Origin of the sequence: Marinobacter fuscus (genome assembly GCF_003007675.1) — a bacterium.
Taxonomy (GTDB): Bacteria; Pseudomonadota; Gammaproteobacteria; order Pseudomonadales; family Oleiphilaceae; genus Marinobacter; species Marinobacter fuscus.
Window position 1 is genome coordinate 57,672 of record NZ_PXNP01000097.1, and the last position, 55,568, is coordinate 113,239.

58 protein-coding genes (2 of these 58 cut by a window edge) are annotated in these 55,568 nt (G+C 61.3%); 48 read left to right on the plus strand and 10 right to left on the minus strand.

The features are described from left to right. Both gltA and C7H09_RS13310 read left to right on the plus strand, forming a co-directional pair. Positions 1 to 488, plus strand: partial view of a citrate synthase gene (gltA, locus tag C7H09_RS13305; protein WP_106763460.1) — the end only. It extends 787 nt beyond the left edge of the window; only the last 488 of its 1,275 coding nucleotides appear in the window; its start codon lies beyond the left edge, outside the window; the stop codon is at positions 486 to 488. Between the two features lie 58 nt (positions 489 to 546). Next, a complete protein-coding gene (locus C7H09_RS13310; RefSeq protein WP_116704454.1) occupies positions 547 to 1,464 on the plus strand; it encodes an NAD(P)-dependent oxidoreductase in 918 nt (305 codons plus the stop codon). A 77-nt stretch (positions 1,465 to 1,541) separates the two neighbouring features. Here the strand turns inward: C7H09_RS13310 and topA are convergent, their stop codons facing one another. The 3 genes from topA to fadB form a co-directional block, all read right to left on the minus strand. After that, positions 1,542 to 4,181 carry a type I DNA topoisomerase gene (gene topA, locus C7H09_RS13315; protein WP_106763464.1) on the minus strand — a complete coding sequence of 880 codons (2,640 nt, stop codon included), beginning with the start codon at positions 4,179 to 4,181 and terminating at the stop codon, positions 1,542 to 1,544. Between the two features lie 262 nt (positions 4,182 to 4,443). Next, complete coding sequence (fadA, locus tag C7H09_RS13320) at positions 4,444 to 5,619, minus strand: acetyl-CoA C-acyltransferase FadA (protein ID WP_106763467.1); 1,176 nt, start codon at positions 5,617 to 5,619, stop codon at positions 4,444 to 4,446. A gap of 32 nt (positions 5,620 to 5,651) precedes the next feature. Continuing rightward, entirely contained in the window at positions 5,652 to 7,799 is a 2,148-nt protein-coding gene (fadB, locus tag C7H09_RS13325; RefSeq protein ID WP_106763470.1) for a fatty acid oxidation complex subunit alpha FadB, read from the minus strand. Between the two features lie 314 nt (positions 7,800 to 8,113). Here fadB and C7H09_RS13330 point away from each other — a divergent pair, with 314 nt between their 5' ends. Then, a complete protein-coding gene (locus tag C7H09_RS13330; protein WP_106763472.1) occupies positions 8,114 to 8,932 on the plus strand; it encodes a hypothetical protein in 819 nt (272 codons plus the stop codon). Between the two features lie 140 nt (positions 8,933 to 9,072). Then, positions 9,073 to 9,504, plus strand: coding sequence for a universal stress protein (locus tag C7H09_RS13335; protein ID WP_106763475.1), 432 nt, complete (start codon positions 9,073 to 9,075; stop codon positions 9,502 to 9,504). Between the two features lie 49 nt (positions 9,505 to 9,553). On the opposite strand, the gene C7H09_RS13340 is transcribed toward C7H09_RS13335, so the two are convergent. From C7H09_RS13340 to C7H09_RS13350, 3 genes are read right to left on the minus strand one after another with little or no spacing between them, the layout of a single operon-like run. Then, the gene (locus C7H09_RS13340; protein WP_106763477.1) at positions 9,554 to 10,231 is read right to left on the minus strand and encodes a DUF6901 family protein; all 678 of its coding nucleotides are present in this window, start codon (positions 10,229 to 10,231) and stop codon (positions 9,554 to 9,556) included. Next, positions 10,228 to 12,165: an ATP-binding cassette domain-containing protein gene (locus C7H09_RS13345; RefSeq protein WP_106763479.1), complete on the minus strand. Its 1,938-nt coding sequence runs from the start codon at positions 12,163 to 12,165 to the stop codon at positions 10,228 to 10,230. Before C7H09_RS13345 ends, C7H09_RS13340 begins: the two co-directional genes overlap by 4 nt. 4 nt (positions 12,166 to 12,169) lie before the next feature. Further along, the gene (locus C7H09_RS13350) at positions 12,170 to 12,967 is read right to left on the minus strand and encodes an MOSC domain-containing protein (RefSeq protein WP_106763481.1); all 798 of its coding nucleotides are present in this window, start codon (positions 12,965 to 12,967) and stop codon (positions 12,170 to 12,172) included. Positions 12,968 to 13,776: 809 nt separating this feature from the next. Here C7H09_RS13350 and C7H09_RS13360 point away from each other — a divergent pair. The 7 genes from C7H09_RS13360 (at position 13,777) to C7H09_RS13390 (ending at position 19,469) form a co-directional block, all read left to right on the plus strand. Then, on the plus strand, positions 13,777 to 14,529 hold the full coding sequence (locus C7H09_RS13360) for a hypothetical protein (protein ID WP_003296443.1): 753 nt from the start codon (positions 13,777 to 13,779) through the stop codon (positions 14,527 to 14,529). A gap of 118 nt (positions 14,530 to 14,647) precedes the next feature. Continuing rightward, on the plus strand, positions 14,648 to 14,887 hold the full coding sequence (locus C7H09_RS13365) for an AlpA family transcriptional regulator (protein WP_003296444.1): 240 nt from the start codon (positions 14,648 to 14,650) through the stop codon (positions 14,885 to 14,887). A gap of 10 nt (positions 14,888 to 14,897) precedes the next feature. After that, positions 14,898 to 15,761, plus strand: a complete 864-nt coding sequence (locus C7H09_RS13370) for a ParA family protein (protein ID WP_106763485.1) — start codon at positions 14,898 to 14,900, stop codon at positions 15,759 to 15,761. Further along, positions 15,745 to 16,005, plus strand: a complete 261-nt coding sequence (locus C7H09_RS13375) for a type II toxin-antitoxin system HicA family toxin (RefSeq protein ID WP_003296446.1) — start codon at positions 15,745 to 15,747, stop codon at positions 16,003 to 16,005. Before C7H09_RS13370 ends, C7H09_RS13375 begins: the two co-directional genes overlap by 17 nt. Further along, positions 15,998 to 17,692 carry a ParB family protein gene (locus C7H09_RS13380; protein ID WP_106763754.1) on the plus strand — a complete coding sequence of 565 codons (1,695 nt, stop codon included), beginning with the start codon at positions 15,998 to 16,000 and terminating at the stop codon, positions 17,690 to 17,692. The genes C7H09_RS13375 and C7H09_RS13380 overlap by 8 nt, the downstream gene beginning before the upstream one ends. A gap of 11 nt (positions 17,693 to 17,703) precedes the next feature. Then, positions 17,704 to 18,264, plus strand: coding sequence for a DUF2857 domain-containing protein (locus tag C7H09_RS13385; protein ID WP_003296448.1), 561 nt, complete (start codon positions 17,704 to 17,706; stop codon positions 18,262 to 18,264). Further along, positions 18,264 to 19,469, plus strand: a complete 1,206-nt coding sequence (locus tag C7H09_RS13390) for an STY4528 family pathogenicity island replication protein (protein ID WP_106763487.1) — start codon at positions 18,264 to 18,266, stop codon at positions 19,467 to 19,469. The genes C7H09_RS13385 and C7H09_RS13390 overlap by 1 nt, the downstream gene beginning before the upstream one ends. A gap of 79 nt (positions 19,470 to 19,548) precedes the next feature. On the opposite strand, the gene C7H09_RS19780 is transcribed toward C7H09_RS13390, so the two are convergent. Further along, positions 19,549 to 19,806, minus strand: a complete 258-nt coding sequence (locus tag C7H09_RS19780) for a hypothetical protein (RefSeq protein WP_041609531.1) — start codon at positions 19,804 to 19,806, stop codon at positions 19,549 to 19,551. 21 nt (positions 19,807 to 19,827) lie between these two features. Between C7H09_RS19780 and C7H09_RS13400 the strand changes: the two genes are divergently transcribed. From C7H09_RS13400 to C7H09_RS13515, 24 genes are all read left to right on the plus strand, one after another. After that, positions 19,828 to 20,616 carry a PFL_4669 family integrating conjugative element protein gene (locus C7H09_RS13400; protein ID WP_003296450.1) on the plus strand — a complete coding sequence of 263 codons (789 nt, stop codon included), beginning with the start codon at positions 19,828 to 19,830 and terminating at the stop codon, positions 20,614 to 20,616. Continuing rightward, a complete protein-coding gene (locus C7H09_RS13405) occupies positions 20,613 to 21,143 on the plus strand; it encodes a DUF3158 family protein (protein WP_015879464.1) in 531 nt (176 codons plus the stop codon). The genes C7H09_RS13400 and C7H09_RS13405 overlap by 4 nt, the downstream gene beginning before the upstream one ends. Positions 21,144 to 21,216: 73 nt before the next feature. Continuing rightward, entirely contained in the window at positions 21,217 to 21,618 is a 402-nt protein-coding gene (locus C7H09_RS13410) for a single-stranded DNA-binding protein (RefSeq protein ID WP_003296452.1), read from the plus strand. Positions 21,619 to 21,892: 274 nt separating this feature from the next. After that, on the plus strand, positions 21,893 to 23,902 hold the full coding sequence (locus C7H09_RS13415; protein ID WP_106763491.1) for a DNA topoisomerase III: 2,010 nt from the start codon (positions 21,893 to 21,895) through the stop codon (positions 23,900 to 23,902). Positions 23,903 to 24,253: 351 nt separating this feature from the next. Beyond that, complete coding sequence (locus C7H09_RS20300; protein ID WP_003296454.1) at positions 24,254 to 24,565, plus strand: hypothetical protein; 312 nt, start codon at positions 24,254 to 24,256, stop codon at positions 24,563 to 24,565. Between the two features lie 290 nt (positions 24,566 to 24,855). Continuing rightward, on the plus strand, positions 24,856 to 26,448 hold the full coding sequence (locus tag C7H09_RS13425; RefSeq protein WP_106763493.1) for an ATP-binding protein: 1,593 nt from the start codon (positions 24,856 to 24,858) through the stop codon (positions 26,446 to 26,448). A gap of 49 nt (positions 26,449 to 26,497) precedes the next feature. Further along, positions 26,498 to 26,794 (plus strand): hypothetical protein, encoded by a 297-nt coding sequence (locus C7H09_RS19785; protein WP_133166237.1) that lies wholly within the window; start codon positions 26,498 to 26,500, stop codon positions 26,792 to 26,794. 15 nt (positions 26,795 to 26,809) lie between these two features. Then, positions 26,810 to 27,373, plus strand: coding sequence for a hypothetical protein (locus tag C7H09_RS13435; RefSeq protein WP_106763496.1), 564 nt, complete (start codon positions 26,810 to 26,812; stop codon positions 27,371 to 27,373). 332 nt (positions 27,374 to 27,705) lie between these two features. Continuing rightward, a complete protein-coding gene (locus C7H09_RS13440) occupies positions 27,706 to 27,918 on the plus strand; it encodes a hypothetical protein (RefSeq protein ID WP_106763498.1) in 213 nt (70 codons plus the stop codon). 23 nt (positions 27,919 to 27,941) lie between these two features. After that, complete coding sequence (locus C7H09_RS13445) at positions 27,942 to 28,334, plus strand: hypothetical protein (protein ID WP_003296459.1); 393 nt, start codon at positions 27,942 to 27,944, stop codon at positions 28,332 to 28,334. A gap of 97 nt (positions 28,335 to 28,431) precedes the next feature. Continuing rightward, a complete protein-coding gene (locus C7H09_RS13450; protein WP_058167139.1) occupies positions 28,432 to 28,893 on the plus strand; it encodes a hypothetical protein in 462 nt (153 codons plus the stop codon). A 101-nt stretch (positions 28,894 to 28,994) separates the two neighbouring features. Continuing rightward, positions 28,995 to 29,657 (plus strand): hypothetical protein, encoded by a 663-nt coding sequence (locus C7H09_RS13455; protein WP_058167138.1) that lies wholly within the window; start codon positions 28,995 to 28,997, stop codon positions 29,655 to 29,657. 120 nt (positions 29,658 to 29,777) lie between these two features. Further along, on the plus strand, positions 29,778 to 30,521 hold the full coding sequence (locus C7H09_RS13460; protein ID WP_058167137.1) for a DUF5983 family protein: 744 nt from the start codon (positions 29,778 to 29,780) through the stop codon (positions 30,519 to 30,521). 291 nt (positions 30,522 to 30,812) lie between these two features. Next, complete coding sequence (locus C7H09_RS13465; protein ID WP_003296462.1) at positions 30,813 to 31,625, plus strand: hypothetical protein; 813 nt, start codon at positions 30,813 to 30,815, stop codon at positions 31,623 to 31,625. Between the two features lie 592 nt (positions 31,626 to 32,217). Then, entirely contained in the window at positions 32,218 to 33,132 is a 915-nt protein-coding gene (locus C7H09_RS13470; protein WP_033947817.1) for a DUF3577 domain-containing protein, read from the plus strand. A gap of 153 nt (positions 33,133 to 33,285) precedes the next feature. Next, the gene (locus C7H09_RS13475) at positions 33,286 to 34,113 is read left to right on the plus strand and encodes a DUF932 domain-containing protein (protein ID WP_003296474.1); all 828 of its coding nucleotides are present in this window, start codon (positions 33,286 to 33,288) and stop codon (positions 34,111 to 34,113) included. 98 nt (positions 34,114 to 34,211) lie between these two features. Then, on the plus strand, positions 34,212 to 34,898 hold the full coding sequence (locus tag C7H09_RS13480; RefSeq protein ID WP_058167136.1) for a DUF3275 family protein: 687 nt from the start codon (positions 34,212 to 34,214) through the stop codon (positions 34,896 to 34,898). A gap of 89 nt (positions 34,899 to 34,987) precedes the next feature. Beyond that, positions 34,988 to 35,329, plus strand: coding sequence for a hypothetical protein (locus C7H09_RS13485; protein ID WP_106763501.1), 342 nt, complete (start codon positions 34,988 to 34,990; stop codon positions 35,327 to 35,329). Positions 35,330 to 35,411: 82 nt separating this feature from the next. Then, positions 35,412 to 36,068, plus strand: coding sequence for a hypothetical protein (locus C7H09_RS13490; RefSeq protein ID WP_106763503.1), 657 nt, complete (start codon positions 35,412 to 35,414; stop codon positions 36,066 to 36,068). Between the two features lie 66 nt (positions 36,069 to 36,134). Next, positions 36,135 to 37,244 (plus strand): DUF6094 domain-containing protein, encoded by a 1,110-nt coding sequence (locus tag C7H09_RS13495; protein WP_058167133.1) that lies wholly within the window; start codon positions 36,135 to 36,137, stop codon positions 37,242 to 37,244. 55 nt (positions 37,245 to 37,299) lie between these two features. After that, positions 37,300 to 37,620: a hypothetical protein gene (locus tag C7H09_RS13500; RefSeq protein WP_015879475.1), complete on the plus strand. Its 321-nt coding sequence runs from the start codon at positions 37,300 to 37,302 to the stop codon at positions 37,618 to 37,620. Between the two features lie 98 nt (positions 37,621 to 37,718). Then, complete coding sequence (locus C7H09_RS13505; protein WP_427776059.1) at positions 37,719 to 38,015, plus strand: hypothetical protein; 297 nt, start codon at positions 37,719 to 37,721, stop codon at positions 38,013 to 38,015. Between the two features lie 96 nt (positions 38,016 to 38,111). Next, a complete protein-coding gene (locus C7H09_RS13510) occupies positions 38,112 to 40,397 on the plus strand; it encodes a helicase-related protein (RefSeq protein ID WP_165794830.1) in 2,286 nt (761 codons plus the stop codon). Between the two features lie 139 nt (positions 40,398 to 40,536). After that, on the plus strand, positions 40,537 to 41,307 hold the full coding sequence (locus C7H09_RS13515) for a competence protein CoiA (protein ID WP_041609888.1): 771 nt from the start codon (positions 40,537 to 40,539) through the stop codon (positions 41,305 to 41,307). Positions 41,308 to 41,376: 69 nt separating this feature from the next. On the opposite strand, the gene C7H09_RS13520 is transcribed toward C7H09_RS13515, so the two are convergent. After that, the gene (locus C7H09_RS13520) at positions 41,377 to 43,191 is read right to left on the minus strand and encodes an ATP-dependent helicase (RefSeq protein WP_015879479.1); all 1,815 of its coding nucleotides are present in this window, start codon (positions 43,189 to 43,191) and stop codon (positions 41,377 to 41,379) included. Continuing rightward, a complete protein-coding gene (locus C7H09_RS13525) occupies positions 43,178 to 44,965 on the minus strand; it encodes an ATP-dependent nuclease (RefSeq protein WP_015879480.1) in 1,788 nt (595 codons plus the stop codon). Before C7H09_RS13525 ends, C7H09_RS13520 begins: the two co-directional genes overlap by 14 nt. A gap of 225 nt (positions 44,966 to 45,190) precedes the next feature. On the opposite strand from C7H09_RS13525, the gene pilL2 reads away from it, so the two are divergent. Genes pilL2 through C7H09_RS13560 form a run of 7 tightly spaced genes read left to right on the plus strand, consistent with a single transcriptional unit; the run spans position 45,191 to position 51,205 of the window. Further along, entirely contained in the window at positions 45,191 to 45,754 is a 564-nt protein-coding gene (gene pilL2 / locus C7H09_RS13530) for a PFGI-1 class ICE element type IV pilus protein PilL2 (protein ID WP_015879481.1), read from the plus strand. Further along, positions 45,751 to 46,410 carry a hypothetical protein gene (locus C7H09_RS13535; RefSeq protein WP_015879482.1) on the plus strand — a complete coding sequence of 220 codons (660 nt, stop codon included), beginning with the start codon at positions 45,751 to 45,753 and terminating at the stop codon, positions 46,408 to 46,410. The genes pilL2 and C7H09_RS13535 overlap by 4 nt, the downstream gene beginning before the upstream one ends. A 12-nt stretch (positions 46,411 to 46,422) precedes the next feature. Then, positions 46,423 to 47,151: a TIGR03759 family integrating conjugative element protein gene (locus tag C7H09_RS13540; protein ID WP_106763510.1), complete on the plus strand. Its 729-nt coding sequence runs from the start codon at positions 46,423 to 46,425 to the stop codon at positions 47,149 to 47,151. Further along, positions 47,133 to 47,723, plus strand: a complete 591-nt coding sequence (locus C7H09_RS13545) for a transglycosylase SLT domain-containing protein (RefSeq protein ID WP_015879484.1) — start codon at positions 47,133 to 47,135, stop codon at positions 47,721 to 47,723. The genes C7H09_RS13540 and C7H09_RS13545 overlap by 19 nt, the downstream gene beginning before the upstream one ends. Further along, a complete protein-coding gene (locus C7H09_RS13550) occupies positions 47,720 to 48,265 on the plus strand; it encodes an integrating conjugative element protein (RefSeq protein WP_015879485.1) in 546 nt (181 codons plus the stop codon). Before C7H09_RS13545 ends, C7H09_RS13550 begins: the two co-directional genes overlap by 4 nt. Before the next feature lie 4 nt (positions 48,266 to 48,269). Then, positions 48,270 to 50,459, plus strand: coding sequence for a type IV conjugative transfer system coupling protein TraD (gene traD, locus C7H09_RS13555; RefSeq protein ID WP_106763512.1), 2,190 nt, complete (start codon positions 48,270 to 48,272; stop codon positions 50,457 to 50,459). Further along, positions 50,456 to 51,205 (plus strand): TIGR03747 family integrating conjugative element membrane protein, encoded by a 750-nt coding sequence (locus C7H09_RS13560; RefSeq protein ID WP_015879487.1) that lies wholly within the window; start codon positions 50,456 to 50,458, stop codon positions 51,203 to 51,205. The genes traD and C7H09_RS13560 overlap by 4 nt, the downstream gene beginning before the upstream one ends. Here the strand turns inward: C7H09_RS13560 and C7H09_RS13565 are convergent, their stop codons facing one another. Further along, entirely contained in the window at positions 51,206 to 52,576 is a 1,371-nt protein-coding gene (locus C7H09_RS13565; RefSeq protein ID WP_015879488.1) for a HEPN domain-containing protein, read from the minus strand. A gap of 163 nt (positions 52,577 to 52,739) precedes the next feature. Between C7H09_RS13565 and C7H09_RS13570 the strand changes: the two genes are divergently transcribed. The 6 genes in view from C7H09_RS13570 to C7H09_RS13595 are tightly spaced (at most 16 nt apart) and all read left to right on the plus strand, a layout consistent with a single transcriptional unit that may run on beyond the window. Beyond that, positions 52,740 to 53,117 carry an integrative conjugative element protein, RAQPRD family gene (locus C7H09_RS13570; RefSeq protein WP_015879489.1) on the plus strand — a complete coding sequence of 126 codons (378 nt, stop codon included), beginning with the start codon at positions 52,740 to 52,742 and terminating at the stop codon, positions 53,115 to 53,117. Continuing rightward, positions 53,114 to 53,347: a TIGR03758 family integrating conjugative element protein gene (locus C7H09_RS13575; protein ID WP_003296490.1), complete on the plus strand. Its 234-nt coding sequence runs from the start codon at positions 53,114 to 53,116 to the stop codon at positions 53,345 to 53,347. Before C7H09_RS13570 ends, C7H09_RS13575 begins: the two co-directional genes overlap by 4 nt. A 16-nt stretch (positions 53,348 to 53,363) precedes the next feature. Next, complete coding sequence (locus C7H09_RS13580; RefSeq protein ID WP_015879490.1) at positions 53,364 to 53,726, plus strand: TIGR03745 family integrating conjugative element membrane protein; 363 nt, start codon at positions 53,364 to 53,366, stop codon at positions 53,724 to 53,726. 10 nt (positions 53,727 to 53,736) lie between these two features. Beyond that, entirely contained in the window at positions 53,737 to 54,132 is a 396-nt protein-coding gene (locus C7H09_RS13585) for a TIGR03750 family conjugal transfer protein (protein ID WP_106763514.1), read from the plus strand. After that, complete coding sequence (locus tag C7H09_RS13590) at positions 54,132 to 54,812, plus strand: PFL_4703 family integrating conjugative element protein (protein WP_106763516.1); 681 nt, start codon at positions 54,132 to 54,134, stop codon at positions 54,810 to 54,812. Before C7H09_RS13585 ends, C7H09_RS13590 begins: the two co-directional genes overlap by 1 nt. Then, positions 54,809 to 55,568 carry the 5' portion of a TIGR03749 family integrating conjugative element protein gene (locus tag C7H09_RS13595; RefSeq protein ID WP_106763518.1) on the plus strand. Its footprint extends 143 nt past the window's final position, so only the first 760 of its 903 coding nucleotides appear in the window; it begins with the start codon at positions 54,809 to 54,811; the stop codon falls past the right edge of the window. The genes C7H09_RS13590 and C7H09_RS13595 overlap by 4 nt, the downstream gene beginning before the upstream one ends.

Below are 55,568 nucleotides of genomic sequence, written 5' to 3' on the forward strand. Positions count from 1 at the left end.
CACACGGTGGCGCGAACGAAGCCGTTCTGGATATGCTGGCCGAGATTGGCGACGAGTCCAATATCGAAACCTTTATTGCCAAGGCCAAAGACAAAGATGATCCTTTCCGCCTGATGGGCTTCGGACACCGCGTTTACAAGAACTTCGACCCGCGCGCCAAAGTGATGGCCGAAACCGCTCACGAAGTGCTGAGCGAGCTGGGGCTGGAGAACGATCCGCTGCTCAAGATTGCCCAGCGTCTGGAGAAAATCGCCCTGGAAGACGAGTACTTCGTCGAACGCCAGCTTTACCCGAACGTCGATTTTTACTCTGGCATCATCCTCAAAGCGATCGGCATCCCGACCTCGATGTTCACAGTCATCTTTGCAATGTCTCGCACCATCGGCTGGTTCTCCCACTGGAACGAAATGGTCAGCGGCGCTAACCGCATTGGCCGCCCGCGCCAGCTGTACACCGGCTCACCGAAGCGCGACTATCGAAAAAAGTAAACGGAGCGATTGCGTTTTATCTGAAAAAAGCCGCTGATCCAGCGGCTTTTTTTGCACCATGGCAACAGAGAAACGGATCACCGACACGCAGGAGCACACAATGGCAAAGATAGCATTTATCGGCCTTGGCGTTATGGGCTACCCCATGGCGGGCCACCTCGCAAACGCGGGGCATCAGGTTGCGGTCTGGAACCGCACTCTTACCAAAGCCGCGAAATGGGTCAATGAATACCAAGGCATAGCGTGCGAGACGATTGCCGGCGCCGTCAACAATGCCGACTTTGTCGTGACCTGCGTGGGCGCCGACAAAGACCTTACAGAGCTGTTCGAAGGCCCCGAGGGCATCTTGGAAAACGCTGCGCCCGGCGCCATTCTTATCGATCACACCACGGCCTCTGCCAGCATTGCCGAACGGCTTGCCAGGGCAGCCGACCAACGCGGACAGGCATTCATCGACGCACCGGTTTCAGGCGGCCAACAGGGCGCCGAAAATGGCGCCCTTACCATCATGTGCGGAGGATCGGAAGCTGCCTTCAACCGCGCAGCCCCGGTGCTAGCCCCCTATACCCGCGCGATAAACCTGATGGGGCCTGCCGGTAGCGGCCAGAAAACCAAAATGGTCAACCAGATTGCCATTGCCGGGCTCATTCAGGGATTGTCAGAAGCGCTTAATTTTGCCGAACTGGCAGAACTGGATGTCACAAAAGTGGTTGAGGTGATCTCGCAGGGAGCCGCACAATCCTGGCAAATGGACAACCGCTCACATACCATGATTGCCGGTAAGTTCGACTATGGCTTTGCCGTGGACTGGATGCGCAAAGACCTGGGCATTTGTTTGCAGGAGGCTTCCAGAATCAACGCACCGCTGCCCGTCACAGCCCTTGTCGATCAGTTTTACGGCGACGTTCAGGCTATGGGCGGAAGCCGCTGGGACACCTCATCGCTGATTCAGCGTCTACGCCGAGCCCAAGAATAACAAACAAACCTTAAATAAAAACCGAGGAAAGACAGAAGCTTGCGAGCTCTTCTTTCCTCAGATTCTATGCAGCCATCTTATTTTTTCTTATCGCGAGGCACCCAACGCCCCCCCTCGTACCAGGCTGACCAGCCAGTCGCCTTGCCGTCTTTCTCCGACATGACATACTGTTCTTTGGACTTACGACTGTAACGAATCACCGTCGGATTGCCCTCGGGGTCTTTTTCCGGTGCGTCCATCAGATAATCGTATTTCGGATCGACTTCCTTCCGGTGTGGTTTGATTTCCATCACCAGCGGTGGCCGGGTTTCCCGGTTCTTCGGGAACTTGCTGGCCGCCAGGAACAATCCGGAGGCACCGTCCCTGAGCACATAGGTATCGTCCACTTTCTGACACTGCAGCTCCGGCATGGGTACCGGATCCATCTTGGGCGGCGCTGGCTCGCCGCTCTTCAACAACTTGCGGGTGTTCTTGCAATTTTCGCTGGTACACCCGAAGTATTTACCGAAACGGCCGGTTTTCAGCTGCATTTCCGAACCGCATTTATCACACTCCAGAGTCGGCCCATCGTAGCCCTTGATGCGGAAACTGCCCTGCTCTACTTCATAGCCCGAGCAGTCGGGGTTATTACCGCACACATGCAGCTTCCGCTTTTCGTCTACCAGATAGCTATCCATGGCGGTGCTGCATTTCGGGCAGCGACGCTTCATCCGCAGCAGGCGGGTTTCGCCCTCACCTTCCACATCGTCGTCAGCACTAACCACTTCATCGCCGGTTACCAGATTGATGGTGGTTTTGCAGCGTTCCTTCGGCGGCAGCGAATAGCCGGAACATCCCAGGAAAACCCCGGTGCTGGCCACACGAATCTGCATATTGCGACCACAGCTCGGGCACGGAATATCGGTTTCTGTGGGCGTATTGGCCCGCATTCCACCTTCGGCCTGCTCTGCGCTCTCGAGTTGGCTGCGGAAACGTGCATAAAAATCGTTCAGAACCTTTTTCCACTGCACGTCGCCCTCGGCGATATCATCCAGCTCATCCTCAAGCCGGGCAGTGAAGTCGTAATCCATCAGGTTGGGGAAAGACTCGGCCAACCGCTCGGTGACGATTTCGCCCATTTTTTCAGCGTAAAAGCGGCGGTTCTGTAACCGCACATACCCGCGATCCTGAATGGTGGATATGATTGATGCGTAGGTCGAGGGCCGGCCAATACCCTGCTTTTCCAGTTCCTTAACCAGGCTCGCCTCAGTATAGCGGGGAGCAGGCTTGGTAAAGTGCTGGGTTGGATCCAGCTTACTCAGGTTCAGCGGCTGATCGACCTTGATGTCCGGCAAAGCCACATCATCATCCTTCTTCGATGACTGTGGTGCCGCCTTCAGAAAGCCTTCAAACTTGACGATGCGACCGCGGGTACGCAGCTCATAGTCGCCGTTGGCGACGACAATCGACGTACTCAGAAATTCCGCGTCCGCCATCTGGCAGGCGATGAACTGGCGCCAAATCAGTTCGTAGAGCTTCTCTGCGTCTTTTTCCAGGCCTTTAATATCGGTAGGCCTGCGGCTCACATCGGTTGGCCGAATCGCTTCGTGAGCCTCCTGAGCGCCCTCTTTGCTGCCGTAGAACCTGGGCTTCTCCGGCAGGTAGCGCTCACCAAATTGCTTCTGGACAAAATCCCGGCAACTTACCAATGCATCCTGGCTCAGGTTGGTAGAGTCGGTACGCATGTAGGTAATGAAGCCCGCTTCATACAGGCGCTGGGCCAACATCATGGTTTTCTTGACCGAGAAGCCCATGCGGTTACTGGCTGCCTGCTGCAGGGTGGACGTAATAAACGGCGCAGAGGGCTTCGAGCGTGTCGGCTTGTCCTCACGCTTGGCCACCTTGAAGCTGCCAGCTGTCAGCCTATCCACGTGCTCATTGCTCTGAGCTTCATTCACCGGGCGATAGGGCTTATCTGCGTAGCGGGTCACCTCAAACCGAACAGGCTCGCTGGTACCCTCTGCACCCAGGTCGGCGTGCAACTGCCAGTACTCTTCCGGTACAAACTTGCGGATTTCCCGTTCACGCTCAACGATCAGGCGAACGGCGACGGACTGAACCCGACCAGCCGACAGGCCCCGGGCAATCTTGGCCCACAGCAGTGGCGACACCATGTAGCCGACAACGCGATCGAGGAACCGGCGTGCCTGCTGAGCATTAACCATCGCATTGTCCAGGTCTCCCGGAGCCTCAAACGCCTCCTGGATGGCCCGTTTGGTGATCTCGTTAAACACCACGCGCCGATACTTTTCGGGCTCGCCACCAATCGTCTGCTGAAGGTGCCAGGCAATCGCCTCCCCTTCACGGTCCAAATCCGTTGCCAGATAGATGTGGTCGGCAGACTTGGCCAGCCTTTTTAGCTCACTGACCACTTTTTCCTTGCCCGGCAGGATTTCGTAACGGGCACTCCAGTCGTCATCCGGATTCACACCCATGCGGGCAACCAACTGCTCGCGCGCCTTGCGCTTCTTATGAATCGCTTTTTCTTCCGGGCTCATCTTGCGGGTAGCCGCGGCCTGCTTCGCCCGCTCTTTCGGGTCGGACTGGCTGCCGCTACCACTCACCGGCAAATCACGGATGTGGCCAACACTGGATTTAACAATAAAGTCGGAGCCCAGGTACTTGTTGATGGTCTTCGCTTTCGCTGGCGACTCGACAATAACGAGACTTTTACCCATATCGGAAATCTGTATCCTTGGCGATTACACGGTCAAATTATAGACAAACCGTAAACTCGCATAAAAATCAGGCAACTGGAAAACACAAGGGTTGCCATTGTGTATTGGCCCACTGTTTTACAGGGTCAAGAATAGCAAGACAACCCATTCTTTGATTTCAATCAGCGTTTTTCTGGTCCGATAGTCACTTTCCACAACCGGAAACAGCAAGGCCCGGCATAAGCCGGGCCTTTTTATACTACCTGCAATCAGCCAGAGCCGATCAGAGGCGCTCCCACACGGTCGCAATACCCTGCCCCAGGCCGATACACATGGTGGATACACCATATTTACCGCCTTTGGCTTCGAGTACGTTGATCAGAGTAGTGGAGATACGCGCACCGGAGCAACCCAGAGGATGGCCCAGCGCAATTGCACCGCCGTTCAGGTTGACCTTCTCTTCCATCACACCCAGAAGCTTCAGGTCTTTGAGAACAGGCAGAGACTGGCCTGCAAACGCTTCGTTCAGCTCCCAGAAGTCGATGTCCTCAACTTTCAGGCCTGCACGCTTGAGCGCCTTCTTGGTGGCCGGAACCGGGCCGTAACCCATAATCGCAGGGTCACAACCAGCCACGGCCGCGCTGACAACACGGGCACGGGGCTTAAGCCCAAGAGCCTCGGCACGCTCTGCCGACATCAGCACCATGGCGGCCGCACCGTCGGTCAACTGGGAAGAGGTACCCGCCGTTACCGTGCCGTTCTTCGGATCAAACGCCGGGCGCAACTGGCCCAGAGACTCGGCAGTGGTTTCTGGACGGATGGTTTCGTCTTCCTCGATCAGCTTCAAGAAGCCGTTTTCATCGTGCCCTTCGATCGGCACAATTTCATTCTTGAAACGGCCTTCCAGAGTAGCTTCGTGGGCCAGACGGTGAGAGCGGGCGCCAAACTCGTCCTGCTGCTCACGAGTGATGCCGTGCATCTTGGCCAGCATTTCTGCGGTCAGGCCCATCATGTTGGAGGCCTTGGCAGAATACTTGGATGCCGCCGGGTTGTGGTCGAAGCCAGTCGTCATGGGCACGTGGCCCATGTGCTCAACGCCACCAACGATGAAAACATCACCGTTACCGGTCTGGATTGCCTGAGTCGCCGTGTGAATCGCGCTCATGGCAGAACCGCACAGGCGGTTCACTGTCTGAGCCGCCGACTCATGGGGGATACGGGTCAGCAGGGAAATCTGCCGGGCCACGTTGAACCCCTGTTCCTTGGTCTGGTTTACACAGCCCCAGATCACATCTTCTACTTCTTTCGGGTCGAGCTTCGGGTTGCGCTCAAACAGTGCTTCGATCAGCGCAGCCGACAGAGTCTCCGCACGTACGTTGCGGAAACAACCGTTTTTGGCACGACCCATCGGAGTCCGCACGCAATCGACGACGACAACGTCTCTCGGATTAAGGCTCATAGATCTTTCTCCGTTCGGAAATCTCGTAAGGGTTAGCCAAAGAACTTCTTGCCAGTCTTGGCCATTTCACGCAGCTTCTCGGTCGGCGTGTACAAAGGACCAAGATCTGCATACTTGTCTGCCAGTTCGACGAACTTGTCTACGCCCATGTCGTCGATGTAACGCAAGGCGCCACCACGGAACGGAGGGAAACCGATACCGTAGATCAGACCCAGATCCGCATCGGCGGGGTCTTCAACAATGTTGTCTTCCAGACAGCGAACGGTTTCCAGACACAGCGGAATCATCATGCGCGCGATGATGTCTTCCTCTTCAAAGTCTTTCTGGCCGTTGACCACCGGCTCAATCAGTTTGTAGACATCTTCATCTACAACTTTCTTGGGCTTGCCCTTCTTGTCTTCAACGTATTTGTAGAAGCCTTTGTCGTTCTTCTGACCATAACGGTCGTTCTCGAACATCACGTCGATGGCAGATTTGAAATCGGCCTTCATACGCTCGGGGAAGCCTTCAGCCATGACTTCGTTGGCGTGCTTGGCGGTGTCCATGCCGACCACGTCGAGCAGGTACGCAGGGCCCATGGGCCACCCGAACTTCTCCATGACCTTGTCGATTTTCTGGAAATCGGCGCCGTCACGAACCAGCGCGGCAAAGCCGCCGAAGTACGGGAACAGCACGCGGTTTACCAGGAAGCCCGGGCAATCGTTCACAACGATCGGCGACTTGCCCATGGCCTTGGCATACGCAACCGTAGTCGCGATGGCGCGATCACTGGTTTTCTCACCACGAATAACCTCAACCAGCGGCATCATGTGTACCGGGTTGAAAAAGTGCATTCCGCAGAAGTTTTCCGGACGCTTCAGGTTCTTCGCCAGCAGGTTGATGGAGATGGTGGACGTATTGGAGGTCAGGATGGTGTCCTCGCGAACCGCATCTTCGGTCTCGCGCAGAACCGCATCTTTTACCTTCGGGTTTTCAACAACTGCTTCAACAACCAGATCTACGTTCTTGAAATCACCATAGTTCAGGCTCGGTGTGATGCTATTCAGCACGTCTGCCATCTGGCTGGCATCCATACGACCTTTGGCAACACGCTTGGCCAGCAGTTTTTTGGCCTCATTCAGGCCCAGCTTGATGCCGTCCTGATTGATGTCCTTCATGATGATCGGCGTGCCTTTCAGTGCAGACTGGAATGCCACACCACCGCCCATGATACCGGCACCCAGAACTGCCGCCTGCTTCACATCGGCCGCTTCTTTTTCCCAGGCACTGGCTTTTTTCTTCAACGCCTGATCATTCAGGAACAGGCCAACCAGACACGCAGCAACGTTGGTCTTGGCCATCTTGGCAAAGCCTTTGGCTTCTACTTCGATCGCCTTGTCGCGGGTCATGCCGGCATGCTTCTGCATGGTTTTGATCGCTTCCACCGGCGCCGGATAGTTCTTGCCAGCCTTGCCGGCCACGAACGCCTTGGAAATTTCGAATGCCATCATACTTTCCATGGCATTCAGCTTGATCTTGCCTTTTTTCTCTTCCCGGCGAGCCATGTTATCCAGCTTGCCTTCGTTACACTGGTTAATGATGGCAATGGCCGCATCGACCAGCTTGTCCACTTCAACCACAGCGTCCACAGCGCCGGTCTTCAGGGCCGCGTCGGCACGGTTTTCGGCGCCTCCCGCAATCCATTCTACTGCGTTATCCACGCCAACCAGACGGGACAGACGAACAGTACCGCCAAAGCCCGGGAAGATACCCAGCTTCACTTCCGGCAGACCTACCTTGGCCTTGGGAGCCATAACACGGTAGTCGGTCGCCAGACACATTTCGAAACCACCACCCAGAGCGATACCGTTGATAGCGGTAACCGTCGGGAACGGCAGGTCTTCAATGGCGTTGAATACTTCGTTGGCCTTGAGGTTATTGGCCACGAGGTCTTCTTCGGAACCGGCAAACAGCTCGGTGAACTCGGTGATATCGGCACCGACAATGAAGCTGTCCTTGGAGCTGGTTACCACCAGGCCCTTCAGGTTCTTCTGGGATTTGAGTGCTTCAGCTGCGGCGCCCAGTTCTTCGATGGTGAGACGGTTGAACTTGTTGACTGACTCGCCCTGCAAGTCGAAGTCCAACTGAGCGATCCCGCCTTCGATCTCTTTAACCGTGATGGCTTTACCTTCGTAAATCATCAACTGATCTCCAGTCTGTGTTTGGAACTGCTGACAACCGGTCGGCGATGCCCATGCCGGCCGATCGTTTGTGCAGCGAGATTTCGGTCACTGCCCGATCTTCCGATCCAAAATTCATACAGTCGTTTGAATCGTGAGGACACACGATGAAAAAAAAAGAAGCGTTTGTCAATGTATTTGAGGATGAAACTCGTACGAATATCACATCAGCGCACGTAAGCACCGGAAATCACTTGCCTAACCTGTACGGTTACTTTAACTTCGATGTACGACTTTAGTCCACAATAAGAAACAGAATTACGGAGTCCTATCCGATGAAAGACGTTTGCCTGCGGTACCGGTCACTCCTTGCAACCCTTACGCTGCTTTGTCTGTCTGTATTCAACGCACAGGCCCAGGAACAGAAAACATCTTTCCTGGCTGAATTGCACAACTTCCGGATCAGCAACTACCAGGCCCTCGACGCGTTTTACAGTTTCAGTGCAAGCAACGATACCGACACCCTGAACCGTATCGTTATCGGAGTAAACAGCTCGAACGACGCCATGAATTCTCTGGTTGCGAGCAACAGCGAGGCGCTTTCGCAACAACAGTTGGGGCAACTGAATCAGCAGTTCGACCTGTACAAAGACCTCATGCGCAACAACATCAATGAAGTGCGGGAGCGTGGCTATCCGGATCTTCGCCTGATGGCCGACCTGGCTAACCAGGCCCTGGACATGAACAACCTTGCCAGCGAACTCTATTCGATCGCCCGTGAGCGTATCGGTGTGGAGCCCGACACGCGAGTGGAATCTGCCCGCTCGGCGGCTGTTGTCATGGCCCAGATGATGGCACGCTATGCAGCGCGCACTCATTCTGCCGTGGCCCAGACCTTCCAGGGCGCAGCAACGGAAGTACCTCTGGATGAACAGGCGAGCTCATTCGACACGCTGCTCGACGCAGTGCGCAGCGGGCCAGCCGATGGTGAACTGAAGGCAGTGCTGGAGGATGTCGCAGCAAAGTGGCAATTCATCCGGGCGTCCTACATCAACTACAACGAACGCAATGTAAGCTTCATCATTGACCGCTACTCCAAAGGCATTATCGAGGGGCTGACTTCGGCCATACATCTGCTGTCCCGGGATGCCTGAACCTCTCCCGGCCCAAGCGGGCGGGCATGAAGCGGGTTCAGCTTTCGATTTGATACCAGTCAGCACCGACACAGGCTTTTCCGGGTATCGTGTTCGTACTAAGCTGACAGTATCCCGACGAACCAAGGAGCAAAAACCTCATGTCAACGTACAAGAAGATGTTGGTCGCTATCGACCTGACCGAAGAGGCACCACAGGTATTGAATAAGGCGACAGCCATGTGCAGCGCACAGGGCGCGGAACTTTTGCTCGTGCATATTGTTGAGCCCGTTGGCTACGCCTATGGCGGTGACATCCCGATGGACTTGTCGGAGCTGCAGGATCAACTGGACAAAGCAGCCAAAGAGCAGCTGGGCAAATATGGCGAGGAATATGGCATTCCGCAGGTGAACCAGATCGTCTCGGTGGGCCGCCCGGAGTCTGAAATACACCGGCTGGCGAACGACCACGAAGTCGACCTGATCATTGTTGGCAGCCATGGCCGTAAGGGCTTCCAGCTGCTGCTGGGATCAACCGCCAACGGCGTTCTGCACGGCACAGAATGTGATGTGCTGGCAATCCGGATTCGTTGATCACCAGCAGACTGATTCAGACGCAGGGCATTAGTTTCGGAGGGGGCGCTCAGCCCTCTCCTTTCATCCTTACCTGCAGTTTTCGTAGCTGACTTTCCAGAGAGACGCTGACGCTGGACGCCATTGAAAAGAAATTGAGCAGCGCCTTCAGATTACTATCCCCCTGACACACCGCATGAATTCTTTGCCATAGCGCCTGGTTGACCAGTTGCAAACGTTTGTTGCGCTCCACCAGCCCGGCAAGCTCCCAGTCGGGATCCTGTTGATTGCGCTTGGAAAAAAGCTGTTGCAGCAGATAGTAACCAACACTGCGCATAACAAATTCATCGCTATTGGCGAACGGCAGGTGATCCTGAGCCATCGGCTTCAGCTCCGAGAGCACCGGGCAACCGCTGGTGGCCATCTTCAACCCCAACAGGGATCTCAGTGCCTCTTCCAGAGTTGTGTGTTTGAAGTAGGAGCGGCGCTCATCGGTTACCGTAACATCCAGCTTCTGGTAGGCATCCTCCGCCTGAAACGCCTCTACCACAGGCAGTATCTGTACCGCAGCCGGGCAATTTGCACTGTCACCGGGTTGCAGTGGGCAATTGGAGCACTGACAATGCGATAAACGCACCCACGAAGGCAGGGTGGCATCCTCTGCTACAGAAGGGGCCGGGGCCGACGTGGATACTTTAAAGGCGATCTCCCGCTTATCGGGAAACCGAAAATTATAACTGATGTTCATTGGGTCGCCTGTTCTTCCAGTTCCATCCACCGGCTCATTGCGGCCTCCAGAAGCGACTCCTGGGATGTCAGTGCTTCCAGGGTTGCCGAAACTTCATCCGGTGATCCTGCGTAAAATTCCGGATCGGAAATCTTATCCTGAAGCTCGGCAATCTGCTGCTCCAGTGCTTCAATTTTGCCCGGCAATTGTTCCAGCTCAAGTTTAAGCTTATAGCTCAACTTGGCGGGCCTGGCTTTTGCCGATTGCTCCGCAGTCCTGGTTTTTTCTTCAGACTTTTTCGTGGAAGTGTCGGCTTTGTCACGCTTGTCCTGCTTGTCGACTCGATTTCCTGAAGTCTCAGAGGGGAAGCGCCCGCCCTGATGACGCCAGTCACTGTAGCCGCCCACATACTCCGCCACCGCTCCTGAGCCATCCAGGAAGATCGTATCGGTGACCACGTTATCGAGAAACTCCCGGTCGTGACTGATAACGATCACGGTTCCTTTGAATTCCGCGAGCTGCTCTTCCAGCAATTCCAGCGTTTCTACGTCCAGGTCGTTGGTGGGCTCGTCCAGCACCAGAATATTCGCAGGCTTACTGAACAGCTTGGCCAGCAGCAGCCGGGCCCGCTCACCGCCTGAGAACACGCTTACCGGCGAGCGCGCCCGGGCTGGCGTGAACAGGAAATCCTGCAGGTAGCCAAGTACGTGCTTGCTCTGGCCATTTATCTCTATGAACTCCCGACCTTCGGCCAGATTGTCCAAAGCGTTCAGCTCCAGATCCAGCTCACCACGAAGCTGGTCAAAATAAGCTACCTGCAAGTTGGTGCCCAGGCGAATACGACCGTCGGTTGGCTGCAGCTCGCCGAGCAATAGCCGAACCAGCGTCGTCTTGCCTGTACCGTTCTCGCCAACCAGCCCGATCTTATCGCCACGCAGAATGGTCAGATTCATATTCTGCACCACCGGCTCGCCCGCTTTGTAGCCAAAGCCCGCTCCGGTCGCCTCGACCACCAGTTTGCCGGAGTTATCTGCCTGCTCCACCGCAAAGCTGGCTGTACCGCCCCGCACCCGCCGTTGACGGTGCTCTTCCCGCATGGCCTTCAGCGCACGCACCCGGCCCATATTCCGGGTACGACGCGCCTTGATACCCTGGCGAATCCAGGCCTCTTCCTGTTTCAGCCGCTTGTCAAAAAGCGCATTCTGCCGCTCTTCTTCTTCCAGTGCTTTTTCTTTCAGTTCCAGATAACGGTCGTAGCTGGCAGAAAAGCTAACCAGCTGGCCGCGGTCCAGCTCGACAACCCGGGTCGCCATCCGGCGTATAAAAGCACGGTCGTGACTGACAAACAGCATGGCACCACGAAACTGGGCGAGAGCATCCTCAAGCCAGGCAATGGCGGGCACGTCCAGGTGGTTGGTTGGCTCATCCAGCAACAGGATATCCGGCTCGGCCACCAGAGCTTTGGCCAGCAGAACGCGACGCTGCCAGCCGCCGGACAAGGTATTGAGCGTCCTGTCCGGGTCGATACCGTATTGCCCCAGGATGGTATTGACCTTCTGGTCCAGCCGCCAGCCGTCCAGAGCCTCCAGCCGCTCCTGCACTCTCATCATTCGCTCCAGATCCGCCTCACCGGCCTGCTGGGACAAACGGTGAAATTCCGCCAGCAGGTCGCCGGTCTCGGGAAACGCGGAAGCAACAACATCGTAGGCCGTTCGTCTATCACCGGATGGCAAATTCTGGGGCAAAACAGCCAGTACAGAACCCTCATCGAGGCGCACCACTCCACCGTCGGGTACCACCTCACCCGCAACAATTTTGAGCAATGTCGATTTGCCCTCGCCGTTGCGGCCCAACAGGCATACACGCTCCCCCGGCTCGATGGTCATACCAGCCTTGTCCAGCAATGGGTGCATTCCGTAAGCCAGTGAAATCTGATCCAGGGTAAGTAGGGGCACTGTCTTAATTCTCCTGATAAATAGCGGTTACATGATCGCGAACGCGAATCACGCCATGGGACTGATGAATGGCATTCTGGCCAAAGATCACGCCCTCCGGCGTTCGCCGGTACCCGGCCAGCGTTTTCAACGGTTGGGTGCCGGGATGCTTGAGGCCGGAGTCCGGATCAACGGTAGTCATCACACAACGGGAGCATGGTTTGACCACTTCAAAGGAAACGTCACCAACGGCCAGGCTCCGCCAGCCGTCCTCCGCCCAGGGGGCGCATCCCTCGACAACAATGTTGGGGCGGAATCGTCTCATATCCACGGGAGACTCCAGGCGACTATTAAGCTCCGCCAAAGACGACTGAGTGGTAACCAGAAGCGGAAAGCCATCGGCAAAACTGACGCGCCGCTGCTCCGGAACACGCTCGGGGTCTACCCGCCGAAAGCTGTCCTCGGGCATATACACGAAACGCAATGCCTGGCCACAGTACCGGCTTAACGCTGCACTCGCCTCAGATGCGCCAACCCGGCCAGCCACCTGATCACGCCAGACAACTACATCCTGCAGCCCGCCATCGGGCTCAAGTAGAAAAGACCCTCCGCCCGGAAAGCTCACCCTTACCAGATCATCGTCGAGTTCTGTTTTGACCTTTGCCAGTAGGGGCAGCTGTCTCTGCGTCACAAAGCGGTTGGCTTCATCCACAATAACCCAGCGTCGATCACCCCTCGGGCCGAAGTCATCCAGCTCGAACCGATCAACTGAAATACCAGCCAAGGATTTGACCGGGTATAGATGCAGGGACTTGATCTTCATGGACTCGCCTATCTGTCAGATACCGTTGCTTAATATGGCAGCCGAGTATAACCGAGGAGTCACGAGAAAGGAGAAATGAACTCACCAGAACGAAGAAACCCGGCCATAGGCCGGGTTTCTTTAATCTGGAGCGGGAAACGGGACTAGCACTGACGCGCTAAGCGTATGTTTTCCAACTCTTTTCTTCGCTGAGGGTCTCAACGAAGGCCTCAATTTTAGCCTCGTTTTCGGGCGTCGTCAACGAAGACCGTCCACCAATTTCCACTCGCCGCCAACACCATCCGCTCACCTGCGTGCTACCCCGTGCCGAGGCAGTCCGCTGCATCGCGTACGTGTGCGCGAACTGAGTGCGCATCTCTCAGCCTTGCACAGCTGATCATGCGCAAGGCGGAGCGAGGCAGTCAGTTGCTATGTCGATCTATCAGGATGCCGTGGAAGTCTCACCGGCATCGCCTCCCCCCTGGCCAGCACCAATCAAACCGCATAGACGCAGCGCCGAGGCAAGTCGGTTAGACCCCTTATAGAACACGCGATACGAAATGAGTCTTGATGAAAAAATCAAGGCCGACGACGCTGACAGGCGTGTACAAGCGCAACCAGGTGCGGTCACTAATCGCTCGATGGTCGAAGCATCGCGATTTTCACATATCGAGCGGGCAATGGCCACTGGCCTTGAGCATGTGGACCCAACATGCTTCGGCATACCCCGCCAACGTGCGCCCAAGAAGCCAAACAACAAATGCCGTGACCATACGTCGATCGGCAGCAGAGGAGTCGGTGATGTAGCGCTCCCGCAAGGAGATGGAGACATGCATGAAGAGCTGCCAGCTTCAAAGGTGTTCTATCGTCCGATTGAGGCCGCCATACGCTGGGCAGGATTATGGCGTTACTCGCAAGAAATCCTGTCCTCCATCTCGTCGCCTAGAAATCTGCCGAGAACGCTCAATTGCCCCCGATGGGATGAACTGCGACTCTGCACGGAACGCATCTACGATGCCATCGTCAACGGTGAGCTTCCCTATGGTCGAAACGGCATCACGTTGAACGATGAATCCCTGCTTGATTCCCATGAGTTGACCGTGCGCCACCTCGATCTCAAACACTGGATGCAAACCCACTACCCAGGGCATCGACCTGCTTTTCTTTTCAGTCGCATCGAGCGCATCGCGCACCCCGTCATCACGCTGGAAGCCGGACAGGCCATGTTGGTGGAACGCCAAGCCATGAAGGCGGAGCTTGAGCTTTGTCGTCGCGAACTGCGGAACCTCAAGGAGCGTCACGAAGAACTGCTCAAGCAATCTGGGGCAATCCCAGCCTGCGGCCAGTGTTCTCTCAGTGATCGTGCGGAGGCCACCTACCTGCACATCATTGGCAGCATGTTGGAGCTGATGCTGAGCAGATCTCCTTCGGGCAAGCCGCACTCTTGCTTCAGCACCCAGGAGGCCATCGTCAGCGCGTTGATCGCTCATCGTGGCGGCACCATGGGCATCACCGAGCGCACGCTGAACGGCAAGTTCGCCAGCGCACGGAGGAAGCTGGGCAGCGCTAGCGTAGTTGCTTGAGGTTTTCCAGCTTGTATCTGCAGTCTGGGAAATTGCATTTGCAATGTACTTCGGAAGCCATGTCTATTGAATAGAGGTCACCCCAACAAACGCCACTGAGCGTTAAGGAGTGACCACTATGTCGCAGCCCACTGCACTGCTGCCCGGCGAGCGCCGCATCCTGCGGCTGGACGAAGTCGAGGCCAAATCCGGATTCAAACGCGCGCATATCTACTCGCTCATGAAAAAGGGTGAGTTTCCCCAATCGCTACGCCTCGGCGTTCGCGCTGTCGGATGGGATTCCACCGAGATCGATCTGTGGATAACCGAACGTCTCAAGAACCGCGCGCAGCAGCCAGCTCTCCCGAGCGATGTCTGAGGAGAGCCCTATGCAGGTCGTATCCATCATTTCGACCAAAGGCGGCGTGGGCAAGACCACCGTCGCGGCCAACCTCGGCGCATTCATCGCCGACGCAGGTCTGCGCGTGCTGCTGCTCGACCTGGACATGCAGCCAACCCTGTCGTCCTACTACGAGCTGAAGCATCGCGCACCGGGCGGCATCTACGAGCTTCTGGCCTTCAACGAACGCGACCTGGCGAACCTGGTGTCGCGCACCGTCATCGACAACCTGGATCTGGTGCTGTCCAACGACGAGCACCGGCAGCTCAATACCTTGCTGCTGCACGCCCCAGATGGACGCCTGCGGTTGCGCAACCTGATGCCAAACTTCCAGCCGCACTACGATCTGGTGGTCATAGACACCCAGGGCGCGCGCAGCGTATTGCTGGAAATGGCACTGCTGGCGTCCCAGCAGGCCGTGTCGCCCGTCACACCGGAAATCCTGGCTGCACGCGAACTGCGGCGTGGAACCCTGCAATTGGTCGAGGACATCACGCCGTACCGAAAGCTGGGCATTGAACCGCCCGCACTGCAGTTGCTGATAAACCGCGTCCCCGCCGTCTCGTCCAACGCGCGCCTGATCCAGCAGACGCTACGCCTGATCTTCCAGGAGCAGGCCAGCATCCAGGTACTGGCCACTGAAATTCCTGCGATCGAAGCTTTTCCGCGCGCAGCCACCCGAGGCCTGCCTGTTCATCGCGTCGAGCATCGACGGCCTTCGGGCCGTCAGGCATTGGCCGCGTTGGAGATCGTGCGCGGCCTGGCAAATGAGCTATGCCCTCAGTGGCAGGAACGGTTCGCAGCGGTCACCGGCAAGGCCGGAGGGAGGTTCGCCCATGTCGAACGCCCATGAACTGGCCCGCGGCCACAAGCGGTTGCTGCCGCTGATCGAGTATGCCCTGAGCGAAGGATGGGAGGTCGTTCGTACCCCAGGTGGACATCTCAAGTTCACCCGGCCGGGCCTGCCACCGATCTTCACCAGCGCCACCGCCAGCGACCACCGAGCGGGGCTCAACGCCCGCGCCATGCTGCGGCGAGCCCAGCGTGGGCTCGAACCCTCGGAGCTTCCTACGCAGGAAGGAGATGGCCATGCCTGACATCTCCCCCCAGGACGTTGCAAACAAGCTCCTGAGCGATGGCTTCACGCGCAGCGGCCCCGTCGCGAGCAGCTTGAGCGATCCGATTGAGGATACGCCGATGGTCGTGACGCTCGATGAACTGCGGCCGTATGAGCTTGATCCGCGCCTCACCCGCAACCCGCTTTACGACGACATCAAGGCGTCGATTCGCGAACGCGGACTCGACGCTCCCCCGCCCATCACGCGGCGTCCAGGCGCGGATCACTACATCATCCGCAACGGCGGCAATACGCGTCTGGCGATCCTGCGCGAACTCTGGAGCGAGACACGGGACGAGCGCTTCTTCCGCATTGCCTGCCAGTTCCGGCCATGGCCAGAACGCGGAGAAATAGTTTCCTTGACGGGCCATCTCGCGGAAAACGAGCTGCACGGCGGCCTGTCGTTCATCGAGCGCGCATTGGGCGTGCAGAAAGCCCGGGAACTGTATGAAGAGGAAACCGGCAAACCCTTGTCCCAATCCGAGCTGGCACGCCGCCTCAAGGCGGACGGCTATCCCGTGCCGCAACCCCACATCAGCCGGATGCAAGAGGCCATCCAATATCTGCTGCCCGCCATCCCGACCGTGCTTTACGCCGGCCTGGGGCGGCACCAGGTCGAGCAACTGACCAGCCTGCGGCGCGCCGCCGACAGAGTCTGGTCGGCCCGCAATCGCCAGGCCCACTCCCACCTCGATTTCCCCACGTTGTTCCAGGACGTGTTGGCACTGTTCGACAGTGCGGCGGGCGGCTTCAGCGTTCAGCGCGTCCAGGACGAACTGGTCGGCCAGATGGCCGATCTGCTCGACATGGAATACGACACGCTGCTCTTCGAGATTACCGACTCGGATCGGCGCTGGCAGGTCCTCAGCAGCGAGCCTGCCGGCGAACCCGAATCACCTCCCGCGCCAGCACCATCCCTGTCGTCGCCATCGACAGCGTCGACCGGGCAGCCATCCTCGCCCCCGCCACCGGAGCAGACATCGACGACGCCTTCGGCGCCGACAGCCGCGCCGCCCGCACCGGGTCCGGAGGAATCCGACGATGCGCAGCGTGCCACCCTGTTGCAGGAGCACATCGTATCGCCAGCCGGCACAACCGAGCGGCTGCAATCCATCCAGCGCCTGGTCGCGGATCACACCGGCGAGACGTTGCCGGATTTCGAGCGCAACGTCTTGCAGTCGATCCCGATTCAGGCAGGAAGTCTCTATCCGATTACCGACGTCTGGTACATCGAACCCGCGCTGGACGACCCCGATCGCCTGCGCACGCATATCGCGCAGTTCGCCCGCGAGATTGCCGGCGAAGCCGCTCTGCAAGACCTGGTCGAGGCGTGCCAGGAAGGCATCGGTTTTCGATGCCGGCAGCCCGAGGCCGAGCCAACACCCGATCGGCACGCCCAGGCGACGCTGGCACTGCTGCATGCCCTGAGCACGCCTTACTTGGCGACCGATCAGTCGGTCACGAGCATCGATCTTTCGATTCTCACCGAAATGCTGGGAGCGCTTCTACAAGGTACCCCGGCAGTCACCGGAGCGCAGCAAGGCTTGCCACACAGGCTCAGCGACAACGCCCTGGTGAAACTGTTCCGCCTGCTGCGGCTTGCCCGTCGCTTGAGGGACATCGAGTCCGGCATCGCCGATGGCGACCATGCCATCACCGGATCATGAGAGGCGTAGCCATGTCCGGACCTCACCCACTTAACCAGGCAGTGATCGCCCAGGCACTTCATGATCTACGCAACGGCCAGTTGCGCCGGGCCAAGTCGATGGGGTTCGACGACAAGGATCTGGATGCCCTCAAGCATCCCGCGATGGCCAGCGTGCTGGCCAACGCCAACGTGTCGTGGTGCTCGGTAGTCGTCAACCGCGATGTGCTGCGTCGTCTGCTGCACCAGGTAGAAGACGTCACCGAGGAGGTGGTGAAGATCGATCGGCTACTGCGCCTGGGCGCCAGCACGGAGCTGATCAGCAAATTCTTCGGCTTGACCCACCAGGAGATCGCCTTGCGTCGCAGTGTCATCGGCCTGCCGAAACGCAAGGGGCGGCATCCGGTATTGACCGAGGAACAGGACACCGACCTGTGGAAGCGCTGGTCCTCGACAGTGAAGGAGCAGGAAGTCGACAGCAACGACGACATGGGAATGCTGGGCGTCGCGGCGGATCTCGCCGAGGCCACTGGGCTGCCTCTGTCCGTGATCTGGAATGCCTTGCGCGGATGGATCGATGAAGGGCTGACCTGATGACGGATGGGCCACACCCTACGCGCGGCCCCGTCCGGCTGGGCGAGCTGTTCGAGCAGGCGCTCGGCCAACTGGCACCTCAACAGCCGCCGCCGGCCCCATCTGCAGTCTCACCACCGACCGACGGCTTTCTCTATAGTGGCAATCGACACGACAGCGTGCCGCGTGCATTGCTGCTGGACCGGCGCCTGACACCGCTTGAACGCAACGGCTGGCAGGTGTTCCGCCTGATGCTGGCGGACGACGGCATCACCGCCATGCCCACCTACGACCAGCTTGCGCCTTGGCTGGCCTCCATGCCTTGTGCCGAGAGGGCATCGCACGAGACGGTGGCCCGAGCGCTGACCGTGCTGCGACTGACGCGCTGGATCAGCCTGGTGCGGCGCCGGCGTGATCCCAGAAGCGGGCGCATTCAGGGCAACCTCTACGTCCTGCACGACGAACCGCTCACCCCTTACGAAGCCATCCAGCTCGATGCCGATTATCTGGAGTTGGTCAGCCAGGCACTGACGCATGCCAGCAAATCCGTCCAGCGCGTGGGCGCGACCACCCTGCAGGAGTTGACGCAAGACCCCATGCTCAGCGGCCGAGTGCTGCCGAGTCGCCTGGAGATTCTGTCACAGCGGCTGTCAGCGCAGGGCTGGAACGGCACATCGAGTTATCCACAGGGCGGCGGCGAACACGATTCCGAAGACGGCTCCGACGACCGTCTTCGGAATCTGGCGAACCTCTCTTCGGATTCCGAAGCAGGCCGGAAAAGCCCGGAAAACGGCGCACTTCGGAATCCGAAGTCGGACCGTACAGTACGTATAAAAGAAAGTATTAAAGAAGTACGTACAGTACCGCGCGCGCAAGAAGAACGTCAGCAACTGCAGTTGCCCAGGCGCTTCCTGGCGCTGAAGGCGGAGCAGCAGAACGGCGCGCTGGCCGCGATGCAGTCAGTGGATCACGATCTGCGGCAAGCCCTGCTGGACGAATGGGATGCACGTTGCGCCTCCACGACGATCCGCAATCCCACCGGCTACCTGTTCGGCATCATTCAGAAAGCCTTACGGGGAGAATTTCGCACCTGGGCTGCACAGAAGGCGCCTGCGGCGCCAGTCAACAGGACACCAGAGCCCGATCCGCCGCCCGCCACACCTGCTGATGCGGAAGTCGCGAAAGCTCATCTGGCGCGCCTGCAGGAACTGTTGCGCTCGACCTGACACGCCCGCGAGCCGGCACGGCGTCGAGAGTCATCAGCCCGGAAGCTGCTCTGCAATGTCCAAGGTGTTCCACCGTCGCCTATACCCCGGGTATAGCGGAACACACCGCCTTCCGCCCGCAGCGGCCCTGATCCACACCGTGCTCCCCCGGCAGCATCCACTGAGCGCCATGGACGCCTATACCCCGGGTATAGCGCAACACGCAGCCTTCCGGTGCGGCATCGCAACGGTGCTTCCGAACGATGCGCGCGGCTGGCCGCTCCGACAAATCAGGCAAGCGGCGGGTTCGGTTTGATGACTGACGGCCTTCCGGCCAACCCGGATGCTGACGACTCATTCATCACCGAGAGTCGTCACCATGGCCCAAGAGAACAATGCCACCGAATCCCTTCAGTTGAACCTGGGATCGCTGCGCAGCGCGATGTCCCTGACCCTGCACACCCACCATGCGTCCCGCATCTGGCATGGCCGCGCCCCGGCCGAAGGCAGGCCCGGCATCATCGGCCTCAACGGCTTTGTCTCCATCATGAACAAGCTCAAGCGCGGTGCCGAACAGGACGACCCCTATTCGGACTGGTGGATGCTGCGCATCGAGGACAAGCTATCCACCACCAAGGAACAGCTCCAGACCCTGCGTCAGCAAGTAGACCAGGCACTGGCCGGCGTGCCGCCTGCGTTGAGCCTGGGCGAGAACCTCAACGTCCAGCCGGTCAAGCTGCCGCTGTTCGTGTCCTCGCAGTTGGGCTTCATGGCGGTGTATCTGCTGGCGGACTACGACGATCTTGCCCGACGTCTGATCCTGGCCCACCACACCGCGCTGATCGATCGCTCGACACTCGAACGCTGGCTCAACGACGGCGCGCACTCATTGCGCAGCCTGTTCTCGCTGGCGCAGCAGTACCGGTATTCCGGCACCACGCGCGACGACTTCGCGGCGAAGAATGCCGCAGCACGGGCGGCGCTGGAAAAGTACGGTGAATTGCCCCAGGACGTGCTCGAAGGTACCCGGCGCAGCCGCTTCGCGCCGCCGATCGCACGCCGTGGCCTGCAGCAGCGCACCGCCCCCGAAACCGAACCAGCCAGCGAGCCGGATGCTGCGGCAGACCCCGCCGAAGCAGCCTCATCCGACGAGGGTGAGTCAGCATGACAGTACGCGAACCGAACCAACGCCGGCACTTCCAGCCCCTGGAACAGGCGGACTTCATCCAGTTGGAACAGGCGGGCTATCTAAAAGGCCTTTTAAGGGCTTTTAAGGGTAAAGGGGATCTCGAAGACTGGGTCAACCGGTGTCACGCGCTCAGGGATGAGTTGATTGACCTGGCGCAGCGGCGCGTGCTGGCGCAGGCGCGAGGCTATCCCTTCCGTCTGCTGTCCATTGAACTGGCCCAGCAGCGTACCGGCGCAGGCACGACCTTTCTGCGCTGGCGCAAGCACGACCGCTCGGCGATGGGCGTCGCCCTCTGGCAGGAGGTCATGGCCTCCACGGCCACGCCGGTGAATCTGCTGGAGGATCTGCTCGCGCTGGAACAGCAGCGCATCGCGTTGAACATGCAGATCAGTCTGCTGCATACCCTCGGCCGGCAGGCCCAGGACTGCGCCGGCAAGATGGCCCAGGCCGAGGACGCTTATCTGCGCCGGCTCAAATCCATTCCCGCCGCAATGCACGATCGGTGATTGCGCCAGGCATCCCAGCACGCGCCCGGGGCCGGCTTGGCACGGGCATTTCAACCACCACGGAGATCACAACATGAGCACGCATTTTTCTGGAGAAGGCAACATCGGCTCGCCGCCCGAGTACCGCGAGTTCCCGAATGGCAACGACGAACCCAGTCGCCTGCTGCGCCTGAACGTCTATTTCGACAACCCGGTGCCCAAGAAGGACGGCACCTTCGAGGACCGTGGTGGCTTCTGGGCGCCGGTCGAAATCTGGCACCGCGATGCCGAGCACTGGAAGGATCTGTACCAGAAAGGCATGCGCGTTCTGGTCATCGGCCGCATGGAGCGCGAACCCTGGGAGGACAAGGATGAGAAGCCGCGCGAGACCTGGCAGATCAATGCGCGCAGCGTCGGCATCCTGCCGTACCGGATCGAGTCGGTCACGCTCAGCCCGAAGCCGACATCAGCGGAGCAGCCGCCACCGTCGGAGTAGGCGCATCTCCAGGGGCGAGCCTACCGAGGCTCGCTCCGTCTTCCTGTCTTCGGGAAGCGAGGTTCCACCAACATCCACCGCGTTTTCGCGCGCCCAGCGCAAGAAGCTCCAGTACACATCAACACTTCGCACGCCCAACGCCCCCGGTCGGATATGCCGCCGTTTCCGTGATCAAAGCGGGTGCCTGCACATTCCTCTTGTTTGCGGTGAGGTTCGCAACATCCAGACATGCTGCTGCCCAGATACATCGGCAATGTGATTTGGATGGACAGGCATGCGGCTATTTCTCTGCGAAAAACCTTCGCAAGGCAAGGACATCGGGCGCCTGTTGGGCGCAAGGCAGCGCGGCAATGGTTGCCTCAACGGCCCCGGCGTTGTCGTGACGTGGTGCATTGGCCACCTTGTCGAAGCCGCGCCGCCGGAAGCCTATGACGAACAGCTCAAGCGCTGGACGATCGAGCAACTTCCCATTATTCCCCAGCACTGGCGGGTTGAGGTCAAACCCAAGACCGCAGCGCAATTCAAGGTCGTCAAAGACCTTCTGAGCAAGGCGACCGGACTGGTCATCGCCACCGACGCCGATCGCGAAGGCGAACTGATTGCGCGCGAGATCATCGATCTCTGTGGCTATCGCGGCCCCATTCAACGGCTGTGGTTGTCAGCACTGAACGACGCCTCGATCCATGCCGCGCTCGGCAAGCTGAAGCCTTCGGGCGACACGCTGCCCATGTATCACTCGGCGCTGGCGCGCTCCAGAGCGGACTGGCTGGTGGGGATGAACCTGAGCCGCCTGTTCACCCTCCTGGGGCGCCGGGCCGGCTATGACGGCGTGCTGTCGGTCGGACGCGTGCAGACCCCCACGCTCAGACTGGTGGTCGATCGCGATCGTGAAATCGCGGCCTTCGTCTCCGTCCCGTTCTGGTCCATCGAAGTGGCGCTGTCCTGCACAGGCCAGACATTCACCGCGCAGTGGCTGCCGCCATCGGCCAGTACCGACGATGCAGGCCGTTGCCTGCAGGAGCCTGTTGCGCAGCAGGCGGTGCAGCGCATCCGCGCCGCTGGCGCTGCTCAGATGGTATCGGTCGAGACCGAACGCATGCGCGAAGGCGCGCCATTGCCGTTTGATCTCGGCACCTTGCAGGAAGTGTGTTCCAAGCAGTTCGGCCTCGATGTCCAGGAGACGCTAGAGATCGCCCAATCCCTGTACGAGACGCACAAGGCCACCACCTATCCACGTAGCGACTCCGGCTATCTTCCCGAAAGCATGCATGCCGAAGCGCCCACGGTGCTCGACAGTCTGCTCAAGACCGATCCGAGCCTGCGCCCGATCATCGACCAGCTCGACCGCACCCAGCACTCGCGCGCCTGGAACGACGCCAAGGTATCGGCCCACCACGGCATCATCCCCACGCTCGAACCCGCCAACCTGTCGGCGATGAGCGAGAAGGAACTGGCCGTCTACCGCCTGATCCGCGCCCACTACCTGGCGCAATTTCTTCCGCCGCACGAGTTCGACCGCACGACAGCAAGGTTCTCTTGCGGCGACCAGACATTGCAGGCCGTGGGCAAGCACGTAGTCGTGCCGGGTTGGCGCCTGGTACTGGCCGAGCCGCAACCCGACGATGCCGGCGATGACGCCGCACCCCGCAGCCAGGTGCTGCCAGCGCTACACCAAGGGCTGGCGTGCCAGGTGGCTGGGGTCGATCTGAAGGCGCTCAAGACGCTGCCGCCGCGCCCGTACACCCAAGGTGAGTTGGTCAAGGCGATGAAAAGCGTCGCCAAACTGGTGTCAGACCCACGCCTGAAACAGAAGCTGAAAGATTCCGTGGGCATCGGCACCGAAGCGACCCGCGCCAATATCATCGGCGGCCTGCTGAACCGTGGCTACCTGATCAAGAAAGGACGGGCCATCCGCGCCTCGGATGCCGCCTTCACGCTCATCGACACCGTGCCCGCCGCGATCGCCGATCCCGGCACAACCGCGGTGTGGGAACAGGCGCTCGACATGATCGAAACCGGACAGCTCGCGCTCGATACCTTCATCGACAAGCAGGCGGCCTGGGTCACGCAGTTGATTGCGCAGTACCGTGGCACCTCGCTGTCCATCAAGATTCCCGAGGGGCCAGCATGCCCGCAGTGTGGCGGTGCCACGCGCCAGCGCAGCGGCAAGAGCGGTCCATTCTGGTCCTGCGCGAAATACCCCGACTGCAAGGGAACGCTGCCCATCGAATCGGGCAAGCGTGCCGCGCCGCGCAAGCGCCGCGGTGGCCCGAAGGCCTCCTGAAAGACAGAGAACCCGTCGTCGCGTTGACCACCCCCGGCAACGTGACCACCGCCCCGCAGCCCTGCGAGGCTCCCAGCACGCGATACCTTCTGTTGCGGTGTGCGCGCCCCTTGCGAGGGGCGAGAAGGCCTTTTTTCCTCGAATCACGCACCGCGTATTCCCTCGATCAGTAACAGTCCCGCCCGCTGCGAAGGGTCTCCTGATGCCTTGCCTGCCATGGGGGTCGAGGCATCAGGAGACCCTTCAGGGTTGGCGGTATTCGACACCGGCGCCCACCGGTGAAAAGAACGGGCTCCCTTTGTGCGCGGATGTGCGCCAGACGATGCCGGCCCCAACCACGACAAGGGCCGGGTGAATGCTGAGACAGCGAACGGTTCCACCGACGACCGCAACCTGAACCAGTACACGGGTGGTTTCCTCCTCCAAGCCGAAGGCGGCCAGCCTTCGGCGTGTTTTCTCCTGCGCATCCGCCATGACGACCCGGCAATTCTGCCTCGGTCACACGAACAGGAGACACCCGAACGAATCCTCAACCACAAGCCGGCCGCCGAGGCGCCGCGCTACAAGGCGATTGGCAATTCGATGGCGGTGCCGTGCATGGCCTGGCTGGGCCGGCGCCTGCTGCAGACTCTGGACAACGCGGGGCGCACGACTGCGCATTGATCAGCGACACCACGCAACGGCAGGCGCATTGTCGGGCCTGCATCGCTGATTCGTCAGCCGTTGCCAGCAGCCAGGGTCGTGCAGGCTGCGTCGCGGACCCTCCGCGCCGACCGTCCTTGTCCGCATCGCATCGTGCCGCGGACACGCGCCCATTCCGGGCGTCGATGCTGCTTCTCCCTCGGGCCGACCGGCCCATTCCCCTTCCCACCGGCATCCGCCTGTTCAGTGCCCCGTCGCACCGGGCAGCGCTGTGCCTGTCCGGTGCAAACCATTATCCAAGGAGTCATCTCATGAGAACCCTTCGTCTCAAGACCAACCAGCACAGCCTCATCGCCAATCTGCGCCATGCGTTCAACCAGGGCTCGATGCTGGGCGAACTGTTACAGAACGCCCGCCGCGCCCAGGCCAGCGCGATCCACATCACGGTGAACCAGGACAGCCTGACCATCACCGACGATGGCATCGGCATTAGCGACCTGCAGACCTTGATCTTCATCGCCGAATCCGGCTGGGACAAGCAACTCAAGGCGCGCGAGAACGCCTTCGGCCTCGGTGTGCTCTCGACCTTGTACTTCGCCAAGACTCTGACGGTGCATTCGCGCGACAAACTGTTCAGCGCGCGAACCGCCGAGATCATTGCCGGCGAGCCGATCGAGGAAGACATCGCAGGCTCCCATCTGGAGGGCACCGCCATCCACCTCGAAGGCGTCAAGCCGGTGCAGGCCGGGCAGGATCTGCCCACCTGGGTGGAGCACGAGCTCCAGCGTCTGTGCGAAGCCTTTCCGGTGCCGGTCTGGCTCAACGGCGCTGAAGTGCCACGCCCGTTGGCGAAGCCCGATCTGCACTGGCGCGAGACGTCCATGGGCAAGGTCTTGATCAATCTGTCCGGTACGCGCACGCAGTGGCGCTGCTTTCTTCAGGGACTGCCCATCGGCGGACGACCTATCGACAGGCTGCCCACGAGCCAGGAACGCCAGGTCGTCCTGCTGCCTGACAACACGCTGGCGAAGCTCCCGGATCGGCAGCACCTGCTGAACGAGACGGAAGATCATCCACGTATCCAGGCTGCGGTCGATCAGGCCTACCGCGAGGCACTGATCGAGAAGAAGCAGGCGCTTGCCGCCAGCGACTTCGTCACGCACTACGCGCATGTCTGCCTCAACTCGTCGAACGCCGATCTGCTCAACGACGTGCCCTTCGTTCCTCTGTCCTGGTTCCGGGACTGGGACGAAGAGCCGGCCGGCTATCGTCAATACTGGCGGCGTTATCTGGGCGGAAATGGCGTGATCGCCCAACAGGCCCTGGAAGTGCTTGGTGTCTGGCAGATCGAGCCCGACGACGAAACCGCGCCGACCGCCGAGATCTACCTGGAAGCGGCCAAAGCGTATGTACTCGACGAGCCCGGTCTGGATGACGGCCACTGGCTCAAGCGTCTGATCAAGGTCGTCAGCCCTGAGCAGGTGCGCATCAGAACCGGCACCACCTTGCATCGAGAGGTCAATCCCGGACTTGCCGACTACGAGGTGGAGCTGGAATTGGTCGATACCCTGCATGTCGGGCTGGAGGGCCATCTCGGGACGGTGGAGTACGCAGTGGAGGCCGTGCGCAAGGGATACACGCTCTACCTGACCCCCTCGGCGGGGGCCAGAACCGGGCTGGTCTGCGACTATGTGTTCGACGATCGCTACGGTGAGGATCGTGAAGACGAGGACGCACTCCTGATCGAAACCTTCATCGCCGTAGGCTGCTCGTCATCAGCCGATCGCGTGGTCCAGGCGCTGCTGCCGTACGCGCTGCGCCATGGCGTGCAACCCAAGCTGGCCGGCGCCACCGTGCGCCTGGTCTTCGATGACACCGGCAAATTGCAGGCGGTCACTGCCTGATCGGTGCCATCTCTCCACGCCCCCGATTTCGGGGGCGTTTTTTCTTCTTGTGGGCCGACGAAAAACCGGTTCTCGCTACCGGGTGCGGGCGAATCCGGCTGTGCTGATTTCCCGTTTCCGGATGACGCGGACAGTACCAGAACCGATGCTGGCATCCGCTGTTGCCGACATTGTCGGCTTCGCCAGCAGCCAGGGTTTCAGGCTGCCGTGGAGCTTGCTCCATGCCACCCGCCAGTTCGCCGTCGCATCGCTCGGGCGAACGCTGCCCATGCGGGCATCGATGCCTCTTTCTCCAACCTACGGGATGAGCGCTTCGTCCCGCAGGGGCGTGGCGTTTCCCGACTGATCTCAAGGAATGTCCATGGAAACCATCATCACGCAAGACCGCATCACCCTGAAACACCTCAAGGTCGCGGATTTCGCCAGCGAAGAGACGCTGTGCTTCACTGCCACCGTCCTGTTCGATGGCGTTGCCATTGCCGATGCCCGCAACGACGGGCACGGCGGTTCCACCTTCATCCGCGCACTCGGCGGTCAGGCTGCACGGCTGGCCGAGGCCGAAGCCTTCGCCAGGAGCCTGCCCCCCGACATGCTGAAAGGTGGCATCTCCGGCGAGGACGACGACCCGCTGGTCATCGACATCACGCTCGACTACCTGGTCGATCATCTGGCTGAAGCACAGCATGCCGAGCGCAAGCTGCGCACCGCCTACACCCGCGACATCGCCAACAAGGTGCTGTTCATCAGGGACGGCAAGCTGCTGTTCCTGAAAGGCATCAAGCTCAAGGCCATCGCCGACCGCGCCGGGTACTTCGCGGCGCTGCGCGCACGGCAGGAAACACCCATCGTCATTCTGGCCGAGCTGCCACCAGACGAGGCTTTCGCCTTGTGGAAGCAGCATGTCCTGGGCGGCGAATCGTCCTGATCCCCAAGGCTTCCCGAGCCTCCACAGCCCCGCGATTGCGGGGTTTTTTTCGTCCATCAATCGGGACGCCTCGGATTCCCATTTGCGCATGACGCCGGCGCGGCGCTGGCTGAATCTGCCTGCATGTGTCGCTGACCTGGTCAGCACCATGCCAGCAGCCAGGGTTTCAGGCTGCCGCGGGATTTCCCTCCCGTGCGACCCACACCAGTCCGCCATCGCATCGAGTCCGCGGACGCGCGCCTTCATGGTGCCGATGCCGATTCATCCACCGCCAGCGGGAGCTGCCATCCCGTCAGGGGCAGGGCCGCCTCGCTTCTTAAAGGAGTCCGTCCATGTTCCAGCAAAGCTCGTTCGGCCACTTGGCCCTGATCTACGCAGGCAAACACCTACCCCTCGAAGTGCTTCACAGCGCCGCCGGCCACTACATCGGTACGCGCGACATCGAAGGCCCCGTCTCCCGCGAGTCGGCCGAGTACTTCCGCAGTTCGGCGGCAGCCCAGCGAGCCCTCGACCGAGGCGGCTGGACCCAGCTGCCCACCCCTTGATCCCCATCCATGAGGAGACCGTCATGAATCAGCTTCTACCAACCGACGTCGTCGATCAGATCATGCGTGAAACGCGCCATTTCGAGCGTGCGCCCGAGGCCTTTTTCGAGGCTTGGAAACGCGGTGCGGAAATCGCCGGGCCCGAGTGGTTTGGCGATGGCACCCGCGAAGGCCTGCGCCGTGCCGCCAGCAAGTGGGACTTGCGTCCGAACCTGCTGGAACTCAACGACGCCCTGGGCGTTTTGAGCGGCGGACAGCGCATGTTCCTGTCCGCGATGGTGAGCTTCTACAACTCGCGCGAGGGCGCCGCGATGCTCAAGCGCTGCGGCTTCGAGGGGCTTTCCGACCTCGGTGGCCTGGATCTGGAGCGGCGTCAGGTGATCGCCGATCTGGTACTCAACTACAGCGGCTGGTAGGTCCGAACGACCGACCACCGCCATTTTCTCAACCCCCAGCGAGGGACATCCGTCCCTTCGGGGCGGTGTCCCTCCATTCTTCCCACAGGAGCGACCCATGTCCCGAAATCCATCCTTTGCCGTCGTCCTCGAAGGAGGCCTGGTGCAGGCCATCGTCGTGCAGGACTGGCCCGATCATCTCCCGCTGCCGCCATTCGCGGTAGTGGACTACGACACCGAAGGCGCGGCCGACGACGAAATCGTCTGCTTCGACATCGGCAACTCCGAAGCCGAAGCCCTGTGCCGCAGCAACACCCCCACGGTGTTCGAGTCCTTGCCGGACGCGCTGTCACCACGGGTTGTGCTTGCCGCACTGGGCGAGCCCGTCCTGGATGACGCACCCGAACCGCTGGCGATCGCCCGCCGGGTGCGGCAGAACGTCCTCGATCTGGATGCCCGGATCAACACCAGCGAGCAGGCACCGACGGGCGACGACTACAACGCGCTCTACGTCCTGGCCAACTGCGGCCTGATCGAACTGCTGAAGTCTCTGGGCGACCCCACCGACTTCGGCGAATAGCGCTTTTCCCACCATTGCCCGAAGCCACGGTTTCGGGTTCATCCCCGCGGATGCCATGTCCGCAGGGGCTGGCTCCGCATCACCAACCAGGAGCCACCCCCATGGCAAACAACTACTACGACGCCACCGGCGTCCTCGTTCTCGACCAAGTCACCCCGGTGATTACCGCGCTGTTCGGCGGTTTGAAGCTGGATGCCTCATACCCCGGCAACGGCGAGGTCTACATCGCCCAGATTGCCGAAGACAGCGGCGCGCATTGGGACGATGTCTGCGAAGACCTCGTTGCACTGGCCCAGTCGCTGGGGCTGTCCGTGCCCAGCGAGGGCCCTCCCACGATGGACGACGTTCTGGCCGTGCTTTCCAGGCATTTCGGCACCGACCAGGACGAAGATCTGCAGCACCTGATCGAACACCATCGTTTCGAGGATGACTCGGATCTCGACGCGCTGTTCCTGATCGCCACGCGACTCGACGATGGTCACGGCCTCAAGGAGATTCGCTTCGAGGGTTGCTGGTATTGCAGCAAACCACGCCTCTTCAACTTCGGCGGTGACGGTTCTTTCATCAGCCGCGAGTTCTCGGTCTTCGGTGCCTCCGGTCAGGTGCTCGATCTCGGCAACCGTATCCGGCAAGCCCTTCTGATTCAGAACCTGGAGGCTGCTGCCAATCTGTTCGCCCGGGAAACACAACGCCTGCTCGCCGGCATCACCGACGAAACGCAGCGCCGGCAATTGCAACACCGCCTGTCCGAGCTGTTGAGCTGACAGGCCGCGATACGACGCTTGATCCATACCGGTGCCGCCTGCCGGCACCACTTCCTTTCCCACTGGGTCGATCCCCGGTGGGGGTTGGCCCTGCGTCACCCCTCACCGGAGAATCAAACCATGGACCATTCATCCAATCCTTTCGCCCGCGGCTACTACGGTTTCGAGATTCGGCGCCTTGCCGTCATCAGCTACGACGAGCGCCACCCGCAAACCTTTCTGCCGCTGCATCCATCGCAGGCTCATCTACCCGATGAAAAGGTGGCGTACCAAGCGTGCATCTTCAACGATGATTTCGTGCTGATCACCGAAGGCCAAACGGTGCCCGCCGAACTCGATGCCTTGTGCGGCGGCAGCGGCGCCGTGCAGGCCGTGTACCACAGCATCTATGGCCGAACCCTCGATAGAGGCTTCATCCATGTGGGCGACAGCTACACACTGGAATATGCCCAAGCGGTGGTGCGCAATCTGCAGTTCGAGACGGGCTTCTACAGCCGTGCCTGGGAGATCAGCACGGCCCACATCACCGAAGCATCGGGCCGCTACCTGTGCGAACTGGCGGATATCGCCACACCGAGCGGGTTCCTGTTCGTCGCCTTTCGCATCCCGTACAGCCCAGCCATCGGCGTCAAGCTGATCGCCACACCCTGGACGGATGAGAACCTGATGCACGTCGAAGGCATCACCGCCGAGCAACTGCGCCGGGAGCACCTGTCCAAGGGCATGCCCGAGGATCTGGCCGACGTACTGGCGCTGGCCGGACAGGCTGACGTCAGGGTGCTGGTATTCGATGCTGATGCCAACGAGCTGGACGGTCTGACCGTCTTCGAGGAAGAGGACGACACCCCCTCTGTGGACACCTGACCAGTCATGTCCCCCCGAGCCCCTCCGATGAGGGGCTTTTTTCTGCCTCGGGAATGCGGTGCAGGCCGGTTCGGTTTATCGCAGGCCGGGCCGGCCAGGCTCTGCCATCCTGCTGCCATGTTCGCTGGCGTAGCCGGCAACATCCCAGGCGGTCAAGGCCATCGAGACCGCGGCATGCCGATCGCGTGCTGGCTTTCATCCTCTTCTGGACGCACCGCGTCCATCCAATCCACCCACTTGGGACAACCCGCCCCCTGTGGCCGGGAAGTCCCTTTTTTCTGGAGATTTCCCATGGACCATCAACTCATTCGTCAACAACTCCCGACGCTGGTTTCCGGCCATGTGCCGTCCAATGCCCGCGGCTTCAAGTTCGTCATCTTCGACGGTGAGCCCAAGGTATCGACGATGGGCTTCCATATCGATCCCAAGCCTTTTGAAGGCAAGGTCATCGCGAGCACAGACGAGGCCATTGTCGTCAAGACCGGACGCACCCAGTTCATGGTGCTCGACCGGTCGCGCGTGACCGAGGAACCCGACGAAGGTGCCAAGGTACAGGTCGAGCCTTATGCCAGACGCCGCTTCGACGGCTTGCGAGCGGATACCCCCGAGGAACGCACCGAGTACACCCACGACGGCCAGCCCTACAAGCTGCAGACGTTCGTGCTCGGTTCGGCTCCGGCGAAACTGCCGGTCCCGCAGCCGCGCTGCCTGGAACTGCAGCAACTCATCGAGCAGTTGGAAACGCTGCCGGCGCCCGACGGCTACCGGCGCATCACGCACCTGTTGGTCGATGCTGGCGCGTGCGACTTCACTTGGGTCGATCCACTGCCCAAGGACATCATCGCCACGCCGCCGGCCATCAGTTTCAACGTGGTCACGGCGAAGTTCCAGGGGCGCGTCACCGTGCTGTACGAACGAGGCGACGATCTCTATGCGGTGGAACTGCACCGCGACGGTGAGCTGGTGGAGCGCGTGGATGAGGTGTTCTTCGATGACCTCGGCAACACGTTGGAACGCCTGATCGACGATGGCAGTTGGCGCCAGATTCGCGTCAGCACCGTGCAGAAGCCCGCACGGCGCAAGCCGCGGGCGGTATCCGCATGACTGCGCGAAGCGGCTGAGTCCGTCGGCGGCATTTCGTCCTTTCCGCACCGCCTTGTCGGAGCATTCATCCACCACGGCACTTGCCCCGGAAACTGGCCTCGCGCCAGCTTCCGGGGCTGTGCCTATCTGCTGGGAAATATCTCATGACCGTGTCGGCAGAACACTGAACCTGCCTCAGCCCCCCGGTTCCGCCGCGAGTGCGCACTTAGCTGGCCTGTTTTACCGAACGCCAGGACGACCTGTCCGACCCTGCCGAAGAGACCATCGGCTGCTATTGCGGCGATTGAATGCGGTCAGGCGACAGTACTCATTCCCGATGGTGTGCGAAGCCGCGCGGTGTGAGGCTTGCCCCATGCTTGCTGACGTTGTCAGCGACATGCCAGGCAACCATCGGTCTTCGAGGTTGCGGCGCGGCACCCGCCGCGTGACCGAGCCAGTTCGCAACGCATCCCTCCGTGCGAACGACCATCGGCTTGCCGGTGGTGGATGCACCTTCCTAGTCCATTCGCCTTATCAACCCACCGCGGGGTTACGCACCCCCCGCGCAGTCGGGTCCGGTGTGTCTCCGCTTCATTCCCATTGGAGATTCACCATGACCAATACGACTTCCAACGCGAAGAGCTACTTCGATCTTCACACCGAGGGCTACGCCCGCTTGCAGCGTGTCCGGGAGGTTCCTGTCCGTGGTGGCCGCCGTGCGCAGCCGTTCCTGGCTTGCACTGTCGCCGCACTCGTCGGGTCCGCCAAAGACCCCGTCACCCGCTACTTCGACGTCAAAGTCTCCGGTGCCGACGCCAAGAAATTGGTCGAGAGTTACATCGGCGTCGATGACCCGAGGCAGCGTCCGCTGGTCAAGTTCCGGATCGGCGATCTCTGGGGCGATGCCTTCATGCGCACCAGCGGCGACCGCAAGAATCAGCCGGCGGCCAGTCTCAAGGGCCGACTGTTGAAAGCCGAACTGATCGATCGTGCCGAACTGGCGCAGATCGAGCAGTACGAGCTGATCACCCGGGGTATCGGTTATCTCAACCGTCCGCGCGAGGTTACGCCGAAGGATGGCGATCCGTTCCTGTCGTGCTCCATCGGGGCGCTGGCCGGCCCGGTCGATGAGCCGGATTACCGGTACATCAACACCATCGTCGCCACTGCGGACGCCCAGCATCTGGTGCGCCGCTGCGTACAGGCCATCGAGGCCGAGCGCAAGGTGCTGATCGCCTTCCGTCTCAACGACATGAAGGCCGATGCGTACCTCCGCACCAAGGGCGAGCGTGCCGGCGAACCGGCGGCGAGCCTGGAATCCAAGCTGATCCACATCGGCCTGATCAAGATCGATGGCCAGCAGGTCTTTCCGGCCGCCGCACCGGCGCCCGTTTCCGAGGACGCTGCGGCGACCGAGGATGCGGATACCGCCGATGGCACCGTCGAGGCGCCGACCGCCGAGTCCGTTCAGGACGAACCCGTGCCGGCACCCGAGGCCGAGGAACCCGCACTCGCGGCTTCCTTCTGATCCACCCCCGCAAGGCCCCATTCCGGGGTCTTGCTTCTTATCCCCAACCTGCCTGCAGGCCACTGACGTGGCGCGTGGGCGTTCGTCTTTTCATCCCCGCAGTCCGTTCCGCACCGTGCGGATTCGGCTGCATAACAATCCCAGGAGAATGCCATGTCTCTCGCATCCCGTTTCGCACCGCGCTCACCGGTACTGCGCTCGGACCGTCCTCTGTTGGACGACCAGATTCGCGCCGTGGTGCCGTCGATCTTTGCGGAAACACCGCACGAAAGCCGTTCCCAGCGGTACAGCTACATCCCGACGGCCACCGTGCTGTCGGAACTTCGTCAGGAGGGATTCCTGCCCTTCATGGTGTGCCAAACACGTGTCCGCAACGAGGACCGCCGCGAGTACACCAAACACCTGATCCGCCTTCGCCACGCCAGCCAGATCAATGGCGACGAAGCCAACGAGATCATCTTGTTGAACTCGCACGATGGCACCAGCAGCTATCAGATGCTGGCAGGTCAGTTTCGATTCGTCTGCCAGAACGGGCTGGTCTGCGGCGACACGTTCGCGGACATCCGCGTGCCTCACAAGGGCGATGTCGCGGGCCAGGTCATCGAAGGTGCCTACGAAGTCCTGAAAGGCTTCGAGCGGGTGCAGGAAGCGCGCGAGAGCATGCGCGCGATCACGCTGGAGGCTGGGGAGGACGACGTTTTCGCCCGTTCGGCCCTGGCGCTCAAGTACGACGATCCGGACAAGCCCGCGCCTGTCACGGAGAGTCAGTTGTTGGTTCCCAGACGCTGGGACGATCGCAAGAGCGACCTCTGGTCGATCTTCAACCGCGTCCAGGAAAACCTCGTCAAGGGAGGGCTGACCGGACGCACTGCGAACGGCCGCCGCCAGCGTACCCGCCCTGTACAGGGTATCGATCAGAACCTGCGCCTGAACCGCGCCCTCTGGATGCTCGCCGAAGGCATGCGCCAGTTGAAGTCCTGAGCCACTACTCGGACCTCGCCCGTCAGGGCGGGTCCATTTTCTTCCTGACCCGTTGCGCGCCGCGCAAGACGGTTCCATTCATCACAAGGAGATATGCCATGGCTACAGCAGCCGTTCAATCCGATCCGCCCCTCATCGTCCGCGGCCAACTCGCCATCCGCACCATCCCGGGCCGCAACGGTCGGTTCACGGTCGGTCGCCTCACGACCCGCCTTGGACTGTTCCATGTGAAAGACCCGGAACTGGAGCAGTACCCCGAAGGGAAGTACGACGGTGAGTTCGTCATCCGCTACATCTATCCGAAGGCCTATCCGGTTGGCGATGGCATGCGCTTTGAAATCCGCGCCAACCTGGACGGCATGACCCTGTCGGGCATCGACAAGCTGAGCAAGGCCGAGGCTCGCGCCTTCGCCGCACAGGACGTCGATCCGCTCGATGAAGAGCTGGGCACGCCACCGGCGACAACGCCGGCAACAGCCGAGAAATCCAAGTCCCGGTCCAAGCCGGAGCCTGCGCCCGTGCAGGCATCGAAGGACCCGCTGGTCGATACCACGCCATTCGGCGTCGATACGCCGTCCGCCACCGTGGCCGCTTCGGATAGTCCCGAGAGCGACGACGCGGCGCTGTTCGGCATTCTCTGGCCGTTGGAAGAGTCGGTGAAACTTGACTCGACCATCGATCGCCGCACCCTGCGTCTGCAGATCGCGCGGCTCAACCAGTTGGGCTATGCCTTCGACGCCACGGCCCAGCAATGGAACCTGCAACTCGAACCGCAGGCTGCCTGATCGTCCTGCCGCATCCGCGGCATTTCATCCACCCGCCGGGGCAGCCCCGATGGGGAGGTTCCCGGCTATTTCAATCGAGGAGCTTCACCATGAGTCGGCACTACTTCGACACATTTCACAAAGGATTTTCCGTCACCGTACTACTCGGCTGGGATCGGCCGATGAACTACTTCTTCTTGGTCATCGAGAAGCCAACCGAGTTGATCGACGACACCATGAAGGTCGAGAGCGACGACTTCTTGTACAGCAATCTGCACGAGAGCGATCCGTTCAACCATGACCTGGACTACTACCGTGAGGTCTTGCGTCATTTTCAGATCCTTGTGCCGGAAAGCCTGTTCATCGAGGTCCAGCACGACGCTGAAAGGAATGTCGGCAACCGCGTAGTCAAGCATCAGGCCGACGGTTCGTTCACCGAACGTGAACTCTGAGTAGTCCGCGTTCTTTCATCCCTAACGGGGCATTCACTGCCCCTGCGGGTGGTGGTGCCCCTCACTCATTGAGGACTCCACCATGTCTGCATCTTCATCCCCACAGCTGCTGTACCGCATCGACGAATGCGGCGACGTGATGGCCGATGCCTGCGTCTGCGGCGAAGACGGCGATCTGGTCTTTCTGTCGGTCTGGGCGCGGGACACCGCGATCCAGCAGTTTCTCGCCCGGCTCACCTTGGGCCGCGACGAGGATGGACTGGACCAGTTCCATCTCATCACCGACCAGGGCGGCTCCGTGCCCGTGTTCGTTCCCTCGGTCGAGCGTCTGGAAAAGCGCTTGACCCGCAGCTATCGCCGCACCCTGTTCGGGTCGCTCGTCAATCTCTGGCTGTTCGATCGGCGCTGCATCCGGCCGGACAAGGCCACCACCAGCGCGCTCGCACTGTTGCCGCGCGCGGCGGCCGATCCTACGTCGCGCCTCTGGCTGCTCGTCAAGGAGACGTGCCCGCTGCCCTTGCTGGATCACTGGCAAGGGACGGTGCTGGCACTGCTGCGAGACCGCGACATGCTCCGCGACCTGCCGACGGCCCTCGGGCCGCTGCGTGGATTTCGTCTGGGGCTGGACGTGCCAGCGCTCACCGAAGCGCTGGGCAGCCTGATCCGCCAGGGCGTACTGACCGCCCATCCGCTCCCGCAGCCGGCGACCACCCAACGGTCGCTGGAAGCGGTGGCCTGACCCACGGCAGGTGCGTGTGACCGACACGCACCCGCTTTCCTTCATCCCCGCTACAGGAGATTTCTTATGGCACTCATGTTCCCGCGGCTCGCCCGCAACTTCATCAAGGCTGGATATTTTCCGACCGACGAGCCCACGCTCGAAAGAGCGCTCAGCGCACTGGCGCCCGGCGACGGGCCGATGTGCATTCTCGATCCTTGTGCAGGCGAAGGCGTCGCCATCGCGGAGGCTGCGCATGCCCTCGGGCGTGACCAGGTCACCGCCTATGCGGTGGAGTTCGACCCGGAGCGCGCCAACCATGCGCGTCTGCTCGTCGATCACTGCATCCAGGGCGACCTCATGGACACCTTGATCGCACGCCAGAGCTTCGGTTTGCTGTGGCTCAACCCGCCATACGGGGATCTGTCCAAGGATGCGAACGGCAACATCGGCTACGACGGCAAGGGCCGCGCACGGCTGGAAAAGCTGTTCTATCAGCGCACGCTGCAACTGCTGCAGTACGACGGCATCTTGGTTTTCATCGTCCCGCACTACGTGCTTGACCAGGAACTGGTCGGTTGGCTCACGCGGCACTTTGCCGATCTGCGCATCTACCGAGCGGTGGATACGCAGTTCAAGCAGGTGGTCGTGTTCGGTCGCCGGGTCCGCCAGCGCGAGCTGGTGGGCGATGAGGTCAAGAACGTCCGTGCTCGCCTGTTGCAGATCGGGCAAGGCGACCTGGAAGCGGAGGAACTGCCACCCGCGTGGCCATCGCTTCCGTATGCCGTCCCTGTCGCCCAGCACGAGCCGGAGCATTTCTACCGTCTGAGCATGGAGCCGGCGCAGTTCGCCGACGAAGTGCAGCGCCTGCATGGCCTGTGGCCGTCGTTCGAGACCCATCTGGGCGCCGCCCAGCAGTCCTTGCGCCGCCCGGCGCGCGCATTGTCCCAGTGGCACCTGGCACTGGCCCTCGCGGCCGGCGCGATCTCCGGTGTCGTGCAGTCGAAGAACGGCCGCACCCTGGCCGTGAAAGGCGACACCTACAAGCAGAAGGCGACGACCACCGAATATCGCGAGCGCGATGACGGTTCAATCGCAGAGACACGCATCCTCACCGACAAGTTTGTCCCCGTGATTCGTGCCTGGGACTTGTCCCCGGACTCGGCCACCCTCGGCCGGATTCTCACCATCCACTGATCGCATCGGGCGGCTCGCCGCCTTGCTTCATTCATCCACCAGAAGGAGAACTCCCATGCTTTCGCGTTTGTTCGCGCGGCGCGAGCCGCAAGCCCGTCCGTTGTTCGCCCTCGGTTCGCTGAGGCTGAGCGAGAAGGTGCACTGGTTGGCCAGCAAAGGCCTCATCGATCCCTTGCCTTATGTGCAGCGCCATGTGCGAGGCGATTGGGGCGATGTCGACGAGACCACCCGCCAGGTCAATGATGTGGCACTCGACCAGGACAATCCCATGATCTCTCGCTACAGGATCACGCCGCAGCTGCTGCTGATCGTGATGACCAGCGAGGATCACCGCACCACCGTGGTCCAACTGCCCGAAGAGCAGTCCTCGATCTAGCACCAGCCCATTTCATCCACCCACCGGGGTCATGTCGCCCCGATGGGGACGCCATGGCCCTTTCTTTCATCGAAGGAGCTATCACCATGGCAACTGTAATGTCCATCAGCGCGGCCCCCAATCTGCGCTTCTCGCCGGGTGCGACGGTCATGACCGTCGGCGTGGCCAATCTGGTCGAACAGGGACGGCTCAACCCGAGCCCGTACCTTCGCCGCCACCTCAGCGGCGACTGGGGCGACCTCGACGAGGACGATCGGCGATCGAACGATGCCGCGCTGGCATCGGGCGAGGCCCGGTTGCTCTCTTCGTACCAGGTCGATCCCGATCTGAAACTCTGGATCATCACTGAGTGGGACCGCAGCGTCACGACGCTGTTGTTACCCAGCGAGTATTGATTTCCGGGCGGCTGCGCGCCGTCCACCCACCTTCACCCCCAGGGGCATACATCGCCCCTGGGGGCGGTGCATGCCCCATTTTTTTGGAGCATCACCATGACCATGCAACTCGAAGCGGCCCCCGCCGCACCTTCCATGCCCGCCACGGGCGATCTGTTCAACCCTGCGGACAGCGAAAGCGATCTGTCTTTCAGCCTGCAGGATTTCGTCACCGAGTTTGGGGATGAGTTACTCGACTCCCTCAACCGGGCCAACCCGCCCGTTTACAACGGTGTGCCGCGCGCCAACCGCCAGCTCGTCCTCGCCAGCCTCAAGCGGCAGCTGTTCCCCGCCCAGGCCGAGGTCGTCCATGCGGCCGCCGAACTGCTCGTCAATCAGGGCGAGCGCGCGGCCATCGTCAATGGCGAGATGGGGACGGGAAAAACCACCGTCGGCATCGCGCTAGGGGCGGTGCTCAACGCGGAAGGCTATCGCCGCACGCTCGTCCTCAGCCCGCCCCATCTAGTCTACAAATGGCGGCGCGAGATCCTCGAAACCGTCGCCGGTGCGAAAGTCTGGGTGCTCAACGGCCCGGACACATTGCTCAAGTTGATCAAGCTGCGCGAGCAGTTGAACGTGCCGGCCGAAGGGCAGGAGTTCTTCATCATCGGCAGGGTCAGAATGCGGATGGGATTCCACTGGAAGCCCGCCTTCGTCCGCAAACGCACCCGTTACGGCATGGTCGGCGCCTGCCCGCACTGCGGGACGATGGTCACTGATCTCGACGGCGAGCCGGTCAGTGCTCTGGAGCTGGAGGCGGAAGAAACCCGCCGCAAGTGCCATGTCTGCGACGGCGCACTCTGGACGCTGATGCGGCCACGTAGCCTGTCGGGCAGTGATCAGTCCTCGGCGGTGCTGCGTGCGCTGAAGAGAATCCCGACCATCGGCGAGGCCACGGCCAACAAGCTGATGAAGACCTTCGGCGATTCGTTCCTGGCGTCGATGCTCGGCGACAACCTGCACAACTTCATCAACCTGATGGACGAGCGCGGGGAGTTGGTGTTTTCCGACCGGCAGGCGCAGCGCATGGAACGCGCCATGTCCTCAATGGAGTTCGGCTTCGGAGAAGGCGGCTATCAGCCCTCGGAATATGTGAAGCGGTATCTGCCGCAAAGCACCTTCGACTTGCTCATCGCAGATGAAGCCCATGAATACAAAACGGGTGGATCGGCGCAGGGCCAGGCGATGGGCGTCATCGCAGCCAAGGCACGCAAGACCGTACTGCTAACCGGTACCCTCATGGGGGGCTATGCAGACGATCTCTTTCATTTGCTGTTCCGGGCCTTGCCCGCGAGGATGATCGAAGATGGTTACCGCCCGAGCGCCAGCGGCAGCATGAATGCCGCTGCCATGGCGTTTATGAGGGACCATGGTGTCCTCAAGGACATCTATTCCGAGAGCAACGGGCCGGCCCACAAGACCGCCAAAGGCTCGAAGATCACCGTCAGAACGGTCAAGGCACCCGGGTTCGGGCCGAAAGGCGTACTGCGCTGCGTGCTGCCGTACACGATCTTCCTCAAGCTCAGAGACATCGGCGGCGTGCTGCCGCCGTATGACGAAGAGTTCCGGGAGGTCGCCATGGATGCCGGGCAGGCCGACGCCTACCGCAATCTGGCCGCCAGCCTGACGGCGGAACTCAAGGAGGCCCTGCGCAAGCGGGATACCACCTTGCTGGGCGTAGTCCTCAATGTGCTGTTGGCGTGGTCCGACTGCTGCTTCCGGGCAGAAACCGTGCGCCACCCGCGTACGCGCCAGGTCCTGGCCTTCACACCGGCCCAGTTCAACGAGCTGGAGATCATGCCGAAAGAGCGTGAGCTGATCGACATCTGCCGCGAGGAGAAAGCCGCGGGTCGTAAGACCCTGGTGTACTCCGTCTACACCGGCACGCGCGATACCACCAGCCGTTTGAAGATGTTGCTGGAGCAAGAGGGTTTTCGGGTGGCGGTACTGCGCGCAAGCGTGGATGCCTCTCGCCGCGAAGACTGGATTGCCGAGCAGCTCGATCGCGGGATCGACGTCCTCATCACGAATCCGGAACTGGTGAAAACCGGCCTGGATTTGCTGGAGTTCCCCACGATTGTGTTCATGCAGTCGGGGTGGAACATCTACACGTTGCAACAAGCCGCGCGCCGGTCATGGCGGATCGGCCAGAAGCAGCATGTGAAGGTGATCTACCTGGGGTATGCGGCCACGTCGCAGATGACGTGCTTGGCCCTGATGGCGAAGAAGATCCTGGTATCGCAGAGCACCTCCGGCGACGTCCCGGAATCGGGGCTGGATGTGCTCAACCAGGACGGCGATTCGATCGAGGTCGCCCTGGCCCGGCAACTCGTCGCGGCCTGATACTCTCGTTCATGCCGGCGTCCCTCTGGGCGCCGGCTTTTTTTATTCCTGCACAGTACCTTCAATCGTCGCCATGACGCCCAGCGTCGGGGTCGTTAAACTGGGCGGACATACGCAGATCTCGAGGGGCATGATGGTCATGGTGATCGAAGCAGCCTACGCGAATGGCACTGGCGTCGCGAATGCACTGCGCATGTCGCAGGCCCAGTGGCTGGGGCTGCAACGGAACTATCACGTCGGCGATCTGCTAATGCCATGCTGCAATGCTCCAGCCGTCCCCAAGATCAGTGCCAATGGCCATCCTTTCTTCGCGCATCTAAGCGGTGCCTGCAGCACTTCCGAAGAAAGCCAGTGGCACCTCGCGGCCAAGATACTGGTGCGCAGCGTTTTGGAGGATCTTGGTTGCCGAGCCTCGGTTGAGGTTCCAGGGAGCAGCGAAACCAGCCGCTGGAAAGCCGATGTCTGGGGCGAGCGTGGCGAGGCCAAGTTGGCTATCGAGATCCAAAGGTCATATCAGTCGCTGCGTGACTACCGTACCCGGCAAAAGAAATATCGGGCCGAGGGCATCAAGGCGCTTTGGTTGCTAAGACAAGAGAGATACAGCACTCTCACGAGGAGCATGAGCAAGGAGCGACTGCGGACCGAGTTCGGAGGAAAATTCCCTCCAGCCGGGCACTTCGGCCCATGTCTCGCAGATGTGCCTATAGCAATGCTCGAGTTGGAGCCGACCACCACGATCACAGGTGCTGGATTTTTCACCGCCAGTCTTCCGGATTTACTCGAAGCAGTGCTTAGTGATCGCTTTCTTTGCGTAGATGGTCTTTGGTGCATCGACAACCTAGATGCGATGTCTCGTGCCGCCCAACTTGCGCGCGAACGTGCCGCAGCCCAGCGCGCGGCAGATATTTAGTTAAGAACCGGTATTAACTCATCCGGAGCCCATGCGATTCTGATACAGCCCCAACCCTTATATAGTCGCTCAGAGGTTCGCAGCACGCATTCGTGCCTCTAATTCATCCAGGAATGGTGAGCGCCCATGGCGCATCGGACCATAGCGCCCTTCAACGAATCCCGAGTACAGCATGTGAACCTCGTCGCGGGCGCGTGTGAGTCCCACATAGAACAGCCGGCGACTCTCGCGCAACTTCTCTGGACTCAGTTTTCGCCATGGCAAACTCCCATAGTCGAGACCGACCATAATGACCACGTCGTACTCGCATCCCTTAGCGGAATGAAGTGTCAGCAGGTTCAGGTGATCCGGCGAACCATCACGTCCGCCCAGACTCGCAATGTCCAGCGTAGCCAGCGCGCCACCTTCGGCAAGCGCCGCCGTCATGCGATCCAGTTGTTCCTTCTGATCGGCAAGCGACGATTCAGCAACCAACAGACGATCCAAGATGCCGTTGCGCAGTGATGCGACAAAATCACGTGCGGACTGCTGATCGGCGCGCAACGCCCACAACAGAGCGGTTAGCTCCTGCCCCTCGCGTCGAGCCTGCGCATCGTCCAAGTTCGCTCGATGAAATGCGAGATAACGGTCGATCAATCCACGCAGTTGCGGACGCGCGATACGCCAGCCACCCGCACACCATGCGGCGCAGTCTTCTACCCAACTCGTCAAGGCAACTTTACGGTAAGGCGCGGCGGTGTCCACGCGGATATAATCGAAACCGCCGGCTGCCACGGCCTTGGCCACAATATCGCCTGCGCGATAGTCCGTATACAAGATTGCGATATCGCCCAGCGTTCGTCCTGGCTTGGAGTCCAAGGCCACCGGAATGATCTGCGCGACGGCGTGTGCGGCCTGATCTGCGAGCCCATCAGGGCACAGCACAAACTCGATAGTCGCCTGACGGGTCGGGTCGTTCGCCCGATAGCCACGATCCTCACCCAACGCCATTTCTGAAGCGCTGACAATGCCTGCCCCTGAGCGATAATTCAATTGAAGTCTGACCGGCTCGATGTCTTCACGCTCAGCTAGCTCCATGAGCAACGCGCCATCGGCCCCTGTGAAACCGTAGATCGACTGGTCTGCATCACCGACTGCGAACAAGCGCACGCCACCATCAAAAGCCAGGCGCTTGACGATGCGATGGAGTGCAACCCCCAAATCCTGATATTCATCTACCGCCAGCACCGGAAATTTCGCCTGCACCAGAGGCAGTACCCAATCATGCTCAGCGATCAGGCGCTGGCCATAGACCACCATGTCGTCGTAGTCGATCAGCCCCCCTTGGCGCAGTGCCGCCTCGTAGGCTTCGGCCCAGGCGGCAAGTTCTTCCTCGCTACGCCAGGCAACGCTGTTTCGGTTCAGTACGGATCGGCGATGCCGTCCAAGATCGATAGCTTTGTAAGGATGGTTGGCCCCAAAGAGCTCGTCTCCGGACTGCCTGATCAAACGATCACTCACTCGCTGGGATGCCACTGAGAGGGGAAACTGAATCGGTAGATCAGCTAAGCGTCCATATGGCATCAACAGATGGCGTAGGCAGAATCCGTGGACGGTGCCGATGAACAGGTTTGGCGCCTCCCGCAGCCCCAACATTTCAAGCCGACGGGTTAATTCGCGTGCGCACTCTTGACTGTAGGTGATGCACGCAGCACCACGCGGTGCCTGCACGTCTTCGGCCAAGATGCGAGCCAGCTTCAGCACAAGCGTCTTGGTTTTTCCGCTTCCAGGGCCGGCGAGCACCACGCAATGTCCCTGGGAGTTGTACGCCGCCAACTGACCAGGATTTCCGGCCAGCTCGGCAGCCTGGGCCAGGTAGGCTGTGCTGAAACTACGCGACGGCATTGCGGATATGCTCCAGCGCGGAACGGATGTAGTGCGGGCAAGTATCCTCGGACACTGAGCGTGCAAGGGCCTGAGCGAATCGTCCCTTTCCGATTCTTTCGATAAGCTTCAGCAGCCGTTCTTCATCGACCTGGTCTAAGTCATCCACCCACTGCTGCAATGCTTCTCGGGTTGCTTGCCTCAGTTGCGGCAATTCCTGCTGAATTACATCCCGCATCGACTCAGCCAACCCACCGGCGAACAACTCCGTTTCCAGTGTGTTCTCGTTCACGAAGTATCCGAACTCCTCGGCAAGCTCAATTACGTCATCTGTCTCCATCTCCGAGTGGTCGTACTCGTCTTCAACCACGTCAAGAAGATTGATCAGTCGCCGGCGAACCAGCGGAGCCTTGCCATTGACCGGATCATAGTCCGTCAGGATGACATGAGGAATATCCAGTCCTTCAGGGCCTAGGAGCTTCACATACGGCGTGAAGTTAGTTCCGCCAACCGAGCACACGGTAATCCCAAGCATATCGAGGTGGATATCAAGCGCCTCAGCGAACGCGGGGACCAGGAAACGCTCTGCGTCGCCTTCGACCAGAATGACCCCCCGAGAAAAGAAAATCTCGCCACGCGTGACATCAATGTAGCGCTGTAGATCTTCTTCATCCCTCTGTGTGAACGGCGCATTCGCAGTTGAAACGGCGACAGTCTTGCCTGCCCCCACGTCATGACGTAGCAGAACGATGGATCTAATCGGCGTAACGCTTGCAATGTGTGGGGAGTGAGTTGTAAGGATCGTTGTTAGCGGAGCATCTTCCTCGTTTTCATCCCCTCCGGTGCCAAGGAAATAACGATAGACAAGGCGCTGAACGTGCGGGTGCAGGTGCGCTTCGGGCTCCTCAACCACAAAGAATGTATGGTCACGTTCTCCGTCAGACACGAGGCGGTCGAGTTCGAGGCTCTTCAATGCCAGGAAGATCAGGTTCGCGGTTCCCAGACTAGCGTCACCGACGCCGCGAATTCCATTGTCAATTAACAATCGCAAGCTGCGAAGCAGCGCATCCACCCGAGTTGGAGCGAGTCCAAGCGACACAGGCACAGCATGCTGCTCACCAGCAATGGAGATCAACCGCTCGCTGATCCGGTTCGCCGTCGCAACCACTTGGGCGTGGCCAGCTAGTTCCCGCTGTGCGTCGTCAACCTGATTTTGAATCTCCTCACGGGCGTCTTCGTCCAACGACTCGGCAAGATCTTCGATGAGGGGTCTCAATGGTGAATTGCGCCAACTCGCGAGATCCTTCTCAGCATCACGCAGTGCCACCTGGACGTCTATTGGCAACATGCGGCGAAACGCACTACCGACGTGCATTTCGGGGTCGTTACCACCAAAGATCACATACTCATAGTCTTTCAACGATTCCGGAGCGCGTCCCAGTCCGGCTTTGGGCTGGAAGCGATAGGTGAGACGGGCCGTCATGGGTGGGCCTGGATCAATCACACAATCGTTGAGATGAGCCATCAACCGCGGGTTATCAGTGAAGTCGGTCAAGTCCACCGAGACTTCGATGATTTTACCGATCTTGTCTTCAACCAGGCCATCCCAGAAGTGCTCTATGCTCAATTGCCGGTCACGCTCGGACAATCCTGGGTCGAGAATCAGCTGTAATCCACGAATGAAGTTACTTTTTCCGACTTTATTCTCACCAACGATAACGATGCTATCGCCAGTCTTTATATCAACATCCGAAAAATTGGCGAAATTGATCAGCCTAACGCGTGAGATCCGCATGCACACCCCCTGCAATATGTCTTACGAATAATATCAGCCCATCGTCGGCAACACCGTTAGTTATTCACCGCCTTCCCTACAAGCCTGCGCTGACTCAACCTCCGAAGACTCATACTTCCAACCTACACCCGCGAACAAAGCGATCCAAGACTCTTTCGTATTCTTTGCTGAACGATTCGGTCTGCCCGGCGAAGGTATCGGCTCATCGCCATCGAGAGCCGAACCATGCCAGCAACCCAACTTCTACGGCGCCTGACCGGCAGCGGCCTGCTGATCACCGCTGTGTTGAGCGGCGGCTGCGCCACCACCGCCGCACCGCCCGTTGATCCTCTTGTCGAGGAAGCCGACACAGCGCCGCAGTCACCTGAACTGATTCCGGTGGTGCGCTATGGCCGCTACACGCTCGTGGAGCTTGTTCCCACCGCGGCCCAGCGTGACCTGCTGCTGCAGGTCATCGACGTGGCGATGCCAGCGGATGCCAGAGCGACGGTGGGCGACGGCCTGCGCCACGCACTCCAGCGCAGCGGCTACCAGCTTTGCGAGAACGCCCATGCGGTGATCGAGCTGTATTCGCTGCCGCTGCCGGCGGCGCACCTGTATCTGGGGCCGATGACGCTGCGCGACGCACTGCTCACGCTCGCCGGGCCGGCCTGGGATGTACAGGTCGATGACAGGGCGCGCCAGATCTGCTTCGTTCCTGCCGGCGAGCCCTCCGCAGATCCCGAGACCGACACGCCACTGGCCGCGCCGGTGCAGACCTTTCCCATCGTCGACGGAGGCCAGCCATGAGCGCAGTGGCCCATGCGTCGCGTTCGCGCGCGGCCTTCGTGCTGTACCTGCTGCTGTGGGCCTGGATGGTCGGACTCAGCGCACTGGTGCTCGTCAACTTCCGCGTTGCGGGCGACCTGGCCGGTCAGAGTCAAGTTGATTCGGCCTTACGCCAACTGCAGGTGCTCGAAGGCCGGCTCGCCGAATTCGCCGACGACGTACAGACGCTGCAAGCCCGCCCCGAAGCGGCGACCACGGCAGCTTTGCAGGAAGCTTTGCAGGACACCCGCCAGCGCCTCGAAGCCGACATCGCCCGTCTCGAACAGTCGCTGGCCGGCTACGCCACCGAGGCGGCCCTGCAGACACTGCACAGCGAGGTCGAGCAGCTCAAGGCACAGCGCCAGACCGCCGCGCGCACGCCCGCAGCGCCGCGTCCCGCCAGGGCGACGACGACGGCACCGGCACAGGTGCCGTTTCCCTTCCGCTTGATCGGTGCGGAACTGCGCGCCGGGCAGCGCGCCGTTTCCATCGCCCCCGCCACCGACCCGCTCTCGGCCGGGCAGATCCAGGTGCTGCTTCCCGGCGAGCATGCCGGGCGCTGGCAGTTGCAGACCATCGACGGCAACACCGCCGTGTTCCAGGCCGGCGACCAGACGCGCCGGCTGGCGATTCCTTGATCGGGAGGCGCCATGCAACGTCGCGCACTTTCCATGCTGTTCCTGTTGGCCGCGCTGAACGCACCGGCCTTCGCGCAGCAGCCCGCCACCCAGAGCACACCCGCACAGTCTTCCCGTGTCACGCCGAGCCAGATCGATCAGGCACGCGATGAACGCCTGGCGCGGGACTGGGGGCTGCGCGGCGACGAATGGGGACGCTACCGCGAACTGACGGAAGGGCCGCTGGGCATCCATTCACCCAACCTCGACCCGCTGACCGCACTCGGCATCGAAGCCCGCTCCGACGAGGAGCGACGGCGCTATGCCGAACTGCAAGTGCAGGTCGAAGCGCGCCGCGTGGAAAAGTTGCTGGCGTATCAACGAGCCTACGACGAAGCCTGGCAACGCCTGCATCCCGACGCCCAGCGGGTGAATCTGCCCGATGCGCTGCCGGGCGGCAGTGCGATGACCGGCAGCGGTCGTACCGCCGTGTTCGTCCGGGACGGCTGCGCGCCGTGTGCCCAGGTCGTGCAGCGTCTGCAGACGGCGAACGCCGAGTTCGACCTGTACATGGTCGGCAGCCGCCAGGACGACGCGCGCATCCGCGAGTGGGCCCAGCGCGCGCAGATCGATCCGGCGCGCGTGCGCAGCGGCTCGATCACGCTCAACCACGACGGTGGCCGCTGGCTGGCGCTGGGTTTGCCCGGTGAACTGCCCGCGGTGGTGCGTCAGGTGAACGGCCAATGGCAGCGCCAGCCCTGATGCCGACGTGGCCGCTGCGCGTGCTGCTGGCCGCCGCGCTGGCGACCGGGCCAGTCCAGGCCCAGGAAATTCCGCCGCCCGCCTACCAGTTGGCGGCCCAGCGCGCCGGCATTCCTTCGACGGTGCTCTATGCCGTGGCGCTGCAGGAAAGCGGCGTGCGCCGGGACGATCGCATCGTGCCGTGGCCCTGGTCGCTCAATGTCGCCGGCCAGTCGCGCCGCTACGCCACGCGCGCGCAGGCTTGTGCGGGCGTGCGCCAGGCGCTGCGCGAGGTGCCCCCCACGCGCATCGACGTGGGCTTGGGCCAGATCAACCTCGGCTACCAGCAGCACCGCTACCGCCAGCCCTGCGATCTGCTCGACCCCTACGACAACCTGCGCATCGCCGCCGACATCCTGAAAGAGCAGCACACCCCCGGCGAAGACTGGCTGCTGGCGGTCGGGCGTTACCACCGACCGGCTGGCGGCGCGCCCGCGGCGCGTTACCGGCGCAGCGTTTCACAATACCTCCAGCGCGTGCTCGGCCCGCAACAGACCGCCGCACACGCGCCCCGCCAGGAGAACAGCCGATGACCTCATCCATCCGGGCCACGCACGGCCTTCTTGTCGTAATGCTCGCCACCGTGCCGATGAGCGCGGTGCGTGCCACGCCGCCCCTGATCGTGGTGGAAGACCGGGGCGGCGCTTCCGCGCTGCCGTACTACGAAGCGCTCGACCTGCAGCCGCGCGCCACGAGTCAGCCACTCCCCTCCATCGTCATTCCCGAGGCACCAACCGCCGCTGTCGATGAGACGGCCATGCTGCCGGTGCGCAGTGCCAGGCTCACGCCGGGAACGGTTGCCCGCCGCGTCATCGAGGCCCCCGGACTGCAACCATTCTTCCTGGTCGGTGACGATGCGACCTCTCAAGCCTGGTTGCGTCAGCACGCCGACACGCTGCGCCAACGCAACGCCTGGGGCCTGGTGGTCAATGTCGAGACGGCCCAGGCGCTGGCACAACTGCGTGCAATCGCGCCCGGCCTGAATCTGTCGCCGATGTCCGCCGACGATCTGGCCGAACGCCTGGGCCTGCGGCATTACCCGGTGCTGGTCACGGCCACCGGCATCGAGCAATGACGCCATGTCGCAGACGCAGCCCGTCGAAGTTCTGCTGCGCCCCGCGGTGGAGCTGTACACCGTGGCGGTCTGCGCCGGCGCCGCGTTTCTGTGCCTGGTGGCACCGTGGTCGCTCGCGCTGAGCCCGGCCATGGGTATCGGCAGTGCGCTGGCGTTCGCCACCTTCGGTGCGATCCGCTGGCGCGACGCGCAGGTGACTCTGCGCTATCGCCGCAACATCCGCAGGTTGCCGCGCTACGTCATGACAAGCCGCGACGTGCCGGTCAGCCAGCAGCGGTTGTTCATCGGCAAAGGCTTTCGCTGGGAACAGAAGCACACGCACAGGCTGATGCAGACGTACCGGCCCGAGTTCCGGCGCTACGTCGAACCGACACCGGCCTACCAGCTGGCGCGACGCCTGGAGGAACGGTTGGAGTTCGCGCCGTTTCCACTTTCGCGCCTGTCGAGCCTCACCAGCTGGGACATGCCGCTCAACCCCGTGCGCCCCTTGCCGCCAGTAGGCGGCCTGCCGCGCCTGCACGGCATCGAACCCGAGGAAGTCGACGTCAGCCTGCCGCTGGGCGAACGCGTCGGACACTCTCTGGTGCTGGGCACGACACGCGTGGGCAAGACGCGGCTCGCCGAGTTGTTCGTGACCCAGGACATCCGGCGGCAAAACGCTGCGGGCGAGCATGAAGTCGTCATCGTCATCGACCCCAAGGGTGATGCCGATCTCCTGAAGCGGGTGTACGTCGAGGCCAAGCGCGCCGGCCGCGAGAACGAGCTGTATATCTTTCATCTCGGCTGGCCCGATATCAGCGCGCGCTATAACGCCGTGGGACGGTTCGGCCGCATCAGCGAGGTCGCAACGCGCATCGCCGGCCAGCTTTCTGGCGAAGGCAACAGCGCGGCCTTTCGCGAATTTGCCTGGAGATTCGTCAATGTCATTGCCAGGGCGCTGATCGAGCTGGGGCAACGTCCGGACTATCTGTTGATCCAGCGTCATGTGATCAACATCGATGCGCTGTTCATCGAGTACGCCGCGCATTTCTTCGCCCGCACCGAGCCGAAGGCCTGGGAAGTCATCGTCCAGATCGAGGCCAAGCTCAACGAGAAGAACATCCCCAGGAACATGATCGGACGCGAGAAGCGTGTCGTGGCCCTGGAGCAGTACCTCAGCCAGGCGCGCAACTACGATCCGGTGCTCGACGGCCTGCGCTCGGCGGTCCGGTACGACAAGACGTATTTCGACAAGATCGTCGCCTCGCTGCTGCCTCTGTTGGAAAAGCTCACCAGCGGCAAGGTCGCCCAGTTGCTGGCCCCGAACTACTCGGACCTCGGTGATCCCCGTCCTATTTTCGATTGGATGCAGGTGATCCGGAAGCGCGCCATTGTCTATGTCGGCCTGGATGCGCTTTCTGATGCCGAAGTCGCTGCGGCGGTCGGCAATTCGATGTTCAGTGACTTGGTTTCCGTCGCAGGCCACATTTATAAACACGGTATCGACGATGGTCTGCCGTGGGCCTCCGCGAACACCAAGGTGCCGATCAATGTTCACGCGGATGAATTCAATGAGTTGATGGGCGACGAGTTCATTCCGATGATCAACAAGGGGGGCGGCGCCGGGCTCCAGATCACCGCTTACACGCAGACCCTGAGCGACATCGAGGCGCGCATCGGCAATAGGGCCAAAGCCGGTCAGGTCGTCGGGAATTTCAACAATGTGTTCATGTTGAGGGTGCGCGAAACCGCCACCGCCGAACTGCTGACCAGGCAGTTGCCGAAGGTGGAGGTCTACACCACGACCATCGTCAGCGGTGCGACCGATAGTTCGGAGATCCGCGGTTCAACCGATTTCACCAGCAACACGCAAGACCGCATCAGCATGTCCAGCGTGCCGATGATCGAGCCCTCTCATGTCGTAGCGTTGCCGAAGGGTCAATGCTTCGCCCTGATGCAGGGCGGACAGCTGTGGAAGGTCAGGATGCCGCTGCCGGCGGCCGACCCTGATGAGGCCATGCCGGAGGATCTGCAGCAGCTCGCGGGGTACATGCGCCAGCACTACACCGAGGCTGCGCACTGGTGGGAGAACCTGGGGTCGCCGATGCTGCAGGATGGCCCCTTGCCCGACGACTTGCTCGACGAAGCGCCCATTGCGAGCGACCCTCCCGCGAACGTCACGGGCGACACGGGCCTGGATGAGCACACGCCATGAGCGACCCGGCATCCACTGCGCAGCGGCAGCAACAGCGCCGGCAGGGCCTGATCGCCACTGCGATCTCCTTGCCGCTGCGCCTGTTCGGGGTACTGATCGCCTCGCTGATGCTGTCGATCCTGATCGAGTGCGTGGGCATGCACCTGTTCTGGAAGGACCAGGGCTGGCGCCATGCGCAATCGATGCTGCAGTACGAGCTGGGGCATCTGTCGAATCACTTCACGCGCAGCGCCATCGTGCAGGAGCCAGGGCGCACCGCGCACCGCCTGGTGGAGACGGGTTACGAGTGGGTGTTCGTCAAGACCGGGCTGCTCGACAAGATGAACGATACCGCAGAACGCGCCCGCGCGCCGGGCCAAGGACAATCCCGTGATTTCCGCTACTTCATCAGCCAAGTCTATGTCTGGGCCGAGCGCTATCTGATTGCCGCCGCTTTCATCACCTTGACCTTTATGGTGCGCCTGCTGGTTCTGGTATTGACACTGCCGCTGGTGCTCACGGCAGTGTTCGTCGGTCTGGTCGATGGACTGGTGCGCCGCGACGTGCGCAAGTTCGGCGCCGGCCGGGAATCGGGCTTCGTCTACCATCGCGCGAAAGCCTCGCTACTGCCACTGGCGATACTGCCCTGGGTGATCTACTTGGCGATGCCGGTCTCGGTGCATCCACTGCTGATTCTGTTACCCAGCGCCGCCTTACTGGGACTGGCTGTATCTCTGACTGCGGGGAGCTTCAAAAAGTACCTGTAGCTATATTGTTCTGAACGCCTTGTCTTCATCTGAACCACCATAGTGCTGTAACCGCACTGCGCACTCAATCAACACGATCCGTGCGAGGTAGGTGGCATACTGGCGCTCTGCGGCGAATGATTCCAGCCTGTCGTAGTGTGTGCCATGCAGTATCTGCGATCGACCGTGGTCATAGATGTCCTTGACCAACTGCTTCAGTGTGCGAGGACGGTTGCCCCGTACTACCTGAGTTTCGCTACTCGTACCAGTTAAATGGATGACCATTTCACGGATACCATCGTTCTTGCCACCGCAGCACAGTACATCTAGGCAGGTTCCGAGCTTCGCCAGCGCTATGGCATCACTTGATTCACGATTGCCTTCGCCGAACCAATCCAGCGCAGTAGCCCATCGATTGGCAAGCTTGGGATGCGGGTGACTCGATGGATCAAGCAACCCATCAAGGATCGCCGCGAATGCCGGAATAATAGACGTCATGTCATCCAACGCTTGCCTTACTCGCTCGGGAGGTTGCGAAGTAATACGCTTCCCAAGCGAGCTTCCGGGCAACCACAGAAATCCTTTGGTTTCGACCAGGCGATCGCTACCGGCAGGCGGTAGACGCTCGTCTTGAAGCGCCTGTTGCAAGAAGCACTCGGGGGCCCCAAAGCCAAGAGAGATAGCGTCAAGCGCTGTCTTGGCAACCAACCTCGCCAACTTGCGTGAGAATTCACGCTCATAGCCACGGACTGTTACCTTGACCAAGGCCGGACATCCGACGATCGCACTGTAGACGGCGTTGGCCAGCCCTTCGATGGAGGAGCCATCATTGGGATTCTGCAAGGCATCCTTGAGAATTTCCTTCCAGCGGTGGTTCGCCTCTGGTTGGTTCAGATAGTGATCCTTTCCGTACTGAGGGAAGTCGACCGAATCTATCCAGTCGGATCTATTCAAGAATGTCACCGGGCCGAGGGAGAAAGGAGAAACCCTCTCCATGCCCAGGGTCCAGGCAGGAAAATAGTGCGTGTGCTCGTTGGCGATGCTTGCGAGTCGTTCCTCAATGAGTAACTTCAGTTTTGGAAGAAGCCCGCCCTGATCGCATTCATCAAATCCTAAGAGCTCACCCGCAGCATGCAAGTCGGCAACGGTCTGACGGACTACCTTTTGATAGGCCTCAGACTCAATCTTCACTGACTTCTGGGGCCGATTCTGATGGAGGGTGCTGGAGAATTGCCCAAGTGCCTCTCTTGCCTTCCTTGTGAAGAACCGCTGCATACCATTCTCGGCAGTGACGAAATCAGGAATTCCAGGTTCTTCGGACCATGGCGTGGCCCCCTTGTGTATTTGATCTAACTCATCTACGAGAGCTTTCAGCTCGGCCTTTAACCCCATACATTTTCCCTTGATCTAATGCTGATCGCAGGATATCGCAAGCTGGCACCAACGGTATTGGCATCCATCAATCCGGTCAGTTCGCAGTACCCATTGTTTGCGGTCTTGAAGCGCCTGCCTCGCCACGATCGAGCCATTGCTGATCGAACCGAGGAATGGCGCGATGGTGTTTTCGTTTCCACGCCACGCCGCGCATCGCGGCGTGGCCGCCCTGCTGCTGATGGCGCTGACGGCGAGCCCGCCGCTGGCGGCCCATGCCGGCACGCCAGCCCAACGCCAGGAGCTGGCTGCGGCCCTGCGCCAGCTCGACGCGCTGGAACGCTTCGTCGCACAGAGTGCGGCGAATACCCCGATCACAGCGGGCGAGCGCTACCACTTCGACTACCCACGTCTACTCGATGACCTCGCGCGCGTGCGCGCCGGCATCCAGTTCCACCTCGCGCCGTCTCGCGCCCAGCCACGCGACCCCGCCGTACTGAGCGGCGATTACCGCAACGAGTCCGCCCCCGACGTTTTCTCGGCACCGGAGGCCCAGCCATGACCTCCGCGCAGATCAGCGCCTTCCAGGCCAACAGCAGCATCGCACCCGCCGCGATGGCGACGGTGATCGTCGGCCTCGTGTTCGCGGTGCTGCTGCTGTGGGGGGCCTGGGCCATTCGCACCGCCTACGTCGGCTGGGCGGAAAACCAGCTCAACCAGCGTCAGTTCCTCGGCGTCGTCGTGCGTTTTCTCGCGATGTACCTGGTGCTGACTTTTTTCCTCCTCTCCTAACCACAAGGGTCAGACCATGAAAACCGCTCATTTCCCCCGCATCTGTCTCGCCCGGCGCGCCGCGCTGGCACTGAGCCTCACCACGCTGCCCGCGCTGTCGTTCGCACAGGGCCTGCCGCAACTGGAGAATCCGTCGCGCGGCACCGGCGGCGGGATCATGGAGACCATTCGCAACTACGGCTACGACATCGTGCTCCTGGTCGCACTGCTGGTCGTGGCGTCGATGTTCATTGGCGTGTGCTACCACGCCTACGGCACCTACGCGGAAATCCACACGGGCAGGAAGACCTGGGGCCAGTTCGGACTCACGGTAGCCATCGGCGCGGTGCTGTTGGTCATCGGTATCTGGCTGCTCACCGAAGCGACCGGGATTCTCTGAGGCCGCGCCCATGTCCGAGCATCAGCACATCCGTGCGGACGGCACCGTGATGTTCCTTCCGCACCGGCTCAACCGGCATCCCGTGGTGGTGCGCGGCCTGACGGCGGACGAGCTGTGGATCTGCTGCGGCCTGTCCGGCGCAGCCGGATTGCTGGTCGGCGCGCCCCTGTCCTGGCTGTTCTCGACCATCGCGATCGCGCCCACCTTCATCGTGCTGGGTATCGCCTTCGGCGTGTTCATCGGCGGAGGCATCCTGCGCCGTCAGAAACGCGGCAGACCCGACACCTGGTTGTACCGCCAACTGCAATGGCGCATCGCGACCCGCTATCCCTTGGTAGCCGGCTGGATCGGCGGGCATGTGCTGATCACGCGTTCGGGGCGCTGGTCGAACCGGAGGGCTGCGTGATGAGCCGCTTCCGGAACGAAGTCGCGCACCTGCAGGCGCATATCAAGACCTTGCGGCTGGGGGCCGGCGCGTTGCTGCTGATCGCGCTGGTGATGGGTGGCGGATGGTGGAGCGCGCCACGCGACCTGACCATTCACGTGCCGCCCGATCTGCGCTCGGGCAGCACCCGCCCGTGGTGGGACGTGCCGCCGGAAAGCGTCTATGCGTTCACCTTCTATGTGTGGCAGCAGCTGCACCGCTGGCCCAGCAATGGTGAAGAGGACTATGCGCGCAACCTGCATGCGCTCTCGCCGTACTTCACGCCTGCCTGCCGCGCCTTCCTGCAGGCCGACTACGACTACCGCCGCAGCACCGGCGAACTGCGCCAGCGGGTGCGCGGCGTGTACGAGATTCCCGGGCGCGGCTACGGCGACAACCCGTCCGCGCGCGTGCGCACGGTTTCCGAGCGCAACTGGGTGGTGACGCTCGATCTCAGTGCGGACGAATACCACGGGCCGGAACAGGTCAAGCGCGCACTGGTGCGCTACCCGATCAAGGTGGCGCGCTCGGACGTCGATCCGGCACGCAACCCGTTCGGCCTCGTCCTGGACTGCTACGACGGTGCGCCGCAGCGCATCGCTGCGTCCACGCCCGAATCCCCGGCCCGCGGTGATCTGGGCCTGCAAGGAGACTCCCCATGAAGAGCCGCCTTCTCGTCTGGCTGGGCATGCTGGCCTGCGTACTGGTGCCCATGGCCCATGCCGTGGAGATCATGCACTGGGAGCGTCTGCCGCTGGCCGTGCCGCTGCAGGTCGGTGAGGAGCGCATCGTGTTCGTGGATCGCAACGTGCGCGTCGGCGTGCCGGCCAGCGTGGGCGACCGGCTGCGTGTGCAGAGTGCCGGCGGTGCGATCTACCTGCGCGCCAGCGAACCGATCGAACCCACGCGGCTGCAACTGCAGGATGCCGACAGCGGCGCGCTGATTCTGCTGGACATCGCCGCAGAGCCCGCCCAGGACGGCGAGCCGCCGCTGGAGCCGGTGCGCATCGTGGAGGGCAACGCCACGCCGCAGCGTTACGGCCAGGCGCAAGCGCCCGGAGCGGCTGCACCCGCTCCGGATCAGGCCCGCTCGCCGCGGCGCGAAACCCCGGTGGCGGTGGTGCTGACCCGCTACGCAGCCCAGAACCTGTACGCGCCGCTGCGCACCGTGGAACCGGTGCCGGGCATCATGCGCGTCAACCTGCGCCGCGACCTGTCGCTGGACATCTTGCTGCCGACCCTGCCGGTGCATGCCGAGGCGCTGGCGGCATGGCGGCTGGAAGATCAGTGGGTCACCGCCGTGCGGCTGACCCATACCGGCAGCGGCTGGATCGACCTCGATCCGCGCGCGCTGCAAGGGGACTTTCTCACCGCCACCTTCCAGCATCCGACGCTCGGTCCGCGCGGCACGCCGGAGG

What these genes read in the sequence shown, in the direction of transcription:
- C7H09_RS13575 (WP_003296490.1), top strand. Translation starts at nt 53,114, where the DNA reads ATGACCTCCGCGCAGATCAGCGCCTTCCAGGCCAACAGCAGCATCGCA.
- topA (WP_106763464.1), bottom strand. Translation starts at nt 4,181, where the DNA reads ATGGGTAAAAGTCTCGTTATTGTCGAGTCGCCAGCGAAAGCGAAGACC.
- C7H09_RS13545 (WP_015879484.1), top strand. Translation starts at nt 47,133, where the DNA reads ATGGCAGCGCCAGCCCTGATGCCGACGTGGCCGCTGCGCGTGCTGCTG.
- C7H09_RS13455 (WP_058167138.1), top strand. Translation starts at nt 28,995, where the DNA reads ATGGCAAACAACTACTACGACGCCACCGGCGTCCTCGTTCTCGACCAA.
- C7H09_RS13470 (WP_033947817.1), top strand. Translation starts at nt 32,218, where the DNA reads ATGACCAATACGACTTCCAACGCGAAGAGCTACTTCGATCTTCACACC.
- C7H09_RS13340 (WP_106763477.1), bottom strand. Translation starts at nt 10,231, where the DNA reads ATGAACATCAGTTATAATTTTCGGTTTCCCGATAAGCGGGAGATCGCC.
- C7H09_RS13570 (WP_015879489.1), top strand. Translation starts at nt 52,740, where the DNA reads ATGGTGTTTTCGTTTCCACGCCACGCCGCGCATCGCGGCGTGGCCGCC.
- C7H09_RS13510 (WP_165794830.1), top strand. Translation starts at nt 38,112, where the DNA reads ATGACCATGCAACTCGAAGCGGCCCCCGCCGCACCTTCCATGCCCGCC.
- C7H09_RS13425 (WP_106763493.1), top strand. Translation starts at nt 24,856, where the DNA reads ATGAGAACCCTTCGTCTCAAGACCAACCAGCACAGCCTCATCGCCAAT.
- C7H09_RS13565 (WP_015879488.1), bottom strand. Translation starts at nt 52,576, where the DNA reads ATGGGGTTAAAGGCCGAGCTGAAAGCTCTCGTAGATGAGTTAGATCAA.
- C7H09_RS13535 (WP_015879482.1), top strand. Translation starts at nt 45,751, where the DNA reads ATGAGCGCAGTGGCCCATGCGTCGCGTTCGCGCGCGGCCTTCGTGCTG.
- C7H09_RS13310 (WP_116704454.1), top strand. Translation starts at nt 547, where the DNA reads ATGGCAACAGAGAAACGGATCACCGACACGCAGGAGCACACAATGGCA.
- C7H09_RS13580 (WP_015879490.1), top strand. Translation starts at nt 53,364, where the DNA reads ATGAAAACCGCTCATTTCCCCCGCATCTGTCTCGCCCGGCGCGCCGCG.
- C7H09_RS13485 (WP_106763501.1), top strand. Translation starts at nt 34,988, where the DNA reads ATGAGTCGGCACTACTTCGACACATTTCACAAAGGATTTTCCGTCACC.
- C7H09_RS13370 (WP_106763485.1), top strand. Translation starts at nt 14,898, where the DNA reads ATGCAGGTCGTATCCATCATTTCGACCAAAGGCGGCGTGGGCAAGACC.
- C7H09_RS13540 (WP_106763510.1), top strand. Translation starts at nt 46,423, where the DNA reads ATGCAACGTCGCGCACTTTCCATGCTGTTCCTGTTGGCCGCGCTGAAC.
- C7H09_RS13585 (WP_106763514.1), top strand. Translation starts at nt 53,737, where the DNA reads ATGTCCGAGCATCAGCACATCCGTGCGGACGGCACCGTGATGTTCCTT.
- C7H09_RS13410 (WP_003296452.1), top strand. Translation starts at nt 21,217, where the DNA reads ATGAGCACGCATTTTTCTGGAGAAGGCAACATCGGCTCGCCGCCCGAG.
- C7H09_RS13360 (WP_003296443.1), top strand. Translation starts at nt 13,777, where the DNA reads ATGCATGAAGAGCTGCCAGCTTCAAAGGTGTTCTATCGTCCGATTGAG.
- C7H09_RS13365 (WP_003296444.1), top strand. Translation starts at nt 14,648, where the DNA reads ATGTCGCAGCCCACTGCACTGCTGCCCGGCGAGCGCCGCATCCTGCGG.
- C7H09_RS13385 (WP_003296448.1), top strand. Translation starts at nt 17,704, where the DNA reads ATGTCCGGACCTCACCCACTTAACCAGGCAGTGATCGCCCAGGCACTT.
- C7H09_RS13515 (WP_041609888.1), top strand. Translation starts at nt 40,537, where the DNA reads ATGGTGATCGAAGCAGCCTACGCGAATGGCACTGGCGTCGCGAATGCA.
- C7H09_RS19780 (WP_041609531.1), bottom strand. Translation starts at nt 19,806, where the DNA reads ATGAGTCGTCAGCATCCGGGTTGGCCGGAAGGCCGTCAGTCATCAAAC.
- C7H09_RS13500 (WP_015879475.1), top strand. Translation starts at nt 37,300, where the DNA reads ATGCTTTCGCGTTTGTTCGCGCGGCGCGAGCCGCAAGCCCGTCCGTTG.
- C7H09_RS13460 (WP_058167137.1), top strand. Translation starts at nt 29,778, where the DNA reads ATGGACCATTCATCCAATCCTTTCGCCCGCGGCTACTACGGTTTCGAG.
- C7H09_RS13490 (WP_106763503.1), top strand. Translation starts at nt 35,412, where the DNA reads ATGTCTGCATCTTCATCCCCACAGCTGCTGTACCGCATCGACGAATGC.
- C7H09_RS13475 (WP_003296474.1), top strand. Translation starts at nt 33,286, where the DNA reads ATGTCTCTCGCATCCCGTTTCGCACCGCGCTCACCGGTACTGCGCTCG.
- C7H09_RS13550 (WP_015879485.1), top strand. Translation starts at nt 47,720, where the DNA reads ATGACCTCATCCATCCGGGCCACGCACGGCCTTCTTGTCGTAATGCTC.
- C7H09_RS13560 (WP_015879487.1), top strand. Translation starts at nt 50,456, where the DNA reads ATGAGCGACCCGGCATCCACTGCGCAGCGGCAGCAACAGCGCCGGCAG.
- C7H09_RS13450 (WP_058167139.1), top strand. Translation starts at nt 28,432, where the DNA reads ATGTCCCGAAATCCATCCTTTGCCGTCGTCCTCGAAGGAGGCCTGGTG.
- C7H09_RS13330 (WP_106763472.1), top strand. Translation starts at nt 8,114, where the DNA reads ATGAAAGACGTTTGCCTGCGGTACCGGTCACTCCTTGCAACCCTTACG.
- C7H09_RS13335 (WP_106763475.1), top strand. Translation starts at nt 9,073, where the DNA reads ATGTCAACGTACAAGAAGATGTTGGTCGCTATCGACCTGACCGAAGAG.
- C7H09_RS13415 (WP_106763491.1), top strand. Translation starts at nt 21,893, where the DNA reads ATGCGGCTATTTCTCTGCGAAAAACCTTCGCAAGGCAAGGACATCGGG.
- C7H09_RS13465 (WP_003296462.1), top strand. Translation starts at nt 30,813, where the DNA reads ATGGACCATCAACTCATTCGTCAACAACTCCCGACGCTGGTTTCCGGC.
- C7H09_RS13590 (WP_106763516.1), top strand. Translation starts at nt 54,132, where the DNA reads ATGAGCCGCTTCCGGAACGAAGTCGCGCACCTGCAGGCGCATATCAAG.
- C7H09_RS13400 (WP_003296450.1), top strand. Translation starts at nt 19,828, where the DNA reads ATGGCCCAAGAGAACAATGCCACCGAATCCCTTCAGTTGAACCTGGGA.
- C7H09_RS13380 (WP_106763754.1), top strand. Translation starts at nt 15,998, where the DNA reads ATGCCTGACATCTCCCCCCAGGACGTTGCAAACAAGCTCCTGAGCGAT.
- fadA (WP_106763467.1), bottom strand. Translation starts at nt 5,619, where the DNA reads ATGAGCCTTAATCCGAGAGACGTTGTCGTCGTCGATTGCGTGCGGACT.
- C7H09_RS13390 (WP_106763487.1), top strand. Translation starts at nt 18,264, where the DNA reads ATGACGGATGGGCCACACCCTACGCGCGGCCCCGTCCGGCTGGGCGAG.
- C7H09_RS13445 (WP_003296459.1), top strand. Translation starts at nt 27,942, where the DNA reads ATGAATCAGCTTCTACCAACCGACGTCGTCGATCAGATCATGCGTGAA.
- traD (WP_106763512.1), top strand. Translation starts at nt 48,270, where the DNA reads ATGTCGCAGACGCAGCCCGTCGAAGTTCTGCTGCGCCCCGCGGTGGAG.
- C7H09_RS13520 (WP_015879479.1), bottom strand. Translation starts at nt 43,191, where the DNA reads ATGCCGTCGCGTAGTTTCAGCACAGCCTACCTGGCCCAGGCTGCCGAG.
- fadB (WP_106763470.1), bottom strand. Translation starts at nt 7,799, where the DNA reads ATGATTTACGAAGGTAAAGCCATCACGGTTAAAGAGATCGAAGGCGGG.
- C7H09_RS13480 (WP_058167136.1), top strand. Translation starts at nt 34,212, where the DNA reads ATGGCTACAGCAGCCGTTCAATCCGATCCGCCCCTCATCGTCCGCGGC.
- C7H09_RS13505 (WP_427776059.1), top strand. Translation starts at nt 37,719, where the DNA reads ATGTCCATCAGCGCGGCCCCCAATCTGCGCTTCTCGCCGGGTGCGACG.
- C7H09_RS13350 (WP_106763481.1), bottom strand. Translation starts at nt 12,967, where the DNA reads ATGAAGATCAAGTCCCTGCATCTATACCCGGTCAAATCCTTGGCTGGT.
- pilL2 (WP_015879481.1), top strand. Translation starts at nt 45,191, where the DNA reads ATGCCAGCAACCCAACTTCTACGGCGCCTGACCGGCAGCGGCCTGCTG.
- C7H09_RS13405 (WP_015879464.1), top strand. Translation starts at nt 20,613, where the DNA reads ATGACAGTACGCGAACCGAACCAACGCCGGCACTTCCAGCCCCTGGAA.
- C7H09_RS13435 (WP_106763496.1), top strand. Translation starts at nt 26,810, where the DNA reads ATGGAAACCATCATCACGCAAGACCGCATCACCCTGAAACACCTCAAG.
- C7H09_RS13495 (WP_058167133.1), top strand. Translation starts at nt 36,135, where the DNA reads ATGGCACTCATGTTCCCGCGGCTCGCCCGCAACTTCATCAAGGCTGGA.
- C7H09_RS13525 (WP_015879480.1), bottom strand. Translation starts at nt 44,965, where the DNA reads ATGCGGATCTCACGCGTTAGGCTGATCAATTTCGCCAATTTTTCGGAT.
- C7H09_RS13440 (WP_106763498.1), top strand. Translation starts at nt 27,706, where the DNA reads ATGTTCCAGCAAAGCTCGTTCGGCCACTTGGCCCTGATCTACGCAGGC.
- C7H09_RS13375 (WP_003296446.1), top strand. Translation starts at nt 15,745, where the DNA reads ATGTCGAACGCCCATGAACTGGCCCGCGGCCACAAGCGGTTGCTGCCG.